At 71.6% G+C, this 57,671-nt stretch carries 46 protein-coding genes (2 of these 46 cut by a window edge); 14 read left to right on the top strand and 32 right to left on the bottom strand.

All coding sequences use genetic code 11. The annotated features are described in order from the left end of the window. Positions 1-2,594, top strand: the 3' portion of a protein-coding gene (locus BMW85_RS20350; protein WP_218155863.1) for a galactose-binding domain-containing protein. The gene continues 640 nt to the left of window position 1, outside the view; only the last 2,594 of its 3,234 coding nucleotides appear in the window; its start codon lies off the left edge, out of view; the stop codon is at positions 2,592-2,594. A 47-nt stretch (positions 2,595-2,641) separates the two neighbouring features. Here BMW85_RS20350 and BMW85_RS51235 read toward each other — a convergent pair whose 3' ends face one another. Continuing rightward, the gene (locus tag BMW85_RS51235; RefSeq protein WP_177240779.1) at positions 2,642-4,897 is read right to left on the bottom strand and encodes a pectinesterase family protein; all 2,256 of its coding nucleotides are present in this window, start codon (positions 4,895-4,897) and stop codon (positions 2,642-2,644) included. A gap of 194 nt (positions 4,898-5,091) precedes the next feature. On the opposite strand from BMW85_RS51235, the gene BMW85_RS20340 reads away from it, so the two are divergent. Then, on the top strand, positions 5,092-8,016 hold the full coding sequence (locus BMW85_RS20340; protein WP_177240778.1) for an endo-1,4-beta-xylanase: 2,925 nt from the start codon (positions 5,092-5,094) through the stop codon (positions 8,014-8,016). 3 nt (positions 8,017-8,019) lie between these two features. Here BMW85_RS20340 and BMW85_RS20335 read toward each other — a convergent pair whose 3' ends face one another. Both BMW85_RS20335 and BMW85_RS20330 read right to left on the bottom strand, forming a co-directional pair. After that, positions 8,020-12,609 (bottom strand): caspase, EACC1-associated type, encoded by a 4,590-nt coding sequence (locus BMW85_RS20335; protein WP_143082345.1) that lies wholly within the window; start codon positions 12,607-12,609, stop codon positions 8,020-8,022. Positions 12,610-12,725: 116 nt separating this feature from the next. Beyond that, a complete protein-coding gene (locus tag BMW85_RS20330) occupies positions 12,726-13,973 on the bottom strand; it encodes a C39 family peptidase (protein ID WP_091083507.1) in 1,248 nt (415 codons plus the stop codon). 111 nt (positions 13,974-14,084) lie between these two features. Between BMW85_RS20330 and BMW85_RS20325 the strand changes: the two genes are divergently transcribed. Beyond that, positions 14,085-14,747, top strand: coding sequence for an adenylate kinase family protein (locus BMW85_RS20325; protein ID WP_091083504.1), 663 nt, complete (start codon positions 14,085-14,087; stop codon positions 14,745-14,747). A gap of 3 nt (positions 14,748-14,750) precedes the next feature. On the opposite strand, the gene BMW85_RS20320 is transcribed toward BMW85_RS20325, so the two are convergent. After that, positions 14,751-15,617 (bottom strand): hypothetical protein, encoded by an 867-nt coding sequence (locus BMW85_RS20320; RefSeq protein ID WP_091083503.1) that lies wholly within the window; start codon positions 15,615-15,617, stop codon positions 14,751-14,753. A gap of 62 nt (positions 15,618-15,679) precedes the next feature. Further along, the gene (locus tag BMW85_RS20315; RefSeq protein WP_091083500.1) at positions 15,680-15,973 is read right to left on the bottom strand and encodes a hypothetical protein; all 294 of its coding nucleotides are present in this window, start codon (positions 15,971-15,973) and stop codon (positions 15,680-15,682) included. Positions 15,974-16,328: 355 nt separating this feature from the next. Here BMW85_RS20315 and BMW85_RS20310 point away from each other — a divergent pair, with 355 nt between their 5' ends. Continuing rightward, positions 16,329-16,673 (top strand): response regulator transcription factor, encoded by a 345-nt coding sequence (locus BMW85_RS20310; protein ID WP_143082344.1) that lies wholly within the window; start codon positions 16,329-16,331, stop codon positions 16,671-16,673. Beyond that, positions 16,660-16,857, top strand: a complete 198-nt coding sequence (locus BMW85_RS20305; RefSeq protein WP_091083496.1) for a helix-turn-helix domain-containing protein — start codon at positions 16,660-16,662, stop codon at positions 16,855-16,857. The genes BMW85_RS20310 and BMW85_RS20305 overlap by 14 nt, the downstream gene beginning before the upstream one ends. A gap of 18 nt (positions 16,858-16,875) precedes the next feature. Here BMW85_RS20305 and BMW85_RS20300 read toward each other — a convergent pair whose 3' ends face one another. Continuing rightward, positions 16,876-19,605, bottom strand: a complete 2,730-nt coding sequence (locus tag BMW85_RS20300; RefSeq protein WP_143082343.1) for a tetratricopeptide repeat protein — start codon at positions 19,603-19,605, stop codon at positions 16,876-16,878. A gap of 381 nt (positions 19,606-19,986) precedes the next feature. On the opposite strand from BMW85_RS20300, the gene BMW85_RS20295 reads away from it, so the two are divergent. Next, complete coding sequence (locus tag BMW85_RS20295; RefSeq protein ID WP_143082342.1) at positions 19,987-20,595, top strand: nucleoside/nucleotide kinase family protein; 609 nt, start codon at positions 19,987-19,989, stop codon at positions 20,593-20,595. A gap of 5 nt (positions 20,596-20,600) precedes the next feature. Here BMW85_RS20295 and BMW85_RS20290 read toward each other — a convergent pair whose 3' ends face one another. The 7 genes from BMW85_RS20290 to BMW85_RS20260 form a co-directional block, all read right to left on the bottom strand. Further along, a complete protein-coding gene (locus BMW85_RS20290; RefSeq protein ID WP_091083489.1) occupies positions 20,601-21,152 on the bottom strand; it encodes a nucleoside 2-deoxyribosyltransferase in 552 nt (183 codons plus the stop codon). A gap of 4 nt (positions 21,153-21,156) precedes the next feature. Beyond that, positions 21,157-22,872 (bottom strand): hypothetical protein, encoded by a 1,716-nt coding sequence (locus tag BMW85_RS20285; protein ID WP_143082341.1) that lies wholly within the window; start codon positions 22,870-22,872, stop codon positions 21,157-21,159. Positions 22,873-22,902: 30 nt separating this feature from the next. Then, positions 22,903-23,421 (bottom strand): hypothetical protein, encoded by a 519-nt coding sequence (locus BMW85_RS20280; protein ID WP_091083484.1) that lies wholly within the window; start codon positions 23,419-23,421, stop codon positions 22,903-22,905. Further along, entirely contained in the window at positions 23,418-23,840 is a 423-nt protein-coding gene (locus BMW85_RS20275; protein ID WP_143082340.1) for a hypothetical protein, read from the bottom strand. Before BMW85_RS20275 ends, BMW85_RS20280 begins: the two co-directional genes overlap by 4 nt. 7 nt (positions 23,841-23,847) lie before the next feature. Continuing rightward, complete coding sequence (locus BMW85_RS20270) at positions 23,848-24,831, bottom strand: tRNA lysidine(34) synthetase (protein WP_143082339.1); 984 nt, start codon at positions 24,829-24,831, stop codon at positions 23,848-23,850. 282 nt (positions 24,832-25,113) lie between these two features. Then, positions 25,114-26,253: an acyl-CoA dehydrogenase family protein gene (locus BMW85_RS20265; protein WP_091083476.1), complete on the bottom strand. Its 1,140-nt coding sequence runs from the start codon at positions 26,251-26,253 to the stop codon at positions 25,114-25,116. Continuing rightward, complete coding sequence (locus BMW85_RS20260) at positions 26,250-29,657, bottom strand: indolepyruvate ferredoxin oxidoreductase family protein (RefSeq protein WP_091083474.1); 3,408 nt, start codon at positions 29,655-29,657, stop codon at positions 26,250-26,252. Before BMW85_RS20260 ends, BMW85_RS20265 begins: the two co-directional genes overlap by 4 nt. Positions 29,658-29,833: 176 nt before the next feature. Between BMW85_RS20260 and BMW85_RS20255 the strand changes: the two genes are divergently transcribed. Further along, positions 29,834-30,295 carry an Lrp/AsnC family transcriptional regulator gene (locus BMW85_RS20255; RefSeq protein WP_091083473.1) on the top strand — a complete coding sequence of 154 codons (462 nt, stop codon included), beginning with the start codon at positions 29,834-29,836 and terminating at the stop codon, positions 30,293-30,295. A gap of 5 nt (positions 30,296-30,300) precedes the next feature. Here BMW85_RS20255 and BMW85_RS20250 read toward each other — a convergent pair whose 3' ends face one another. Beyond that, positions 30,301-31,836, bottom strand: coding sequence for a DUF11 domain-containing protein (locus tag BMW85_RS20250; RefSeq protein ID WP_177240777.1), 1,536 nt, complete (start codon positions 31,834-31,836; stop codon positions 30,301-30,303). Positions 31,837-32,019: 183 nt separating this feature from the next. On the opposite strand from BMW85_RS20250, the gene BMW85_RS20245 reads away from it, so the two are divergent. Then, the gene (locus tag BMW85_RS20245) at positions 32,020-32,742 is read left to right on the top strand and encodes a class I SAM-dependent methyltransferase (protein ID WP_177240776.1); all 723 of its coding nucleotides are present in this window, start codon (positions 32,020-32,022) and stop codon (positions 32,740-32,742) included. Positions 32,743-32,793: 51 nt separating this feature from the next. Here BMW85_RS20245 and BMW85_RS20240 read toward each other — a convergent pair whose 3' ends face one another. From BMW85_RS20240 to BMW85_RS20230, 3 genes are all read right to left on the bottom strand, one after another. Continuing rightward, entirely contained in the window at positions 32,794-33,660 is an 867-nt protein-coding gene (locus BMW85_RS20240; protein ID WP_091084084.1) for an alpha/beta hydrolase family protein, read from the bottom strand. 133 nt (positions 33,661-33,793) lie between these two features. Beyond that, positions 33,794-36,631 carry a LuxR C-terminal-related transcriptional regulator gene (locus BMW85_RS20235; RefSeq protein ID WP_091084083.1) on the bottom strand — a complete coding sequence of 946 codons (2,838 nt, stop codon included), beginning with the start codon at positions 36,629-36,631 and terminating at the stop codon, positions 33,794-33,796. A gap of 400 nt (positions 36,632-37,031) precedes the next feature. Continuing rightward, positions 37,032-37,475 (bottom strand): ATP-binding protein, encoded by a 444-nt coding sequence (locus BMW85_RS20230; RefSeq protein ID WP_091083466.1) that lies wholly within the window; start codon positions 37,473-37,475, stop codon positions 37,032-37,034. 221 nt (positions 37,476-37,696) lie between these two features. Here BMW85_RS20230 and BMW85_RS20225 point away from each other — a divergent pair, with 221 nt between their 5' ends. Both BMW85_RS20225 and BMW85_RS20220 read left to right on the top strand, forming a co-directional pair. Next, a complete protein-coding gene (locus BMW85_RS20225; protein ID WP_091083464.1) occupies positions 37,697-38,539 on the top strand; it encodes a helix-turn-helix domain-containing protein in 843 nt (280 codons plus the stop codon). Beyond that, positions 38,536-38,733, top strand: a complete 198-nt coding sequence (locus tag BMW85_RS20220; protein WP_091083462.1) for a DUF397 domain-containing protein — start codon at positions 38,536-38,538, stop codon at positions 38,731-38,733. Before BMW85_RS20225 ends, BMW85_RS20220 begins: the two co-directional genes overlap by 4 nt. 138 nt (positions 38,734-38,871) lie before the next feature. Here BMW85_RS20220 and BMW85_RS20215 read toward each other — a convergent pair whose 3' ends face one another. The 7 genes from BMW85_RS20215 to BMW85_RS20185 all read right to left on the bottom strand — a co-directional run bounded on the left by BMW85_RS20215 (position 38,872) and on the right by BMW85_RS20185 (position 44,730). After that, a complete protein-coding gene (locus BMW85_RS20215) occupies positions 38,872-39,660 on the bottom strand; it encodes a class I SAM-dependent methyltransferase (protein ID WP_177240775.1) in 789 nt (262 codons plus the stop codon). 80 nt (positions 39,661-39,740) lie between these two features. Further along, entirely contained in the window at positions 39,741-40,214 is a 474-nt protein-coding gene (locus tag BMW85_RS20210) for a lamin tail domain-containing protein (RefSeq protein ID WP_091083458.1), read from the bottom strand. Positions 40,215-40,281: 67 nt separating this feature from the next. Further along, a complete protein-coding gene (locus BMW85_RS20205; RefSeq protein WP_091083455.1) occupies positions 40,282-41,253 on the bottom strand; it encodes a branched-chain amino acid ABC transporter permease in 972 nt (323 codons plus the stop codon). Beyond that, complete coding sequence (locus tag BMW85_RS20200) at positions 41,250-42,110, bottom strand: branched-chain amino acid ABC transporter permease (RefSeq protein WP_091083453.1); 861 nt, start codon at positions 42,108-42,110, stop codon at positions 41,250-41,252. The genes BMW85_RS20205 and BMW85_RS20200 overlap by 4 nt, the downstream gene beginning before the upstream one ends. Further along, positions 42,107-42,781: an ABC transporter ATP-binding protein gene (locus tag BMW85_RS20195; protein WP_245774951.1), complete on the bottom strand. Its 675-nt coding sequence runs from the start codon at positions 42,779-42,781 to the stop codon at positions 42,107-42,109. The genes BMW85_RS20200 and BMW85_RS20195 overlap by 4 nt, the downstream gene beginning before the upstream one ends. After that, positions 42,778-43,533, bottom strand: a complete 756-nt coding sequence (locus tag BMW85_RS20190) for an ABC transporter ATP-binding protein (RefSeq protein ID WP_091083451.1) — start codon at positions 43,531-43,533, stop codon at positions 42,778-42,780. Before BMW85_RS20190 ends, BMW85_RS20195 begins: the two co-directional genes overlap by 4 nt. Positions 43,534-43,536: 3 nt before the next feature. Further along, positions 43,537-44,730 carry an ABC transporter substrate-binding protein gene (locus BMW85_RS20185; RefSeq protein WP_091083449.1) on the bottom strand — a complete coding sequence of 398 codons (1,194 nt, stop codon included), beginning with the start codon at positions 44,728-44,730 and terminating at the stop codon, positions 43,537-43,539. Positions 44,731-44,818: 88 nt separating this feature from the next. Here BMW85_RS20185 and BMW85_RS20180 point away from each other — a divergent pair, with 88 nt between their 5' ends. Next, positions 44,819-45,676, top strand: coding sequence for a PaaX family transcriptional regulator (locus BMW85_RS20180; RefSeq protein ID WP_091083447.1), 858 nt, complete (start codon positions 44,819-44,821; stop codon positions 45,674-45,676). A gap of 20 nt (positions 45,677-45,696) precedes the next feature. Beyond that, entirely contained in the window at positions 45,697-47,175 is a 1,479-nt protein-coding gene (locus tag BMW85_RS20175) for an acyl-CoA synthetase (protein WP_091083445.1), read from the top strand. Positions 47,176-47,222: 47 nt separating this feature from the next. Here BMW85_RS20175 and BMW85_RS20170 read toward each other — a convergent pair whose 3' ends face one another. The 5 genes from BMW85_RS20170 to BMW85_RS51215 all read right to left on the bottom strand — a co-directional run bounded on the left by BMW85_RS20170 (position 47,223) and on the right by BMW85_RS51215 (position 52,435). Further along, on the bottom strand, positions 47,223-48,554 hold the full coding sequence (locus tag BMW85_RS20170; protein WP_091083442.1) for a glycoside hydrolase family 30 protein: 1,332 nt from the start codon (positions 48,552-48,554) through the stop codon (positions 47,223-47,225). 110 nt (positions 48,555-48,664) lie between these two features. Continuing rightward, positions 48,665-49,441, bottom strand: coding sequence for a hypothetical protein (locus BMW85_RS51975; protein ID WP_091083441.1), 777 nt, complete (start codon positions 49,439-49,441; stop codon positions 48,665-48,667). An 849-nt stretch (positions 49,442-50,290) separates the two neighbouring features. Next, positions 50,291-51,547, bottom strand: a complete 1,257-nt coding sequence (locus tag BMW85_RS20160; protein WP_245774949.1) for a lamin tail domain-containing protein — start codon at positions 51,545-51,547, stop codon at positions 50,291-50,293. Positions 51,548-51,644: 97 nt separating this feature from the next. Then, positions 51,645-51,887, bottom strand: a complete 243-nt coding sequence (locus BMW85_RS51220; protein WP_245774948.1) for a helix-turn-helix domain-containing protein — start codon at positions 51,885-51,887, stop codon at positions 51,645-51,647. Next, complete coding sequence (locus BMW85_RS51215; RefSeq protein ID WP_245774947.1) at positions 51,887-52,435, bottom strand: hypothetical protein; 549 nt, start codon at positions 52,433-52,435, stop codon at positions 51,887-51,889. The genes BMW85_RS51220 and BMW85_RS51215 overlap by 1 nt, the downstream gene beginning before the upstream one ends. 141 nt (positions 52,436-52,576) lie before the next feature. On the opposite strand from BMW85_RS51215, the gene BMW85_RS20150 reads away from it, so the two are divergent. Continuing rightward, positions 52,577-52,795, top strand: coding sequence for a hypothetical protein (locus BMW85_RS20150; protein ID WP_091083433.1), 219 nt, complete (start codon positions 52,577-52,579; stop codon positions 52,793-52,795). A 25-nt stretch (positions 52,796-52,820) separates the two neighbouring features. Here the strand turns inward: BMW85_RS20150 and BMW85_RS20145 are convergent, their stop codons facing one another. From BMW85_RS20145 to BMW85_RS20135, 3 genes are all read right to left on the bottom strand, one after another. Then, the gene (locus BMW85_RS20145) at positions 52,821-53,456 is read right to left on the bottom strand and encodes a GOLPH3/VPS74 family protein (protein ID WP_091083431.1); all 636 of its coding nucleotides are present in this window, start codon (positions 53,454-53,456) and stop codon (positions 52,821-52,823) included. 11 nt (positions 53,457-53,467) lie between these two features. Beyond that, positions 53,468-54,847 carry an APC family permease gene (locus tag BMW85_RS20140; protein ID WP_091083428.1) on the bottom strand — a complete coding sequence of 460 codons (1,380 nt, stop codon included), beginning with the start codon at positions 54,845-54,847 and terminating at the stop codon, positions 53,468-53,470. A gap of 132 nt (positions 54,848-54,979) precedes the next feature. Continuing rightward, a complete protein-coding gene (locus tag BMW85_RS20135; protein ID WP_091083425.1) occupies positions 54,980-56,494 on the bottom strand; it encodes a multicopper oxidase family protein in 1,515 nt (504 codons plus the stop codon). Between the two features lie 255 nt (positions 56,495-56,749). Here BMW85_RS20135 and BMW85_RS20130 point away from each other — a divergent pair, with 255 nt between their 5' ends. Further along, a protein-coding gene (locus tag BMW85_RS20130) for a LacI family DNA-binding transcriptional regulator (protein ID WP_091083423.1) crosses the window boundary here: on the top strand, positions 56,750-57,671 show its 5' portion. Its footprint extends 80 nt past the window's final position; the window shows 922 of its 1,002 coding nt (coding positions 1-922); it begins with the start codon at positions 56,750-56,752; its stop codon lies beyond the right edge, outside the window.

The following is a 57,671-nucleotide window of genomic DNA, read 5'->3' as shown; positions in this document are numbered from 1 at the left end:
GTGACGGCTTCACGGTCTCCAGCGGCGGGCTCAACCGCTCGGTCACCGTCGCGGCCGGCGCCACCGTGACCGTCAAGGTCGTGATGGGCTTCGTCACCAACGAGATCCCGGCCTCGCGCACCGAGTACGACGCCTACGCCGGCTACACGCCCGCCACCGCGTTCGCCACGCACGTGCGCGCGTACAACCGCTGGTGGGCCGAGAACATCCCCTACATCGACGTGCCCGAGCCCGGCATCAAGAAGAACGTCTACTACCGCTGGTGGCTGATGCGCTACAACCACCTCGACGCGGACATCCCCGGCCAGACCTTCCAGTTCCCGACGTCGATGGAGGGCGTGCTCGGCTACAACAACGCCATCGCGCTGACCCAGCCGATGCACATCGACGACCTGAAGTACCTGCGTGACCCGGCCTACGCCTACGGCGACTGGCTCAGCGTCGGCCAGACCTCCAAGAACGGCCGCTTCCTCGACAACCCCGGCGACCCCGAGAACTGGTCCAACAGCTACACCCAGTACATCGCCGAGGCCGCCTGGAAGAGCTACCAGATCCACGGCGGCCAGCCCGGCATCGCCGCCAACCTCGCCCGCTACGCCGAGCAGGACGTCAAGGGCCAGCTCTCCTACTACGACACCGACAACAACAAGCTCATCGAGTACGACTGGGGCGCGCTCACCGGCAACGACGCCGACGCCGTCTCCTTCCACTGGAAGCCCGGCCGCATGGACCGCGCCGAGTCCGCCTACCAGTACAGCGGGGCCCTCGCCGCCGCGCAGGCGTACGAGGCCATCGGCAACACGGCCAAGGCCACCGAGATGCGCAACCTCGCCACCCAGATCCAGAACGCCATCGTCGGCGTGCTGTGGAACCCGAGCCGGCAGCTGTTCGAGCACCGGCTGAAGTCCACGAACGAGTGGGTGCCGTGGAAGGAGATCAACAACTACTACCCGTTCGCGGTCGGCGCGATCCCGAACACGGCGACGTACAAGCAGGCGCTGCGCCTGTTCAACGATCCGGCGCAGTACCCGATCTTCCCCTTCTACACCGCGAACCAGGCCGACAAGGCGGCCTCCGGGACCGGCAGCAACAACTTCTCCACGATCAACTCGACCGTGCAGTTCCGCCTGCTCTCCTCGGTGCTGCGCAACTACCCCAACGAGTGGATCGACCCGACCTGGTACAAGAAGCTGCTCTACTGGAACGCCTGGGCCCAGTACGTCGGCGGCAACACCCAGTGGCCCGACGCCAACGAGTTCTGGGCCGACTGGAACGGCTCGTCCATCACCTACCGCTCCTGGATCCACCACAACATCCTGGGCAGCAGCAACTGGACCGTGATCGAGGACGTCGCCGGCCTGCGCCCGCGCAACGACGCCAAGGTGGAGCTGTCGCCGATCAACATCGGTTGGTCCCACTTCACCGTCAACAACCTGCGCTACCGCAACGCCGACCTGACCATCGTCTGGGACGACCCGGCCGACGGGATCGTCCGCTACCCGGGCGTGCCCCAGGGCTACTCGATCTTCATCAACGGCAGCCGCGTCGCCACCGTGTCGTCGCTGGTGCCGTTCACCTGGGACCCGGCCACCGGGGCCGTCACCACCTCCGGCACCGTCTCCTACAACGTCGCCGTGTCGGGACTGCAGGCGCCCGCCCAGGTCAGCCAGACCAGCGCCCGCATGGTCGACCTGCTCGCCAAGGCCGGCGTCGACCTGACCGCCGACCTCGCCAACCTCGCCGCCGGCGCCACCGCCACGGCCTCCACCACCGCCTCCGGCAGCACCACGGCCGGCGCCGTGGACGGATACCCCATCAACGAGCCGTTCTGGGGCGGCACCACCGCGGGCCAGGACTGGTACGAGCTCAACTTCGGCACCGCCCGCACCCTCAACGAGGTGCGGCTCTACTTCAAGGACAGCCGCCCGGCCAGCGCCACCTACCGGGCGCCGGCCTCCTACGACATCCAGTACCACAACGGCAGCGCCTGGGTGAGCGTGCCCTCCCAGGCGAAGAACCCGGCCACGCCGCGCGCCAACTACAACGTGGTGCAGTTCCCCGCCGTCACCGCGCAGCGGGTGCGGGTGCTGGCCACGGCCGCCTCCGGCGCGCGGACCGGCCTCACCGAGATCAAGGTGCACAACAGGGGCGGCGTGCAGCCGCCGGCCAACCTGGCGACCTCCGCCACGGCGAGCGCGTCCTACACCTCCTCCTGGGAGAGCGTGGCCGCGGTCAACGACGGGATCGACCCGCCCTCGTCGAACGACACCGTGAACCCGCGCTGGGGCTGCTGGCCGGAGACCGGGCAGCAGTGGGTGGACCTGACCTGGTCCTCCTCGCGCACGCTCAACCGGGCCGAGGTGTACTTCTTCGACGACGACCAGGGCATCGACATGCCGGCGTCGTGGAAGCTGCAGTACTGGAACGGCAGCGCGTACGTGGACGTGCCCGGCGCGTCGGCGTACACGCTGACCAAGAACGCCTACAACAACGTGACCTTCACCGCGACCGGCACCACGCGGCTGCGGGTGCTGCTCACGGGCAACGGCTCCAGCAGCGTCGGGCTCCTGGAGGTGAAGGCGTACGGGCCCTGAGCCCGCCTGATCGACGAGGGCCCGCCGACCGGCGGGCCCTCCGGCTCCTACAGGTGCCGTCCCGCGCCCGCGCCGGCCGGCACCAGCGCCTTGAGCGCCCTGGCCGGATGCTTCCGGCCGACCAGGGCGGGCGTCCAGCCGGCGTCGGCGCCGAGCGCGCCCCCGGTGGCCGCGTTGTAGGCCGCCACCAGGTCCGCAGGCCGGCCGTCCACGAGGTTGTCCCGCGCGGTGATCGCCGTGCCGCCGAAGACGGTCAGCACCTTCGCCGCCGGGACGCCGTCGAAGGCGTTGGCCTCGGCGTACACCCGCGAGCCGACGCCCACGCCGATGCTGTAGACGTGGCCGGGCCCGCCGGTGACGTAGTTGTTGTAGACGTGCACCTGCCCGAAGCGCACCCGGGGCGTGCGCTGCCCGAGGCCCTCGAAGTAGTTGTGGTGCAGGGTGACCTTGAGCTTGTCCTCCTCGGCGTAGCGCGCAGGGTTGTCGGTGTTGCCGATCAGCATGACCTTGTCGTGGCCGCTCAGGTGGTTCCAGGACAGCGTCACGAAGTTCGAGCCGCGCACGACGTCGAGCAGCCCGTCGTGCACCTGGTACGGCCGGCCGAAGTACGACGGCTGGCCCGAGTCGGGGTTGTCGCCGTCGTTCAGCGTGTTGTGGTCCAGCCAGACGTGCGTGGAGCCGGAGACCTCGACGTTGTCGAACGAGGCGTTCCAGTTGCCCTCCGCGCCGTCGGTCGGGTCCCACTGCGGGAAGCAGTCGGAGGTGTCGGTGATGGTGAGGTTGCGGACGATGACGTTGTCGGCGCCGCTGATCCGCAGGCCGAAGCTCTTCAGCGCGGCGTCGCGGCCCAGGCCGACCAGGGTGACGTTGGAGCCGATCGTGACGGTGACGTGCTCGGCCATCTTCGCGTACGACGCCTTGCGCGCCTCCTCCAGCGGGCCGGACGGCACGCTCGTCCTGCCCCACACCGCGGGGTCGTAGGCGGCGAGGTAGGCGGCGAGGCTGTAGCCGTCCACGGCGTAGTCGGCGCAGGTCAGCGGGCGGCCGGAGTCGTCGGTGTCGGCGTCGATGGCGCCCTTGACGTAGACGATGCGCGGCGTGTTGTCGGCCGGGTCGCCGAGCGCGGCCTTGAGCTGGGCGCGGGTGGTGACCACGTGCACGTTCTCGGGGCGGGCGGCCGAGCCGCCGGTGGTGCCCGTGGTCGCCGCGGCCCAGCCGTCGTTCGCGGGCGGCACCTGGCGGCCCAGGTCGCGCGGATCGGGGCGCGGCGGCGTGCGGCGCACCGGGTTCCAGCCGTCCGCGCCCGCGAGGTACCGCTCCGGGGTGAAGGCGGCGGCCTGCGCGGGCGTGAGGGTCGGCCGGTCCGCGCCGGCCGACGCGCCGGGGCCCTCGTTGCGGTACTCCGACAGCCGGGCGTCCCGCCAGCTCAGCCCGGACATGTCGGTCCAGGGGGCGTCCTTGACGTGCTGGCCCAGCCACGACTCGCGTACCAGCACCTGGCCGCGCGCGGTCGCCGAGCCGCCGGCCGGCCAGGGGCGGCCGAGGTGCACGCTGCGCGCCGGGGCGTCGCTGACCAGGTGGCTACGGTAAATGAGGAAGCCGTAGGGGTTGGCGACCTCGGTGCTGGCGGCGGTGACGTAGCCGTTGTTGTCGGCGCTGCCCCGGTCGAGCGACCTGATCACGCAGTTGTCGAAGACGGCGGTGGCGCGGCCGAAGATGAAGTCGACGTCGCCCTCCACGTGGCAGTCGCGGAAGTACTGGCGGGCGGTCGTGGTGGCGGAGGCCGTGTTGGCGTAGAGGGTGTCCTGGTTGCCGAGGAAACGTACGTTCTCGTAGACCTGGCGGTCGCCGGTGGTGCGGACGGCGACGGCCTGGCTGGGGCCGTTCGCGGCCTCGTCGTAGGAGTTCTCGAAGGTGAGGTTGCGGGCGGTGAAGTCCGGGGCGCCGATCACGTACGACGCGCTGCCCGAGGTGCCGTACGGGCCCGAGCCGTCCGGCTTCGGCGTGGCCGCGGAGACGTCGAAGGTCAGCACCACCTCGCGGGCGTCGCGCGTGTCCCCGACGAGGGAGATGTACGGCTTGTCGGGCGGGATGACCACCTGCTGCCGGTAGGTGCCCTTGCGGACCCGGATCGTGACCGGGCGGGTGTTGCCCGAGGGGACGGCGTCGACCGCGGCCTGCACGGTGGTGTGGTCGCCGGTGCCGTCAGCGGCGACCACGATCGTGGCCCGTCCCTGAGCCTGGGCTTCGGCGGGCGTGGCGGTGAGGGTCAGCAAGAGGGGGAGGAGTAACAGAAGTCGCATGCGCAACCTCGCAGAGGGTGGTGCGGCAATCGGTTGCATGAAACGTTCGCGTAACGCCGCTGACCCGTCAATGGATGCAGTAAAACTGCATGTTTTCTGCAACAAGCGGTTGCAGGAGTGTTGACCGCCCTGCCGTCCGGCTCTACAGTCCGCCTGCTAATTATCGGGAGATTTCTGAAACTTTCAGGAGCACCGTGCGCACCCTCCTCCGGGCCCTGGTGGCCTTTCTCCTGCCCGTGCTGTCCCTCTCGACCGCGCTGCCCGCGCGGGCCGCCGCCGATCACGTCTACGACTTCGAGGACGGCACCACGCAGGGCTGGAGCCCGCGCGGCGACGGCGTCTCCGTGGCCGTCACGACCGAGGCCGCCCACGGCGGCGCCGCCTCGCTGCTCGTCACCGGCCGCACCGCGAACTGGCACGGGGCCTCGCTCGCCGCGCCGTTCGTCAAAGGCGTCACCTACCGGGTGAGCGCCCACGTCCGGCTCGCCGCCGGGCAGCCCGCCGCGACGATCGCGCTCACCGTGCAGCGCACCCCGGCGGGGGGCGAGACCACGTACGAGCGGGTCGCCGCCGGCACCGTCACGGACGGGACGTGGGTTCGCCTGGCCGGCACCTACCTGTTCACCGCCGACTCCACCGACCTGCAGCTCTACGCCGAGAGCGACGACCCCACCGGCCGCTACCACCTCGACGACGTCGTGCTCGCCCCGCAGGGCGACCCCACCCGCGAGCCGGTCGCCGCCGACTTCGAGGACGGCACCACGCAGGACTGGTCGCCGCGCGCCTCCGCCACCCTCGCCGCGACCACCGAGGCCGCCCACGGCGGCGCCCGCGGCCTCGCCGTCACCGGCCGCTCCGCCTCCTGGGACGGGCCGGCGCTCAACGTGCTCGGCCGCCTCGGCAAGGGCGACCAGTACCAGCTGTCGGTGTGGGTCAGGCTCGGCGCCGGCGTGGACTCCGGCCGGCTCGGGCTGTCGATCGAGCGGCGCACCGCCGGCACCCCCAGCTACGAGCAAATCGTGCCGCCCACGGACGTGCCGGCGGGGGAGTGGGTGCGGCTCGCGGGGACGTACACGCTCTCGCGCGACGTGGACTTCCTCAGCGTGTACGTCGAGTCCGAGGCCGGCACCTTCCCCTTCCACCTCGACGACTTCGCGATGACCTACGTCGCGCCCAAGCCGATCCAGACCGACATCCCGGCGCTGAAGGACCGCGTGCCCTTCACCATGGGCTCCGCGCTCACCCGCCCCGACACCTTCGGCGTCCACGGCGAGCTGCTGGCCAGGCACTTCAGCGGCATCACCCCCGGCAACGAGCTGAAGTGGGACGCCACCGAGCCCCGCGAGGGCGAGTACGCCTTCGGCGACGCCGACGACCTCGTGGCCTTCGGCGAGCGGCACGGCATGACGATCCGCGGCCACACCCTCGCCTGGCACAGCCAGACCCCGGCCTGGGTGTTCGAGGGCGCCGACAAGCGAACCCTGCTCACCCGCCTGGAGAACCACGTCCGCACGCTCGTCACCCGCTACAAGGGCAGGATCGCGGTCTGGGACGTCGTCAACGAGGTCGTGGACGAGAACCAGCCCGACGGCCTGCGCCGCTCGCCCTGGTACGAGATCACCGGCCTCGACTTCATCCGCACCGCCTTCCGCGTCGCCCACGAGGCCGACCCGGCCGCGAAACTGTTCATCAACGACTACAACACCGAGTTCCCACGCAAACGCGAGGCCCTGTACGCGCTGGTCAAGCGGCTCAAGGCCGAGGGCGTGCCGATCCACGGCGTCGGACACCAGCTCCATCTCAACATCGAGCAGCCGCCCGCCTCCTCCGTCGAGGACACCATCGAGCGCTTCGCCGGCCTCGGCGTCGAGCAGCAGGTCACCGAGCTCGACGTCAGCGTCTACACCGACTTCGTCTCCTCCTACCCCACCATCCCCGACGAGCTGATCGCCGAGCAGGGCCACCGCTACAAGGAGCTGTTCGACGTCTTCCGGAGGCAGGCCGCGCACCTCAGCTCCGTCACCGTCTGGGGCGAGTCCGACGACGTGAGCTGGCTCAACACCTGGCCGATCACCCGGCTCGACGCGCCGCTGCTGTTCGACAGGGAGTTGCAGGCCAAGCCCGCCTACTGGGGCGTGGCCGACCCGTCGAAACTGCCGCCCCGGGTGCGCCGCCTGGAGGCGCCGGCCGGCGAGGTGGTCCTCGACGGCAAGCGCGACCAGCAGTGGGACCTGCTGCCCGACGCCCCCATCGCGCGCGTGGGCGAGGTGTCGGCCGGCTTCCAGGCCCGCACCACGGCCGCCGGCATGTACGTGCTCGCCGAGGTCGCCGACCGCAGCGTCTCCGCCGCCGACCGGGTGACGTTCACCGTGAACGGCGTCGCCCGGACCGTCACCCGGCTGGGCGGGCCCAAGGCCGCCGTCCGGCCGACCCCCACCGGCTACCGCGTCGAGGCCCTGGTCCCCAAGGGCACGGACGTGGACGTCACCGTACGCGACGGCGGCACCGCCGTCTCATGGACCGGGAAGGTCACCCCCGCGCCCGCCGTGAAGCTCACCACCGCCGCCCACCGCGCGCCCGTCCTCGACGGCGTCGTGGACCCGGCCTGGCGGGCCGCGCCCGAGATCCGCACCGGCACCTGGATCCAGGGCACCTCAGGGGCGACCGCCACCGTCCGGTCGCTGTGGAGCGGCTCCACGCTGTACGTGCTCGCCCAGGTCACCGACCCCACCCTCAGCGAGGAGTCGCCGAACGCCTGGGAGCAGGACTCCGTCGAGATCTTCGTCGACCCCGGCAACGGCAAGACCAAGGGCTACACCGACGACGACGGGCAGTACCGGATCAGCTTCTCCGGCCGGCTCACCGTCGGCGGCACCTTCGACGCGGCCGGCGTCAAGGACAACCTCAAGGCCGTGACCCGCACCGTGCCCGGCGGCTACGTCGTCGAGGCCGCCGTCGCGCTGCCCACCGCGACGCTGAAGCCGGGCGCCCTGCTCGGCTTCGACATGCAGGTCAACGACGCCACCGGCGCGGCCCGCACCGCCGCCGTCACCTGGAACGACGCCACCGGCCGCGGCTACCTCGACACCAGCCACTGGGGGGTGCTGCGGCTGGCCTGAGCCCTAACCGGTGGCCGGGCAGGGGAGGGCGTAGGGGCGGCCGGGGACGTACTGCGCCCACTCCTCCCGGGTGATCGCCGCGCCCGCGCGCTCGCACACCGTGGCGGCGGCCTGCTCGGTGTCCAGGCCCCAGAGCTGGACCGCCGCGCCCGACGTGGCGGCCAGCGTGACGCCGTCCGGGGTCACCGCCACGTCGTCCACCGGCTCGGGACCCGCCAGCACCGCCCACAGGGACGGGCGGGCGCGGTCGGCCACGTTCCACACCCGGAGCGTACGGTCGCGGGAGGCGGTCACCAGCGTGCGGCCGTCCGCGCCGAACGCCGCCGCCGTCACCGGGCCGGTGTGCCCGCGCAGCAGCGCCAGCCGCTTCGGCCGCTCCGGGGCGGCGACGTCCCACAGGGCGGCGGCGCCGTCCGCGCCGGTCGTCGCGAGAGTCCGGCCGTCGGGGGCGAACCGCAGGCCGAGCACGCCGCCCGGCTGCGCGGCCAGGTCGGCGAGCAGGCGCGGCGCGGCCGGCTTCGACACCTCCCACAGGCGTACGGACGCGGTGCCTGAACCGGTCGCCAGCACCTTCCCGTCCGGGCGGAACGCGAGCGCGTCCAGCCGGCCGTCCGCCGCGCCCGGCGTCGCGACCCGCCGCGGGGCGGCCGGGGTGGACACGTCCCAGAGCTGCGTCCGGCCGTCGCCGCCGATCGCCGCCACCAGCTTGCCTCCCGGGGCGTACGCCACCGATCGCATTCCCGACGCCGGTCCCTGCATCGTCGCGACGAACTTCGGGTTCGCCGGCCGCGCCACCTCCCACAGGCGGGCCGTGCCGTCGAGCGCGGCCGAGACCACGTACCGGTCGTCCGGGCTGAACGCCACGTCCTCCACGGCGCCGGTGTGGCCGCGCAGCGTGGAGACGGGCGTCGCGGCGGCCGGGTCGCCGATGTCCCAAAGTTTCACGGTCTTGTCGTCGGAGACGGTGGCGAGGGTGCCGCCGCCCTTGGCGACGGCCACGGCGTTCACCCGCGCGGTGTGACGGCCCAGGCGGGCGCGGGCGGCGACGCGGGCCGGGTCGGCGACGTTCCACAGCCGGGCCACGCCGTCGCCGCCGGCCGCCGCCAGCGTCCGCCCGTCCGGGCTGAACGCGACCCCCGCCGCACCGCCTGGCGCGGTGAGGACCGCGGCGGGCTGCGGCTCTCCGGGTGTCGCCACGTCCCACAGACGGACGGCCCCGTCGGCGGAGGCCGCGGCGAGGACGTTCCCGTCCGGGCTGAACGCCACGTCCTCCACGGCGACGCCGGCCCCGGCGGCGGTGCCGGTCAGCTTGGCCGCCGCGATGTTCCACAGGTGCAGCGCGCCCGTGGCCGCCCCGGCGGCGAGGCTCCGGCCGTCGGGACTGAAGGCGACACTGCGCACCGCGCCGCCGTCCGGGGACGCGAACGCGGCCAGAGTCGTCGGAGTGGCGGGCGTCAGCACGTCGAGCAGCGTGACCCCGGTCGCGGAGGTGACGGCGACCATGCGGCCGTCCGGGCTGAAGGCCACGTCGGCGGGCTCGCTCGGCTGCCTCAGCACGGCGACCGCCTTGGGGAAGGCGGGGGCGGCGACGTCCCACAGTCGGACCGTCCGGTCCGCGCCCGCGGTGGCGAGCAGGCCGCCCTTGGGGGCCGCCGCGACGGACAGCACCGGCCCCTCGTGACCCTTGAGCGTCCCCAGCGGCTTCGGGCTCGCGGGGCCGGCGACGTCCCACAGGCGGGCGGTGCCGTCGGCGGAGGACGTCGCCAGCACCTTCCCCTCCGGGCTGAACGCCGCCCCCGTCAGGCCCGCCGTGTGGCCCGTGACGACGCCCGCGCTCTTGGGACGCAAGGGATCGGCGACGTTCCACAGGCGGGCCGTGCGGTCACCGGAGACCGTGGCCAGCACCTGACCGTCCGGGCGGTACACCACCCGCTCCACCGGGCCCGAGTGGCCGAGCAGCCGCGACGGGATCGGCCGCGACAACGCGCCGAGCAGCGCGCCCCTCGCCTCGGGGGTGGCGGAGAGGCGGTAGGCGGCGAGCGCGAGCTGCGCGGCCGGCGCCGCGTCCGGCAGGGCTGCGGCGGAGGCGGCGACCTGCCGGGACAGCGCCGCGTCCCGCTCCGCGGCGACCTGCCGCTCCTGCCGCGCCGCCTGCCCCGCCGCCCGCCACTGCAGCACCGCACCGGTGGCCGCGGCCAGCACGAGAACGGCGAGCGCGGCTGTCACGACCCGGCCGATCGACGCACGACGACGCTGCCGCCGCCCGGACGCCATGAGAAACGCCCGCTCAACCCCCGACAGCCCCTCACCCGCCGCATCCGGGCCACCCGCGCCGGAGCGCGTGAGCGGGAGACGCCGGGCCGGGCGCCGACCGGCGGCGACCAGCTTGCCGTGCACCGTCATCGACCCCACGGCGGGCAGCGCCCCGCCGTCACCTGCCCGCCCCTGTGCGGTGCCGGCCAATGAGGGCTGGGCGGGCCGGAGTGGGGTGCCGGTGAGGGCGATGGCGGCGGCGAGGCGCGTGTCGGCGTACAGCTGGCCGGGGTCGCGGCCCTCGCGTTCCCAGCGCCGCGCGTCCTCGGCGAGCCGCCCCCGGACGAGCGTGGCGGCGCGCTCGGCGTCCACCCACCCGCCGAGCCGGGGCCAGGCGCGGATGAGCGCGTCGTGCACCAGCCCCGCCTCCCCGTCGTGCACCGTGACCAGGCGCGAGCGGGCCAGCCCGGCGAGCACCTGCGCCCGTACGGAAGCCGCCTCCCCAGACCCGCCATCGGTCAGCGTGGCGAGGGGCACCCGGCGCCCGGCGGGGCCGGCGGCCCCGTCCGTACGCACCATGCGCAGCAGCAGCTCGCGCGCCATCGCCTCGAACTCCGGCCCGAGCGCCCGCAGCGCCTCCTCCGCGCTCGCCGCGACGGCTCCCGCGACCCCGCCGGTCGCCCGGTAGTCGGCCATGGCGAGCACGTTCCCGGAGCGCCGTTCCCAGGTCGCGAGCAGGGCGTGGGACAGCAGCGGCAGCGCGCCGCCCGACCGCTCCAGCTCGGGCTCGTACGCCCGCAGCTCCTCCAGCACCAGGTCCGCCAGCCCGGCCTCCAGCCGGAGCCCGCAGCGCGCCGCCGGCTCCTCGATCATGGAGCGCAGCTCGGCCTCGCCCGGCGGCGGCACGACCTCGGGCCGCCGCAGCGCCGCCACCAGCTCCGGGTGGGCCGCGCACGCCCCGAAGTGCTCGCTCCGCACCGAGACCACCACGGCCGCCGCCCGCGCCAGCTCACCCAGCGCCGCCACGAACCGCCGCCGCGCGGCCGGCTCGGCGCACTCGGTGAACACCTCCTCGAACGGGTCCACGACCACCAGCACCGGCCCGGACGGCAGAGCGCGCGCCGCCGCTCCCGGATCGGACTCGATGACCGCGCGCAGCCGTACCGGATCGCCGCCGCCGAGCGCGGCCAGCTCGCGGGCCAGCGCGCCGAGCGGGTCGGCGCCCGGCGCGAGCACGACGACGCCCGCCGGCCCCTCGCCTCGCGACGTACGGAACGCCGGGACCAGCCCCGCCCGCAACACCGACGACTTGCCGCACCCGGGCGGCCCGGTGACCACGACGAGCCCGCCCTCCCCATCACCACCCGCGCCGCATACGCGCTCGGTCAGCGCCCGGACCAGCGCCTCGCGCCCGCGGAACAGCTCGGCGTGCTCCACCCCGTAGGCCGCCAGCCCCCGATACGGACCCGTCACCTCACCGGCGGCGGCAGCGGCAGCAGCGGGCACGGGCACCGCCGGCGCGGGCCGGTGGGCCGGGTTGGGAGCGAGCAGAGCAGAGGCGCCCGCGTTCGCCGCGTTCCCCGCCACGGCCCGGCGCGGCCGGGGAAACCCCGCGGCGGGCAACGCACGAGCCAGCCGATGATGAACCTGATCCAGGGTGAAGGCGGCCGGCCCGTCGGGGTCGCCGTCGCTCAGCAGCCGCAGCAGCGCCCCGCCGAGCGCGGTGTGCCGTACGCCCGGCAGCGCCCAGCCGTTCACGTCCCTGCTCGCCGAGGCCAGCACGTACGCCCGGCCCATCCCCTCGAACACCCGGTCCATCGCCCTGGCGGGCACCGGCCGGCCGCCCCCGGTGAAGCAGCAGTCGAGCACCACGACGGCCAGCTCGGCCGCCGACCCGGCCAGCATCTGCCGTACCACGCCGAAGGGCAGCGCCTGATGACCGGGCACGCCCTGCGCGAGGTCGACGGTGGCACGCGTGGCCAGGTGCAGCTCGCCGTCCGGGGTGAAGACCCCGTGCCCGGAGTAGTGGAACAGCAGGACCGACGTGGCCTCCCGCGCCGCCCGCTCCAGCGCCTCGCCGAGGACGGTCGGGGTGGCGGGGTCGACCAGCACGGTGAGGTGGGCGGGCGCGAGCCCGGCCCGCTCGACCAGGCACCGGCCGAGGTCGCCCACCGTGGCGGGAACGGCGGGGGCCACGGGCAGCCGCGAGGCCGGCTGGTGCGCCCCGGTGCCCGCCACCACGGCCCTCGCCCCGTCGGCGGCGAACAGCAGCGGTGGACCGTTCCATCGGGAGCGGACCACGCGGGTTCTCTCCGAAATCGCCGAATCGTCCTCTGTCATCCGGAGCTCCACGGCGGGCAGTCGGGGTGGCCACTGAGGGCTGTAAGGGTACGGAAGTCTCCGGCCGGCGTCGAGGGGCCCGGAGGACGGACCCCTCTGCCTCCCGGACCGGCCGCTCACCAGTTGGCGGGCAGCCCCGGCGTCGTGGCGGGCAGGGCGTGGTCCGCCGGGTGGATGACGTACGCGATGCCGCCGCTGCTGGAGCTGCGCAGCCAGACGTTCTCGAAGTCGGCGCGCGGGTAGACGCGCCGCACCGCGGCGTTGCTGGAGGAGGCCGGGTCGTTGGCGATGACGTCGCCGTTCGCGGTGAAGCCGACGATCACCATGAGGTGGCCGTTGGTGCCGTAGCCGGCGCCGGGCAGCTCGCTCTTCTTGAACGACTGCGAGGTGATGACCGGCACCCCCGCCTTGACCAGCCGTTCCAGCTCGGTCAGCGAACGCAGCCGGGTGACGAAGCCGTCCATGCCGTAGCGGCCGGCGTAGGCGGTGTTGAACGGCCAGTTGCCGGCGCCCTGGTAGGCGTGGTCGTAGGTGTAACGGGCCGCGTAGTCGACCTCGGGGTCGGGGTCGGACGGGTCCACCCACGCGGTGTCCTGCGCGCTCGGCCATTTGCCCCAGTAGCCCAGCACCATCGTGGTGGACGTCGGGCTGCACCACGCCTCGCCGCCGCCGTCCCATTCGGGGTAGTGGCCGACGTGGACGTTCTGGGAGCGGCGCGGCACGGCCAGCTCGACGCCCCACGCGCCGCCGCCGGGGCTCACCGGCACGGTCTTGCGCTGGGGCACGTTGGAGGCCATCGCCCCGGACGTACGCACCCGCGGCGTGAGCGACGAGCCCGGCGTCCGGTAGAGCGTCAGCCGCAGCTGGTAGCCGCTCATCTGCTTGCCCGCCGCCGCGACCAGCGTGTCCACGGCCACCGTGGCGTCGTCGTCGCCCTGGCCCGACACCGACGTACGGCGGATGTCGCCCTCGGCGTAGGCCCAGCGGCCGAGGGAGTACCACTTCGTCAGCCCCTCGGCGTTCCTGGCGCGGGCCTCGACCTGGAGCCAGCTCCCCGGCGGCAGGTCGGCGGTCCAGGACGCGATCAGCTCGGTGGCGGGGAAGCCAATGGCCCGCTCGGGGCCGGTCCAGCGGGCGTACTCCCAGGTCCTGGTGCCGAGGGCGTCGGTGTAGGAGGTGGTGCCGGCGGGCGAGACGAACGACAGCCCGGCGCCTGCCGCCGTGCCCTCGGCCGTGCCGGCGGTGAAGTCGGCCCGCTGGAAGACGACGTCGGCCTGGCCGGCCGCGGCCGGTTTCGCGGTCGCGGGCGGGGCGAAGGTCGTCACCACGAGGAGGGACGACAGGACCACGGTCAGCGCGCGCATGTGCCCACCTTCTAGCGAGGCGTACGGTCCGCCCGAGACTAGGCACGCGCCGCCCCCCGGTCATCCGGAAATCTACGTATCGCCCCGCACCGCCGCGTAGGGTCATGAGCCATGCGCAAGTACGTGATCATGGGCGTGCAGGGCAGCGGCAAAGGCACCCAGAGCGCGTTGCTGGCGGGCGACCTCGACCTGACGCACATCAGCGTCGGCGACATCTTCCGCTGGCACGTCAAGAACCACACCAAGCTAGGCGCCCAGGTCCGCCGCCTGGTCGCGGCCGGCGAGCTGGTGGGGGACGACCTGGTGGAGTCCGTCGTACGCGACCGGCTCCAGCTCCACGACTGGAACTTCGGCTTCGTCATCGACGGCTTCCCGCGCAACCGCCGGCAGGCGGAGTTCTTCCTGGAGAGCTACGACATCGACGGCGTCATCCACCTCGACCTGCCCGACGACGAGGTACGCCGCCGCGTGCTCGCCCGCCGGCTCTGCTCCCGCTGCGGCATGGACTACAACCTCATCGCCCACCGGCCCGAGGTCGAGGGCCGCTGCGACGTGTGCGGCGGCGAACTGGTCACCCGCGCGGACGACACCCCGGACGCGCTGGCGCGCCGGCTGCGCGACTACCACGACAAGACCGACCCGGTGCTGGAGCTGTTCCGGCGCAAGGAGTACGTCATGACGGTGGACGCCCGCGCCGACAAGACGACCGTCCAGCAGGCCATCCGCACCCGCTTCAACCTCCCCCCGTACGAGCCGCCCCCTGCCACCGATTGACGCTCACCCGCCGCGCGGAAGCTCGAAATCGACCAGATACTCCGCACTGACCGCCCGCAGCCCGCTCGCGACGACCAGGGCCTCATCAGGACCGAGCGCCGCCGAGTCGACCTCGACCAACCGCCCGTCCACCCCGGCGAACAGCACCTGCCTGCCGTTCGCCCCCTTCTCCGTCATCCATCGATCCGCCGCCGCCCGCTCGCAGGCCCCGAAGTCCCGCTCCCAAGCCGCACACGCCTTCCGCGGATCCCCACCGGCGCTGATCCGCACGAACACATCGGCCTCGCTCCGCCGATCCTGGGCATAGTCGAGCGCCAAAACGTCATCGTCAATGGTCCACACCTGAACCAGCACCCGCCCCGGCACCACCTCGGGCACCACCAGCGGCAGGGACTTCTCGTAGGCGGCGACGGTGTCCGCCCGCAGCCGCCGCTCCCACGCCTCCGTACGCCGCTGCTCGACCGTCGCCGTCGTGACCACACACCCGCACACCACCACGGCCGCGACGACCCGCGGCATGAGCGCCGCCGTCCCGGCCAACGCCGCGCCACCCGCACAACTCACGATCGCCAGCACAACGAACCCGGCGAACGCCAGCCGAGGACCCGGACCCGCCACGACCAGCCCCACCGCATTCTTCGCCACCACCAGCAACACGACCGCGAGCAACGCGCTACGGACCGGCCGGGTGATCCCCAGCCATAAGGCCAACAACACCCCCACGGGCACAGCCACGGCGACGGCCACGACCAGCAGGGGCAGGACGGTGTACGCCTCGATGTCCGCGAGATACAGCCGCGACACCGGATACCCGACCAAGGCCCCGACCACCAGCCCGACCCCACCACCCCGGACCAGATCCCTCTTCATACGCCCACGATGCCACTCAACCGCTCCCCATGCCCGCGGGAAGCTGTTACGATCACCGGGCTTCAGGGAAGAGGGACCCTGCTCGCGGTGCCGGGACCCTTCTTGCCGATGACCACCTCGATCAGGCGCAGCAGCAACTCGCCTCCGAGCTGGCGGACCATCTCGCGCTCGGATCGCATGAGCTCCTTCCTGATGTCCAGCGGAGCCCAGTTGGGGTGCTTCCTGGCCTGCTCCAGGATGGCCAGCCGCTCGCGCTCCCAGACCAAACCGCGCGTCTCGGTGGGCCGCAACGCCCCGAAGGCGTGCGAGTCGTCGGTGAAGATCACATAGAACGGCGTGGAGTTACCCCTGTCCATCAGAGCCTCCTGGCGTAGGTGGCTTCGACGCTAGGAAGGTTTCGCGCCGCAGGTCCATGAACGGTCCTTGGCGGGCTCATGACGACGGGCCGCAGGAGCCTGCCCGATCCGCTCAGCGCTCCTGGGCACCTGGCGATCCTGATATCTAGGCTGAAGCCCGTTTGCATCGGCTGCCCGCAGGCTGCCGCTGTAGTCGTGGAGAAGGGACATCCTGCCACCGGTGGCCGTCCATGTCGCGGTTGTCGACCCTCTGCCTATGTATCGCCAGGGGGTCGGTGCCGTCCTGTCCACGGCGGGTCATCTGGTCGAGTCCCCAGCCGACGTGCTGGCATGGGTGCGCCAGGAGCATCGTGGCGTGGTTCTGTTGACCCTCGTACGCGAGCAGGACTGGGAGCTGCTCGGACAGTTGCGCGACGCAGGTGGCGGGCACGGGGTGATCGCGCTCATCGCAGAGCAGTCCGTCGTGCTTGGGACGCGAGCGGTGCGCGCCGGCGCCCGGTCCGTGCTGCCGCGCGAGGTGACTGCGGCCGTGCTGCGGCGCACGGTGGAGGCGACATTCGACGGGCAGGCGGTGCTGCCGGCGGACGTGGTCACCGCGCTCGCCACCGGGGCGCACCGGGTCGAGACGAGCCCCGGAGACGCTCAGCCCGCAACAGCTCTCGTGGCTGAGACAGCTCGCCGAGGGCGTGACGGTTGCTGACCTCGCCGACCGGGCCGGCTACTCCGAACGCGCGATGTTCCGGCTCCTCCAAGCGCTCTACCGGGAGATAGGTGTCGCTACACGCATCCAGGCGATCGTCCGCGCCCAGGAACGGGGCTGGCTCGCCGTCGTGACCGGTCCCCATGAGGACGCCGAGGACGGACTCCGCGGCACCCGGCGCTGAGACGGCCCTCCGCCATGCTCACGATCCGCTGGTACGCGCCTGCATCGCGCAGAGAACGTCGATGACCGGCCGGAGCAACCTCGGCGGACGGCCGTAGGCGTCCAGTAGTTCGAGCAGGGAGATCCACTGCTCGACCAGGCCAGGGGTCGGCTCTCTGGTCCTGAGCACGTCCCGGGTCGTGGTGCGCGCTGCCAGAAAGGCCGCTATGGCGTCCTTGAGCTCGCCTTCGCCGTACAGGAACAGGCCGCAGCCGGCGAAACCCTTGAAATCCCAGGCGGCGACGTCGTGTCGGTCCTGCTGTATACGCTCTTCGGCCTCGGCGAGCAGGAGCCGGAATCGCTCGACTGCCTGGCCGCCGCCGCTGTCCGGATCAAGGCCGACCGCGACCAGCGCGTGAAGGGCGGGAGGCAGAAGCGAACCGCCGCGGTGGCGGTACGGCATGGCGGCCTCGACCTGCCGTGCGGCGGCGTCGAGATCGTCATTCTCGAGGTATGCCAGACAGAGGGTGGTACGTGCCTGCAGCAGGATGACGGGGTCGGTGAATTCCCTGGCGAGCTCAACTGCCCGCTGTGCTGTCCGGATCGCCTCCTCGACGTCGTCGCGGTCCAGCAGTAAGCAGGCGTGCCCGTCTTGGTAGACGCTCTGCAGCCAGTCCTGGTCATGCCCGTTCAGCTCCAGCCGCACGCTTTCGTCGAGGCGATCGGCGGCCTCCCGGTCGCCGAGTTCGAGATGCCAGCGGGCCAGCTTCATGCCGATGCTGAGGCGACCGCGATCGCTGAGGTCCCGCGCTTCGGGGGTGCGGGGATATCCCTCCGACTCCGTCACGGCGCGGGCCCTTTTGGCGAACTCGATGGCCTTGGTGTACTCGCCCCAATGCCGATGACAGTCCGCCAGCCCCTCGAAGATGTTCATTCGCAGGGGAAGCAGGTCGCGGTAGACCTCCGGGTTGCTGTGGAGCAGCTTGTCGTGATCGTCGCGGGCGAGCTCGAAGTATCCGTACGCAGTCTCGACCTCGAAGTGCCTCCAGTACGCTCCGGCCCAGTTGGCGCGGATCACCGTCTGGTAGGGCAGGCTCCGCAGGAGGTTCGCGTATTCGAGGGCCTGGCTGTATGCCTGATTGGCTTTGGTGAAGTCGCCTCTGGAGGCGTAGAGCTCACCGAGGGCGTTGTGGTTGGCCATCTCGCGCCTCTCGCTGCCGAGCTTTCCGCGCAGCTTCTCGCGCGTTTCGAGCAGGAGGGACATCCGGTTCCGCTTGCGGAGTTCCGGGTCGAGCTCGTCTTCAATACGGTTGTAAGCGCGGTCCCACAGATCGCCGGCCCGCATCAACGCCCTGAGCTCGGCGAGAGCGACCCGCAGGTCCGCGAGGGAACGTGGCGGGGTGACGCGCCGGTCATGGAGCTCGTAACCGGCACGACGCAGCAGCTCGTACGACCTCTCGTCCACAGGGCCGTCCCCGTTCGGCAAGCCGGCCCACTTCCGCTCGGCCTCTGACAGGGACAGGCGGTATTCACCCTGGGCCGTCTCCACGGCCAGGTGCCTTTCTACCAGCTTCGTCAGTGCGTTCTGCACTTCGTCGGCGGGATGCGGCTCGTGGTGCTCCTCGACGACGAGTGCGCATACCGCGTCGAGGCGGACGGAGGTTCCGTACGCGTCCAGAGCCTGGAGCGCACGGCGCTCCAGGGGGTTGAGACCGGCGATGAGCCGCTGGATGAGGAAGCCGAGCACACCATCTCCGCTCTTGCGGTGGCGGATCTCGGCGGCGAGCTCGGCGGAGGTCTCCCGGGCGAACCGGAAGGCGGCGCACGACAGTTGTGTGTTGCGGGGGTTGCCCTGAAGCAAGCCGTGGAGCCCGGCCACCGCGTTGCTCACGAGCGTCTCCTCGCCGGCCAGCCGCTTGACGTACTCGAGGAAGTCACCGGGCCTGAGCCCTTTGACGGCGATCGGCTGCCAGCGCTCCGCCCAGGTGCCCTGCCCGAGGGACTTCGGCGGGTGCCGTGTTGTCAGGACCACGCTGACCCGGTGCTGGGTGTTCTTCGTGAGGATCTCGAACGCCTCGTCCAGCTCGGGGTCCCGCAACTGCCTGGTGACGGGATCGAAGAGGCTCTCCGCGTGCCTGATGGCGATCACCACGGGAGCGTCCCGGTGTTTCTCCAGGGCGGCCGTGAGCTGGTCGAGAGGGGAATGCTGGAGGCTGATCGCCTTCCGTAACGCCGCGTCGTCGTCAGACAGGTTCTCGATGTCGGCGACGAGCATGCCGACGTCGATGCCCGCGTACTGGTCCAGGTCCGGGGCGATCTCGTGGCGGACGACCCGCGGCCGCGACGTGCCGGGCGGATCGAGGGAAGCGTGCTCCAGATGCCACAGGACCTCTTCCACGAGCTCCGCCTTCCCGACCCCCGGCGGGCCGGTGACGATCACGATGCCGGACGCGCCTTCCATGAGTCGCTCTCGCAGAACAGAGATCTCTTCGGTGCGATCGACGATGCCGGGGGATCGGCGTGGAACGATCACGGGCGGAGACACGGTCTCGTGAGGCTGGTCGCGCTGCGGCTGCTCCTCTGCGCGGGGGGCCTGGATGACAGGCTTCTTGGCGAGGCGGATCTGGTAGAGCCCGATGAAGACGCTGGTCAACAAGCTCAGAATGCCGGCGATCTGATTGATCGTCCCCAAGTGCGGGTAATTCTTATGCTTGGGGTCGACCAGGATGTTCCACCAGTTCAGGGCATTGCCCAAGGTGATCACTGTCACGATGAGGGCGATGCTACCCAGCCACCATAATGTTCGCCTGATCCCCACCATGTCATCATCGCGCCACGCTTACTGACGGAAAAGCCAGGTTCATGCCACCGTGGATGCCGATGGGGGCGGATCGACTGACGGGCTTGCTGATCTTCGGCGGGGCAGGGGCGACCGCGCCGCCACGGAAGGCGGCTCGTCAAAAGGAAGTATGGTGAAGGCATTCGCTCCGAAAGTGTTTTCTGTCGAATGTGTAGCTTTCCGCGTGCCGGCGATGGATGATGGGCGCAAGCATCCCGCAAGCGGCGACCTGCTTTTGGGCATTGGCTCTCCCGCGTAACTCCTGCAATCTCGGACCGCTTGTGCGGTGGCCTGCAAGGACGAGGAAGATCCGTGGACGATTCAGTCAAAATCGCTCTTTACGGCCCGCCTGGCTCCGGAAAAAGCTCGGCCGCCGGAATCCTGGAAGATTATTGCGGCGCTATTGGCCTGCCCTGTGCCGTGATCAAACTCGCCGACCCGCTCTACGAGGCCCAATCGGCCGTCTATCGTATCGCCGGTGCGAACCTGGATGATTTCTACCAGAAGGACGGCGAGTTGCTGAACTCTCTGGGCAGGCACATGAGAAGAATAAATCCCATGCTGCTCCATGACCGATTCCTGGCGAGACTTCACGACGTCCGAAGTGCTCTGGGAGACGCGCCCTCATTGGTCGTATGTGACGACATGCGGTTCCCGGATCACGTGTTCATGCGGAGCATTGGCTTCACTCTCGTCAGGGTCTTCGCCCCCGACGAGGTCTGCCTGTCGCGGCGCCGCGAGCGAGGAGACCTGTCCCTGGCGTCGCCGACCCATGTGACGGAGAACAACCTGCACGTGATCGAGCCGGACGGCTCGATCGACAATTCCGGTACCTTCCCGGCACTGAGGCGAAGCGTCATCGAGACGCTCGAGAAAGCGCTGGGCGCCTCGGCGCCTGAGCCGAGATGCCGACGCGGCTGACAGCCTCACGACGAGGTCAGGCTGGCGGCCATGTCATCACCGGCGGCTGGTCGCCCTCCGCGCGAGCCGGAGGACCGGTGGGGCAGGACCCCCGCACGGTGCACGGCCTGGTCGAACCGCTCGCTCGCCACGGCGGCCGGCAACTCGCACAGGTTGTCCAGACGGATGGCGGTGACCAGCCTGGATGCCGTTACGGCCTTGCCGAAAAAGCTGCTCGCCTCTTCGGTCGCGTCGATGACGATGATCGGGATGTTCCGGCCGATGGCCGTCCCCACCTCGACGTGCGTCCCGAAGCTCTCGCCCAGGACGGCGACGACGCAGTCACTTCTCAGCACCGCTTCCAGACATTCCGTGGCGATCTGTTCGGGTGGCGCCTCCCGCAGCCCCCAGTCGCTCACGTCACGATGCGGAAGAAACACCTGCCATCCCCGATCAACCAGCGCCCGTTCCGTGTCCTCCAACACGTGACGCCACGGAGAGTGGACATCGATGGTGCCGGAAGCCGACGCGGCGACGGCCGTGAAGGGGCCGGCGAGATAGACCCTGATCGTCATCATTCCCCTATTCCGCCAGCACGTCCAACTGAAGTGTCATGATGTCTTTGAGATCTCGCACCTGTTCGGAGTAGGGCACGGCGATCCGGCCGGCCCTGTCGATGACCTCCACGTTCTCGGTCGACACGCATTTCACTATCTCGACTCCCTTCCTGATGCCGAACTTGTGCACCAGTGTGACCAGGCGATAGAGCGAGGGGTCCACGACCTTGACACATCGAAGAATCGCGGCGACACCCTCATGGGAGAGCAGCAGTCCGGCGTTGTTGAGTGCCTGCGTGGTCAGACAGGCTAGCGTGAACGCGCGGAGATGACTCTGCTTTCGTCGGCACAGCATCGCCTCGACGAGCAGCATCTGGCAGTAGAAAATGGCGTTCGATCGCTGTATTGCAGCGTTCTTGCCCGTGATGACCAATGCATCAACCTGTTCTGCCCTGGTCGAGACCTCCCATATGGCCGGCGCGATGGCCAGCCCGATGTGCACCACCTCCTGCTTGTCCCGCAGCGCCGCGCCGTACTCCTGGAGAAGCGACAGGTGCTGGGTCTCAAGCCGCTTGTAGTAGCCGGCGGTGACGCTGTCCGCGGGCCAGGGCGGCGGATCGCTGAGATACGCCAGCACGGCCTCCCTGCCCAAGGCGGAGGCCATCTCATAGGCTTTCTGCCGGTCCGTCAAGGAACTCGCCCCGGAGATTTTCCCGATCGCCTGCTCGAAAAGATGGGCGTGGTTCTTCGGGTCGCCACTTCGAGAGCTTTCCATCAGCAATCTGAGGCCCATCAGGGCGGACAATCCGGATTCGTCCTGAGGGTCGGCCCGGTCAGCACGAGCCTTGGCCTCTCGCAACCGGACGAGCGACGCGGCGCCCGCCTCGCGCTTGAGCCGCAGCCGAGCGTGTACGAACCCGGCTCGCGCCAGCGCGAGGTCGTCCAAGCCGTAGCGCTGCGGCTCCGCCAGCATGGCCTCGAGGATGCGGTCGATCGGTTCGCCGGAGTAGAACAGCCCCGACAGCCGTGTCCACAGCATCAGGTCACCGCCCGGCTCCGTGATCAACTCGCGGAGCAAGCCAGTGAGGATGGTCCTGTCGGAGCTCGTCGGCCGGGGATCCGTCGTCACCTGCAGGGCGAAGTTCTGTGCCGCCAGGATTTCCACGAGCCGATCCGTCGGGATCCCGTAGATCCGATTGGCGATGCCTCTCGTATTGCGGTGTGTGACAAGTCCTATGACCTGCACGCTTCGATCGGCCCGTACGCGCATGACCGGTGCGCCTGAGAGCCCTCGAAGCGCCCGGTAGACCGGACTGCCTGGAAGCGGGACGAGCGGATCGTGCCCGGCTTCCGGCTCGACGTACGTCAGCGATCTCAGGACGATATCGAGCAGGCCCCCCTCGACGCCGGCCAGGCAGGCGTCGAACGTGGCCTGGCCGCTGGCCACCCCGTATGGGGCCCCTCGTACGAGCACGTCGCCCTCTGTTCGGTCCGCGACGCAGGGGAGGGGCTCGCCGAGCCGATCGGCGTGGTAGAGAAGCGCGACATCCTCGGCGGCGCAGAAAAGTATGCCGCAATCGCTTTCGGTGCCGTTCGGCGAGCAGATCCGCACATGCTGCGACCGGTCGAACAACGGCCGCACACAGTGCGCGGCGGTGAGCAGGAAGCTGCCAGGGCGTTGCGCGTCGAGCACGGGCACCTGAAAAGCGACACCGAGCACCGCGCCGTCCCCATCGGTCATAAGGTGAGTAGCGCTGCCGAGCATGGGCCCTCACGCCAGGCTTTCGAGCGTTCCGTCGGGATTTCGCCTGATCAACGATGCGGCCTCAAGCCACTCGACCGCCTCGGTGACAGGTTCCTCCGCGAACGCCGAAGCCGTCTCCGCCACAGTCGGGCGCCGCTGTTTGATGTGCATGAGCACAGCCCACCGAAGGCGATCGACCGGCGACCGGCCGAAGACGACTCCGCAGCGCAGTGCATTGATGAAACACCGGGTGGCTCCGGCCAGCGTCCCGGCGACAGCGCCGTGGACGGGCATCCCGTCCCCGAGTCCTACGATCAGCGACGGGAGCAGGACGTCGACGAAGTCCTTGGTGGCAGTCTCGTACGGCGTCGCGGCGACGCGGAACGGTCCAACCTGGAGCGTCGTCAGTGCCTCCTCGTCGCCCTTGACGAGTCCCGCGTCCGCCAGGATTCTCAGGACCGGGGCGAAGTCCGCCGGCGCCGCGGACGGATCGTTGCGCAGGTCGTTCCACCTGTCGGCTAACCCGGAGCCGAGATCCCCCTTCATGACCCGTCCACGGGTGCAAGTCGTTTCGACAGACCGCTCACGGCCTTCTCGACGTCGGTGCAGTGCAACAGCAGGTCGAAGAGAACGCTTCTGGCCAGCTCGTAGGCGTCGGGCATCATCGCGGCGATGAGCTTGCGATGCGCCACCGCGTACCCCAGCTCAAGGGTGGTGCTGGATCCGACATAGCCGTCAGGATTGACGATGAAGACGACATCGGCCTTGAGTATGCGGTTGAGATGCGCGAAGGTCGCGCCTTTCCAGGCGAGTTCCTTGACCTCGGACGAGCTGTCGCCCGTGAGTTCGTCGATGCGGTGCAGCGGAGGCTTGAGGACGATGAATCCCGCTTCCTCCAACAGCTCGGCGGTCTGATAAATGGCGTCGCGGTGCCTTGCGCTTCCGCAAATGGTTACGGTGGTCACGGCAATCCTAAGACTTGTTGATACCTGGCTTGTATTGGTCGCCGAGCAACGCGATCCGGTGACGTCGCGCCTCCAGGCGCGCCCTGCCTCGCGCATCTATCCCATGCATCAGCAAGCGCTGCAAATGCGCATCGAACCATGGATGGTGAGCGGCTTGCAGCACACGATAGTGGACCATCTCTCGCGGCGTCAGGTAGTTCGCCGCCAAACCGTGTCCACACCCTGATCCCTCGACGTCGGCCAGTCGGTTCGCCACAATTTCGGCGATCAATATCTCATCGACGAAAAAGAGTGGTCTGACGGCAGTGATACCCGGATTATCTCTGTTCAATGGCTGCCGAGGCGGTTCGTCTGTGTCGACAATGTCCGTGTGGACCAGTTCGGTGATCCTGTCGGTCAGCGCGTGCTCCGCGTCAGGCGGGGCCTCCGCCTCTCTCCTGAGTTGTGCCACCAGCTCACTGAAGTGATCCCGGACGAACACCGGGTGGCCGCGGTCCCATCTGTCGACGTACATGAGCGCCTCTTTGACCAGCGAGGCCATGGCGTCCGTACGGTGATGCCCGAAGGCGACGGTCGATACGTCATGGGCGCGTACGGCGTTCTCCAGCGCGGCGACCTTCACGTTGTAACAGTGCGTGCATGGAGTCGCGCCAGGCTGGATGACCTCGAGTGCGCGCAGGCTCCGGCTGATTCGCCGCCGATGTTCTTGGTCCTCGGCGACGATTCCACGCCGTACGTCAATCACCTCGACAGGCAGATGAGATCGCTTGCCCAATGCGGTGACACGGCGTCCCCAATCTGCTTCATAACCCATGTCCACCGCGATGCAGACGATCGGCACGCCAAGTTCCCGAAGGGCAAGGGAAAGAAGCAGCGAGTCCTTGCCCCCCGAGAAGGCCACAGCCACCGGCCGGTGCTGCGGGATAAGGTGAAAGCGATCACATGCTTGCCGTACCAGATTAAGGACGTCAGTCCAGACATTTTCGGCCATAGATGCTCCCGCGCATCATCGGTGCCTTCAGGTGTAGCACGCTCTGATAAGCGCGTCCATATCGTGCGCGCACGCGCGGGATGTCAATGACGTGATCTCAGCGAGTTGTGTATAAGCAGTCGCTCTGAATGCGCTGAACCTGATCCCGTCCTTCGTGACTTCACAGTTCCGCGGGACGGCGATGATCTCGCACCTCGTGCCCAGCCTGGGGTGGGCGGCAACGAGCCCTTGCGGAACCCCCGCCTCCCGCCACAGGGAAGCGGGGGTTCCGCAGGTCAGGGGTTACTTGGCCAGGTGGCGGCTGATGACCAGGCGCTGGATCTGGTTGGTGCCCTCGAAGATTTGCATGATTTTCGCCTCGCGCATGTACCGCTCCACCCGGAACTCCCGCGTGTACCCGTACCCGCCGAACACCTGTACCGCGTCCGTCGTCACCTTCATCGCCGCGTCCGTCGCGACCAGTTTGGCGACGCTTGCCTGGCGGCTGTACGGGAGGTCGGCGTCGCGGCGGCGGGCGGCGTCCAGGTACGTGGCGCGCGCGCTGTCCACCGCGGCGGCCATGTCGGCGAGCAGGAAGCCCAGGCCCTGGTGGTCGATGATCTTCTTGCCGAAGGTGCGGCGCTCCTTGGCGTAGGCCACCGCCTCGTCCAAGGCGGCCTGGGCCAGGCCGGTCGCGCAGGCGGCGATGCCGAGCCGGCCGCTGTCGAGGGCGCTGAAGGCGATCTGCAGGCCCTGGCCCTCCTCGCCGATCAGCCGGTCGGGCTCCAGGAGCACGCTGTCGTAGTGGGCGGCGGTGGTCGGTACGGCGTGCAGGCCCATCTTCTCCTCGGGCCGTCCGAAGGTGAGGCCGTCGGCGCGGCCGGGTGCGAGGAAGCAGGAGATGCCGCGCGAGCCCGTCCCGGTGCGGGCGAACAGCGCGTAGAAGTCGGCGATCCCGCCGTGCGTGATCCACGCCTTGTTGCCGGTCACCCGGTAGCCGTCCGCGACCCGTTCGGCCTTGCAGGTGAGCGCGCCGGCGTCCGAGCCGGCCTGCGGCTCCGACAGGCTGTAGCCGCCGATGATCCGGCCGGCCAGCATGTCGGGCAGCCACCGCGCCCGCTGCTCGGCGCTGCCGTACGTGGCCACGGGGAAGCAGGCCAGCGTGTGCACGCTGGTCGCGACGGCGACCGACGCCCAGCGCATCGCCAGCTCCTCGATGACCTGCAGGTAGACCTCGTAGGGCTGGCCGCCGCCCCCCTGCTCCTCCGGGTACGGCAGCCCGAGCAGCCCCGCCTCGCCCAGCGTGGCGAACAGCCCCTCCGGGTAGGTCTCGGCGCGTTCGTGCTCGTCGACCCGGCGGGCGAGCTCCTTGTCGGCGATCTCGCGGGTCAGCTCGATGAGGTCCTCGGCGTCCTGGTTCGGCAGCAGGCGTTCGACTGTCACGCTTCCTCCTGACGAGGGGCGGGTGCTTCGAGGCGAGCCAGCGCCGCCGCCGCGCGCTCGCGGAACTCGGCGACGCGGGCCAGCTTGATGTCCTCGTACCCGCGGATCAGCTCGGGCAGCCCGGCGACCTCCGCGACCGCGGCGGCGGTGGCCGGGGTGAGCCGGTCGAGGGCGGCGCGCACCAGCTCGCGGTACTCGCCGACCAGCTCGCGCTCGACGCGCCTGACCTTCGCCAGCCCGAACACGTCGAACGCCGTCCCGCGCAGCACCCGCGCCGCCCGCAGCCCGCGGAACAGCACCGGAGCCGTACGGCGCAGCTCGATCTTGCGCTTCATGCCCATCGCGCGCAGCACCGGCGGGTGCAGCAGCACCGACACCTTCGCGTCGGGGCCGTGCTCGCGTTCACGCCTGGCCTGCTCGGCGGGGTCGAGGTGGAGTCGGGCGACCTCGTACTCGTCCTTGTACGCCATCAGCTTGTGCAGGCCGCGGGCGTAGGCGAGGGCGATCGCCGCGCCCGCCTCCTCGCCGGCGCGCTCGGCGGCCTGCTCGGCGACCCTGCGCACCTCGTCGGCGTACGAGCGGGCGTAGGCCGCGTTCTGGTAGCCGGTCAGGTCGGCGACGCGGACGGCCACGACCTCCTCCAGCTTCTCCACCGGCTCGTCGTGGGCGGCCGGCAGCGCGGCCCGGCGGACGGCCTCGGGGTCGGTGACGGCGGCCCGCCCCCAGCGGAAGGCGGCGAGGTTCTGCTCGACCGCGGCCCGGTTGAGCGTGACTGCCCGTTCGATCGCCTCGGCGGACATCGGCAGCAGGCCCCGCTGGTAAGCGGCCCCGAGCAGCAGCAGGTTCGCCGGCATGTGGTCGCCGAACAGCGCCTCGGCCAGCTCGTGCGCGTCCAGGCAGAAGACCTCGCGGGCCGCCTGCCGCACGCGGGCGACGGCGGCGGCGTGGCCGGGCACCGCCAGGCGGCCGGTCACCATGGCGGCGGTGGGCACGACGGCGGTGTTGAGCACGGCGGCGGTACGGCCGGGGTCGGCCACGGCCAGGTTCGCGTCGGAGGCCGCGCCCAGCACGTCGAAGCCGATGAGCACGTCCGCGAGGCCGCGCGAGGCGCGTACCGAGCCCTCGGCCGGGCGGGCGGAGATGCGTACGTCGCTCACCACCGGCCCGCCCTTCTGCGCCAGGCCGGTCTGCTCCAGCCCGGCCGCGTGCAGCCCGTCGAGGTGGGCGGCCATCTGCAGGATCTGCGAGACGGTGACGACGCCGGTGCCGCCGATGCCCGGCATCCTGATCAGCACGTCGCCGCCGGGCCGGTCCGGCTCGGGTGGCTCGACCGGGAGCGCGGGCAGCTCACGGGCGGCGGGCCGGGTCCCCGGCTCCACCAGCAGGAACGACGGGCAGTCGCCCTTCAGGCAGCTCAGGTCGGAGTTGCAGGACGGCTGGTGGATGCGGGTCTTGCGGCCGTACTCGGTCTCGACGGGCTGTACGGACAGGCAGGTGGACTGCTCGCCGCAGTCGCCGCAACCTTCGCAGACCCGCTCGTTCACCACGACCTTGCGGGTGGGCGTGGGCAGTTTGCCGCGCTTGCGCAGCCGCCGCTCCTCGGCGGCGCACCGGTCGTCGTGGATGAGCACCGTCACCCCGTCGAGCGCCGCCAGCTCGCGCTCGGCCGCGGGCAGCTCGTCGCGGTGCCGTACGGAGGCGATGCCCGCCAGCCGCACCCCCTTGTACGTCTCCGGCTCCAGCGTGGTGACCACGATTCGGCGTACGCCCTCGATCGCCAGCTCGTGCGTGAGCGCCGGCACGTCCAGCCGCCCCTCGGCGCGCTGGCCGCCGGTCATGGCGACGGCGTCGTTGTAGAGCAGTTTGTACGTCATCGTCACCCCGGCCGCCACGGCGGCCCTGATCGCGAGGGAGCCGGAGTGGTGGAAGGTGCCGTCGCCGAGGTTCTGCACGAAATGCCGGTCCTCGGTGAACGGCGCCAGCCCGATCCACTGCGCCCCTTCGCCGCCCATCTGGGTGAGGCCGACCTGGGTGCCGCGCCCGTGCCCGTCCAGGGCGATCATCGCGTGGCAGCCGATGCCGACGCCGACCAGTGTGTCGTCGGCGGCGCGGGTGGAGGTGTTGTGGGGGCAGCCCGAGCAGAAGTACGGCGTGCGCGCCGCCACCATCGGCAGGCGCGTCCCGGCGAGGCCGGTCTTCCGGATGGTGACGGCCTGCCGGGGGAGGCGGTCGGGGCCGACGCACTTGGCGATCGCCCTGGCCACGTCCTCGGCGCCGAGCGTGCCGCGCGCGGTCAGCAGGTCGCGGCCGGAGACCGCCGGGGGGCGTTCGACGTCGTAGAGCGCCTGCTTGACCTGCCCCTCCAGGAACGGGACCTTGTCCTCGACCACCAGCACCCGCTCCAGCCCGGCGGTCATGGCCGCCAGGTCGTCGTACGCCAGCGGGAACGGCATCGCCAGCCGGATCAGCCGCAGCCCCAGGTCGTCCCGGGCCCGCTCGTCCAGGCCGAGGTCGGCGAGGGCGCGCAGCACCACCGCGTACGTGGTGCCGGAGGCCACGATGCCGAGCCGGGTCTGGTTCGCGCCCGACATGACCCGGTTGAGCCCGTGCTCGCGGGCGTAGGCGCGGGCCAGGTCGAGGCGGCGGGTGAGCATGTCGTGCTCGGCGTCCAGCGCGGCCGCTCCGAGCAGGAGGGGAGCGGGCCTGGCAGCCACGCGTTCCGGCGCCGGGATGCCCGCGCGCAGCGGGCCGAGGTCCACGGTGGCCGAGGCGTCCGCGATGTCCGCGACGATCTTCAGCCCCGTCCACAGCCCGGTGGCGCGGGACATCGCCACCGCGTGCAGCCCGAACTCGACGATCTCCGCGACCGAACCGGGCGCGAGCAGCGGCAGCGACAGGCTCTGGCACATCGGCTCGCACGAGCTCGGCAGCGTGGAGGACTTGCAGCCGGGGTCGTCGCCGATCCAGGCCACGGCGCCGCCGAGCGGGGCGGTGCCGGCCACGTTGGCGTGCCTGAGCGCGTCGGCGGCGCGGTCGAGGCCGGGGTTCTTGCCGTACCAGAAGCCGGTGACGGCCTCGTGGCGGCGGCCGGGCACCTGGCCGAGCAACTGGGTGCCGGCCACCGACGTGGCGGCCAGCTCCTCGTTCAGCCCCGGGCGGAAGACCACGCCCGCCTCGTCCAGGAAACGCGCGGCCCGTCCCATCTCCAGGTCCACGCCCCCCAGCGGGGAGCCCTGGTAGCCGGAGACGAACGCCCGCGTGTCCAGCCCGCGCTCCCGGTCCAGCCACCGCTGCTCCAGGGTCAGGCGGACCAGGGCCTGGACGCCCGAGATAAGCACCCGGCCGTCCCGCGCCGTGTACTTGTCGTCGAGCGACACCGGGGTGGGGGTCACGCTCGCGCCCACGCGCTACCTCCTGGGTTGAACCGTTCTGTTGTGATGCCCAGCTGTGACGCCCAGCACAGCAAGCTGGACTGGTATGCGCAAGTATTAGATGAGAAGGTGCGCCCAAGACGCAAACAATATGAGGATTAAGGCCCGCGGAGCGGGTCATCTTTGCGCCGTAGGGGAGGGGATCGGGCGTGCCTGAGGTGGACGAGATCGACCACCACGTGCTGCGGCTGCTCAGGGAGGACGGGCGCAGGACGTTCTCCGAGATGGCCGAGCTGGTCGGCCTGTCCGTCGCCGCCGTCAAGCGGCGCGTCGACCGGCTGCGTGACCTGGGCGTCATCACCGGCTTCACCGTGCAGATCGACTACGCCAAGCTCGGCTGGGGCATCGAGGCGTTCACCGAGCTGCGCTACCCCGGAACGACGCCGGTCAGCGAGATCGTCAGGACCGCGACCGAGGTGCCGGAGGTGGTGCAGGTCTTCACGATCGCCGGCGACCCGGACGCGCTGATCCACGTCCGGGTACGCGACCTCGGCCACCTCCAGCAGGTCATCGACCGGCTGCGCAGGGCCGGGGACGTGACGGGCACCAAGACGCTGCTGGTGCTCGGATCGTGGACGCGCGACGCCCTCGCGCCGCCGCGTACCCGCTGACGGCCTCAGCGGGCCCTTCCCGCGCGCCCCCGCCTGTCGAGGAACCGCACCATCAGGCCGATCGCGAGCAGCACCGGGACGCCGAGCGCCAGCATCCACAACGACACGCCCGTCATCGGGACGTCGGCCGCGACCTCCTCGCCGGCCGGCCCCGGTGCCTCCTCCTCCATCGCCACGTCGTCGCCCTTCGCCGCTGCGGGTGCGAAGGGCTCGTCCACGGGCTGCTGCGGCTCGTCGTACGACGCCTCCGCGAGCGGCTCCTGGCGGTCCGGCCGCTCCGGCTGCCGGGCGGTCGGGGACGGAGCGAGCTCGGCGGGAGCGGGAGCGGGCTCCACCCTGGTGGACGCGCAGGAGCGGTTGTCGGCGCGGTCGCGGTCGCGGCCCGCCGTACGGACCGTGGCGCAGTTCTCGAACGCGACCGAGGCGCCGGGGGCGATGGCGAGCGCGAGCGTGCGCACCTCGCCGGGAGCGAGGTCGCCGAGGTCGCAGGCCACCGTACGGCCGCTGCCCGGGCACTCGGCGGCCGGGCGGTCGGTGACCGTGGCGCCCGGGCCGCGGTCCCGGCTCCGCACCGTGACGCCCGCGGCCCTGGCCGGGCCGTGGTTGGTGACGGTGAGCAGGTAGCCGATGACGTCGCCGGCGTGCACGGCGGGCGGGGCGGCCAGGACGAGCTCCACGTCGGCGAACGCCCGTACCGGGGCGGCCAGCAGTGCGACCTGCGCCGACCCCGCCTCGGGGCTGCCGGTGGCCCCGGAGCTCCCGGTGCCCGCGGAGCTTCCCGTGGCCTCGGCGCGTGCCACGACCTCCACGCCGTCCTGGAGCGACGGGTCCACGGTGACCGGGAGGTCGTAGGTCAGGTTCTGGCCGGGGAGGAGCGTCGTACCCGGTCCGCCGCAGGTGACGGCCCGGCCGGCGCGCTCGCAGCCGTCGGGGAGGGCGGCGGGGTCCGGGGTGAGGGCGGCGTCCAGCGTGTCAGTGACGGTGACGTCCCCGGCTGCGGCTGAGCCGGTGTTCGTGACGGTCACCCGCAACGTCGCCCGTTCCCCGGCTGCCAGCGTCGCGGGCACCGCCTCCTGCCGGACGCGCAACCGGGCCTCGCGCTCAGACCCTGGACCGCCGGGCCGCGTCCCGCCGGTCGCCGACCCGCCGCTGCCTGATCCGCCGTTACCTGATCCACCGCTGCCTGGCCCGCCGGTCCCCGGGCCGCCGTTCCCCGGCACGCCGTTCCCTGGCACGCCGGGCTGCGGTCCGCCCTGTCCCCGCTCGCCGGAGGGATCGTCCATCTCCTCCGGCCCTCCCGCGGCCATCGGCCCCAGCCGGTCGGCCGTCCAGGACCGCCACTCGCTCCGCCCCGGCCGATCCAGCCGCGGTCCCGCGGTCGTGACCCCGGCGGGACCGGGAGCACGCCGGGCCCGTCCCGCGACCGGAGCGGACGCGGCCGACTCACCATCGATCAGGCCCTGCCGGGCCGACCGGTCACCCCAGTCGCCGCCCCCGACCCCCAGCACTGCGAGCGCGACGACCGCCGCGATCCCCGGCATGCCCATTCCGTCCCGTCCCCCCGCACGAACGTGGCGTACGTGCCCGACCCGCTGGCGATCCTCCTCCCACCGGCCCCGCCCCCACCCCCGCCGAGACCCGATCAGTGCCCCGCCATGAACCACTCTTTGCCCAGCGTGAACAACCCTGGCCGGCCTCGCCGACGGGCGCATACCGTCGTACGCATGTCGCCCCGCCCGGCCCGCTACGACGCCGTCGCCGACTTCTACACGTCCGGCTGGCCGGACGCCATCGACGATCCGGCCTCCCTCCGCCTGCTCTCCCTCGCGGAGCCGATCGCCGGCCGCCGGATCCTCGACCTCGCCTGCGGCCACGGCCGCGTCACCCGCGAGCTGGCCCGCCGCGGTGCCACCGTCACCGGCGTGGACGTCTCCGCCGCCCTGCTCGCCGTCGCCCGCCAGGCGGAACGCGAATCCGCCCTGGGCATCACCTACGTCCACGCCGACGTCACGGCGCCGGAGCGACCCTGGCTGCTCCCCGCGTTCCCGTACGACGTGGTGACCTGCAACTTCGGCCTCTCCGACATCGACGACCTCGACGCCGCCGTCGACGCGGCGGCCCGCGCCCTGCGTACCGGGGGGACGTTCGTCTGCTCGATCCTGCATCCCTGCTTCCCCGGCGTCCACCACGTCTCGGGCTCCTGGCCGGAAGGGGGCCGCTACCACGACGAGGGCTGGTGGCGGGCGGACGGCGAGCTCTCCTCGCTGCGCCGCCGGGTCGGCGCCAACCACCGGACGCTGTCCACCTACCTCAACACGTTCCGCCGCCACGGACTGCGGCTGGACGTCCTCGCCGAGCCCGAGCCGCCCGAGGCGTGGACCGCCGAACGCCAGGACGCCGCCCGGCACCCCGTCTTCCTCGTCGCCAGGTGCGTCAAGGGCGAATGACGGCGACGGCCACCCCCGTCACCGGGAGCGGCCGTCGTCGTCTTCAGAAGGTCAGCCGTTCGGGCAGGTGTCGCGGTATTCGGAGATGGCGATGCCGCGCGGGGCCGGGCAGAGGAACGGGTCGTAGCGGGTGTCGTCGTCCACCCAGCGCTTCAGCCAGGCCACCATCGACTTGGCCATGGTGGTGTTCGTGGTCTGCGGGAAGAAGTGGCTGGCGCCGGCCAGCTCCAGGTACGCCTTCTCGGAGGAGGACGGGATGCTGGTGTAGAAGGGCTGGGAGTGGGTGGCGACCGGGGCGATGGTGTCCGCCTGGCCGCCGATGATCATGGTTGGGACGCGGACGCCGCTCCACGACTTGGTGAGGTTCCACGGCGCGATCGGTACGGCGGCCTGCAGCGACGGGCGGTCGTTCGCGGCTTCGAGCGTGCCGCCGCCGCCCATCGAGTGCCCGGCCACCGCCAGGCGTGAGCTGTCGATGCGGCTGCGGATCGTGGTCGAGCTGCGCTGCGTCAGGTAGTCGAGCGCGGCGAGGAGCTGGCGGCCACGGCTGGCGGGCTGGTCGTAGATCGTGTTGGTCTCGATGCCGATGACCACGAAGCCGTGCGAGGCGATCCGCGGGCCGAGCCAGGCCAGGCTGGACCAGGTGGCGGTGTAGCCGGGGGAGATCGCGATCGCGCCGAACGTCCCCTGGCTGGTGTCCGTCGGGTAGTAGATCACGCCGCCGCCGAAGCCGCTGACGCTGAGCGAGGAGACGCTCTGCTGGGCGGTGGCGAACGGGCCGCGGCTCGCCTCCAGCAGGGAGTCCGTGGGGTTGGGGCCGCGCTCGTACGGGCTCGCGGCCTGGGCCGGCGCGGCGGTCGCGAGGCCGCCGGCGACGAGGGCGAGCGCGAGGGTGAGCGCGGAGGTGAGCTTGGTCAACGTTCGCGCGCCGCGGTGGGGGGTGGAGAGCTGCACGTCGTCATACTCCCTGCTCTTTGGGGGGTTACTGCCGTACCTCGTCATTGTTGGGAGCGGCAGTCAGGCGCGCATCGGTGAAATCACCGGTTCACGTTCACGAAATGAACAGGCGGGTCAGCTCGACCCGTGAGCGTACGCCGAGCCGGCTGAAGATGTTGCGCAGGTGGTGCTCGACGGTGCGGCGGCTCAGGAAGAGCTGTTCGGCGATCTCCTTGTTGGTCGCGCCGCCGGCGACCATCCGGGCGATCTGGAGCTGCTGCGCGGTCAGGGGAGCCGCCGTGCCAGGGGCGGCGGCGGTGGGGCGGGTCGTGTCGCCGGAGGCGCGCAGCTCGGTCCGCGCCTGGTCGGTCCACAGGCGGGCCCCGTACCGTTCGAACGTCTCCAGGGCGGCGTGCAGGTGGTTGCGGGCGGCGCCGGGGCGGCGCTCGCGGCGCAGCGCGCTCCCGTACAGCAGGCGGGTTCGGGCCGTCTCGAACTCGCACAGCCCCTGCCCGTGCAGCTCCAGCGCCTCCAGGAACAGCTCGTCGCCCTCGCCCGCCGGGGCGAGCAGCGCGCGGCAGCGGGCCACGAGGGCGCGCAGGTCGGGGCTGCGGGTGCTGCCGACCCAGCGTTCGAGCACGCGCAGCGCGGCGGAGGCCCGCTCACGGTCGCCGGTACGCGCGCACGCCTCGATCAGGTGCGGCGTCGCCATGACGCGGATGACGACGTGGCTGTTGCGGCGTTCCGCGCGCAGCCGCTGGGCGGCGTCGGCGGGGCGGCCCGCGGCCAGGTCGAGGTAGGCGAGCGCCCAGTTGCCGATCGCGCCCGCGAGGCCGAGGTCGTGGGCGTCGGCGAGGTCGATGGCGGCGTCGGCGCGTACCCGGCAGGTCTCCTGGTCGCCCTCCACCGCCGCGGTGATCGCCAGCCAGGCGAGGTGCTGGGCCGCCGTGTTGAGCTGCCCGGTCTCCTGCGCCAGGCGCAGCCCACGGGCGGCGGTCTCGGCGAGCGAGGCGTAGCGGCCGGTCCAGTAGTCCGGGTAGATCATGTACTCGAGGAGCTGGGGGATCGCGGAGGCGACGCCGCGGACGCGGGCGGACTCGACGGCGCGGGCCGACAGGCGGTGGGCGATGGCGTCCTCGCCGAGCAGCATGCTGGCCACGCACGCCCAGACCAGCACGGACGGGTCCCGTACGGCCCCGGCCAGCTCGACCACGCGCCGGAGCGGGCCCGCGGCCTCCTCGTGCGAGCCGCTGAACGTGGCCGCCATGCCCGCCAGGTACTCGAACATCAGCTCCGTCGGGGCGCTCTCGTCCGGGCGGCGCAGCGCGGCGGCGTGGCGGGCGATCGCGATGAACGCCCGGTTGTCGCCCGCCCGGTAGCTGGCGTCGGCGGCCCTGACCAGGGCGCGGACGCCGAGCATGCGCTGCTCGCCGTCCAGCAGCCGGCCGGCGGCGGCCAGCAGCTCCTCGCGGGCGCTGCCCGTCTCGCCGCCGAGCAGTTCGAGGCTGCCGCGCAGGAACTGTACGCGGCCACGCAGCTCGTCGGGCGCGGTGACGCCGGGGGCGGTCAGGGCGCGCAGCCGGGCGAGAAGGGAACGGGCGGCCTGAGGGCGGCCGGCGGTCCAGGCATGATGCGCCGCGGCGGCCAGACGCTCGGCCTTGAGCGTGGGGTGGGCGGTGAGGTCGGCGGCGCGCTCCAGGGCCAGGTACGGCTCCGGATGGTCGTCCAGGGGACGCGCGGCCAGGGCGGCGGCGGCCAGGTCGTCGGCGACGCGCGTGGCGGGGGCGTCCAGCGCCCACGACCGGTGCCAGGCCCGGCGCAGCCGCTTGCCGGGGGAGTCGCCGGCGGCCTCCGAGCGCGCGGCGGCCTGGCCAGGGCGCCTGCGGCGGGGCGGGGGCTCAGTGAGCATGGTGGCGAGAAGGTGGTGGGCGTGCCGGCGCTCGGACAGGGAGGCGTCCTGATAGGCCACCGCGCGTACGGCGGGGTCGCGGAAGGCGTACCGGTCGCCGTCGGCCTGCAGGACGCCGGCCTGCTCGGCCGGTTCGAGCGCGGTCAGCGCGCAGGCGGGGCGGGCGGCCCGGAGAAGGGCGGCCACGTCCAGGGCGGGGTCGGCGGAGATCAGGAGCAGCAGCCGGCGGGTCTCGCGGGGGAGCGCGGCGAGCAGCGCGGCGTGCTCGCGCCACAGCCGGCCGCTACGGGGGAGCGTCGTGGGCGGGGCGGCGACCCCCGCGAGCTGGTCGGGGGTGAGCGAGCCGATGAGCTCGGTGAGCGCGAGCGGATTGCCGCGGGCGACGGCGTCGAGGGCCGCGACCAGGTCCTCCGGCAGCCGCCGCTCCGGGGTCAGGTCGGCGGCCAGCTCCCGTACGGCTTCCTGCCCGAGCCCTTCGACGGCCCGCGCCGGCACCCCGTCGAGCCCGGACGGGGACCGGGCCGCGAACAGGAGGGCGACGCGCGCTCGTCCCAGGCGGCGGGCCGCGAACGCGAGCGCGTCCCTGCTGGCCGGGTCGAGGTGGTCCACGTCGTCCACGCAGGCGAGCACCGGTCTGCCGCCGGCGGCGACCGCCGACAGCAGACCGAGCACGGCGGCGGGCAGCACCAGGCCAGGAGCCGTCGTGCCGCACTCCAACGCCTCCCGCAGCGCCCGGACCTGCCCCTCGGGAAGCGTCCCCACCTCCTCGGCGATCGGGCCGAGCAGACCGTGCAGCCCGGCGTACGGCAGCCGCGACTCCGCCGCGACGCCGGAGACCCGCAGCACCAGAAAACCGGGCGTCGCGCGGGCCACGGCCAGATCGAGCAGCGCCGTCTTGCCGATACCCGCCCCGCCCGTCAGCAGCAGCGCGCCGCCGCGCCCGTCGCGGGCGTCGTCCAGCAGCCGCAGCAGCACACTCTTCTCGTCGCCGCGCCCGCGCAGCAGGGGCTTGGGCGGGTGCGGACGGTCTTGGCCCGATGACACGCCCACCAGTGTTACCCGGACATGTCATCCCTGAAAGGGCCCCCGGTCAGGAGACCGGTGATTTCCGATACGCGGCGTCAGCGCAGGTGCCCCATCAGAAGGGCGTTCCATTGCGCTGTCCCTACCACGGCAGCCCATCTTCTGGAGTCCTCGACCCGCCCGTTTCGCCGGGTACGGCGGATGAACCGCAAGCCGCTCGCCTGACGGAGCTCGTAGACGGTGTCGCCGCAGGGGCACGTCCAGGCCAGGACCCGCCCGGCTGGGGCGAACCTCTCGGGAACGGTCCAAACCAGCGGCTCGCAATGGGGAGTGGGCGGGCTGACGTGTGGGCTGAAGCACGGGGGCGGCCGGTCGCTTCGACTGATCCAATGCGTGGGCTTCCTGCCCTGCTCGTCCGAAGTCATCGCACCTCCGCCAGGTCCGGTGCGGCGGCCGGCGCCCTCGCAGCGGTGAGAACCTCGGCCCAGATCACCCGGCCACCGAGAGCGTTGTCGCCCACGCCCCAGCGCAGCGCCGTCTCCGCGACGAGGTGCAAGCCGCGTCCTGAGCAGTCCAAGGTGTGGGAACGGCGGATACGGGGGACGGTCAGGCCGCCGTCGTCCATGACGTCGATCCTGGCCAACTGGTCGCCGATGCTCCGTACGTCGAGGGTGATCAGACCGCCCGCCAGGCCGGAGATGGAGTGCTGTACGGCGTTGGCGACCAGCTCGGTGACCACGAGCTGCACGTCGGTGACGTCCTGGTGTCCTGCGGCTGTAAGGATGATCTTGACGCAGTGGCGAGCCACTCGCACCGAGCCGAGCTCGCCCGGAAGCACCAGCTCGGCGAGGAACTGTCCAGTCATAGCCGGCCCCGGAGCGGGGTCTGAGGGACGTTACAGGGAGGGTGCCCAAGCCGATCATCTGTCATAACCCGCTCCTCGTGTGGCGCGATGCCCATCGCAGTCGCTTGCTCTCCATCAGTAATGGTGGACTCACGCATTGCTAAGCGTCAATGCACTGTGCAGATTCGCAATGCACAGAACATTGGAGCAGCGGCAAGCAGGCTTCTGCCACACTTGGCGACATGTCCACGAGTCACAGCCCGACGGTGAGACTGCGACGCCTGGCCCGCGAACTGCGAAGAATGCGGGAGGGCGCTGGGTTGACACCCGAGGCGGCGGCTGCGCAACTCGGATGGAGCCGAAGCAAGGTCAGCCGCATCGAGACCGGGCGGACCATGGCCAGCCGCTCCGACGTCGCCGCGGTCTGCGACCTCTACGGTGTCAACTCCGCAGCACGTGCCGGGCTCATCCAACTGGCGGCTGAGGTTCGCCAGCGCGGCTGGTGGACGGCGTACGCCGATGTGTTCACAGGCTCGTACATCGGCCTGGAGGACGAGGCGGCTCTGATCAAGCAGTGGGAGGTTCAACTCGTCCCGGGGTTGCTGCAGACCGAGGACTACGCCAGGACGGTCATCTCCTTGCATCGCCCCGAAGAGGAGGTGCAGCGTCGGGTCATGGCCCGCATGGCTCGACGTACGTTGCTCGGCCGACCAGACGCGCCACAGTTCTGCGCGGTGCTCGACGAAGCTGCCGTCCGCCGCCCGATCGGCGGTGCAAAGGTGATGCTCGAACAGCTTGAAGCGCTGGTGGTCGCCGCAAGGCGAGGAAATGTCGAGATCAGGGTCCTTCCGTTCGTGGCGGGCGAGCACGCGGGCTTGGAAGGGGCCTTCACCATCCTGAGCTTCGCGGAAGAGATCGATCCCGATGTCGTGTACGTCGAAGGAACTGCGGGCGACATCTATGTGGAAAGCTCCGAGCAAGTCGAACGCTGTAAGCTCATATTCCAGCGTATTTCGGACGCCGCGTTGTCCCCTGAGGAATCCTTGGTGCTGATCTCGACTGTCAAGGACCAACTAGACAAATGATCGATCTCTCACAGGCCGAGTTCCGTAAAAGCAGCTACAGCGGTAGTGGCAACAACTGCGTCGAGGTGGCGACGAACCTTCCTGGCGTGGTGGTTGTACGAGACAGCAAGGATCCTGATGGTCCCAAGCTGGTCTTCTCGCGCGCGGAGTTCGAGGCGTTCATCACCGCTGTCAAGAGCGATCACTTCGGTTGACGACACCGGAGGAGGCGGGGCCGTTCGGCATCGGGATCCCGGGTGACAGCGCGGTCCGGATTGACCGGATCTCCGCCTGACCATCATGAACGAGGCCATCGGCCGGTGGTATCGCGACCCTTGGGACGGGAATCGCATTCAGTTTCGTACCGGCCGCCTGGCAATCAGCACCTCAGTCGTCAGCTCCTGCTCCCACCGGCCTGCCGGATTGTCGGCGAGCAGCGCCTTCCTCAGCGCCTCGACGAAGACGGGCAACCGGTCGCCGAGTACGCCGGGCGAGCTGTAGGAGTAGGAAAGCTGCAGCCCGACCAACCCCTCTACGTCCCACATCAGCCGACGCGTGAACGTACGAGATTCCAGCTCGCTGAACGGCGAGGTGGCCAGGACTTCGTGGTGATGTTCCTCGGTGGCGTGGAAGCAGTTGGCCGCTGCATTGATGTCGAGACCGAATGCCTCGCATATACGCCGCTCCACCGGCTGCCACGGCTGCGCGCTCGGCTGCCAAGGCTCTCCCGACAGCCTGCCTGGGCCGATCAGCGCCATCGCGCCGCAAGGCGGCAGCAGCTCATCCAGCTCCGCCAGCACCGCCCTGCGATCCATCCAGTGAAATGACCTGCCCATCACCACGTGGTCGAACGGCGGCAGCGCGTGCAGCGTGGTCGAATCGCCGCGCATCCACGTGATGCGGGGGATGTCGGCTGCTATGCGCCGGCCCTCGGCCAGCATCTCTTCCGCCGGGTCCACGGCAAGTACGGTCTTCACCCAACTGGCGAGCGGGATCGCGATCGTTCCCGGGCCACAGCCCAGGTCCAGCACCCGGCTTCCCGTGCCGAGGGCTCCGGCCAGGTGCTCAATCGCCGCACTTCCATACGTCGGGCGGTATTTCGCGTAATACGGCGCAGCCCCGCCGAACAAGTCGTCCTCCATGAACGAGAACCCGTCACTGCGGCTGTGGATCTGGGCGGAGAGGGGGCCTCGCCGCAATGGTCCGGTCCCCTCTCCCTGCATCAGCAGTCCTTATAGGCGTGGCGGCTGCTGTTGTACGAGCACTTGTGGACGAGCTGGCCTCGGGCGTTGCGGAGATATCCGGTGTCCTTGACCTGGTTCCAGATATAGGCGAGGGTGCCGCCGCTCCTGCCCCAGTACAGATTGGTGGCGGTGTCGCGGCCCCTGCCGGTGCGCAGGGTGACCGTCTTGCCGGCCCTGAGAGTGAAAGTGCCGAACGTGTAGACGTGGTCCGCTCGGGCCGTCTCGTCGCGGACGGTCCAGCCGCTGAGGCTGACCGCGCTCCGGCCGGTGTTCTTGATCTGTACGTACTCGCCGTTGAGGCTGCTGTTCGCGCCGGAGTCCGGCGAGCCGGGCGAGTCGTACCAGATCCGGGAGATCTTCACTGTGGGAGCGGCGGCGGCCTGAGCGGGAGCCGCCAGGGTGAGGGCAGTGGCGGCGGCCACCAAAGCGGCGAGGGGGGCGACGAGGCGCACTTGTAGTCCTTTGGGATTGGATGTGCAGTTCGTGTGTATGACGCCTCATCAAGGGCCGGCGTTCACGTCAGCGGGTCTTTGCGGGGCGTTCCCTGGACAGCAGCCTTCTGATCGCCGGTACGAGGCCGTTCGGCAGGAAGAGCACCACGGCGATCAGGACGAGGGCGTACACCGCGTACGACAGCACGCCCGGCGCGTACGACGGCATCCCCGGCAGGTTCGCGAGCCGGTCCAGCCCCTGGACCAGGAGGGTGATGGCGGCCGCCCCCACCACCGCACCCCAGATCGTGCCGAGGCCGCCGACCACGGCCATGACGATGTACTGGATCGAGATCAGCACCGGGAACGACCCCGGGGCCACGTACCCGGTGTAGAAGCAGTAGATGCCGCCGGCGAGGCCGGCGAAGGCGGCGGACAGGGCGAGGACGGCGAGCTTGTAGCGGCCCACGGGGATGCCGGAGGAGGCGGCGGCGGTCTCGCTGGTGGCCAGGGCGCGCAGGGCGCGGCCGGGGCGGGAGGCGATGACGTTCCGCGTGACCAGCATGACCAGCGCCAGCCCGGCCCACGTCAGGTACGCGTACGCGGTGACCCCGCCCGCCTCGAACGACCAGGCGGAGAACGGCGGGATGGCCTGCAGGCCGATGTCCCCGCCGGTGAAGTCGAGCTGCCCGGCGAGTGAGAGCAGGATGAGCTGCATGGCGAGCGTGGCGAAGGCCAGGTGGTGGCCGCGCAGGCGCAGCAGCGGCAGGCCGACGACGAGGGCGAACGCGGCGGCCGCCACGGGCGCGGCGAGCAGGCCGAGCAGCGGCGGCAGGCCGTTCAGCGCGAGCAGCGCGGCCGTGTACGCGCCCACCCCGTAGAAGGCGCCCTGCCCGAGCGAGACCTGCCCGGCGTACCCCATGAGCAGCGACACCCCGACGGTGACCATGGCGGCGAGGCCGAGCAGGACGTACACGGCGAGGGCGCTGTCGTCGAGCACGGCGGGCAGCGCGAGCGTCACGGCGGCGGCCAGCGGAACGGCCACACGGCCAAGCATCATGTCGGCTCCTGGGAGATCGCCGGGCGGCGGCCGGCCTGCACGATCATGACGACGAGCATCAGCCCGAGGGCGATCTCCAGCTGGTGGGAGCCGTAGCCGTAGCCGGCGGCCATGGTCTCGGCCACGCCCAGCAGCAGCGCGCCCGCCAGCGTGATCACCGGCCGGGTCAGCGCGCCGAACACGGCCGCGGCGAAGCCGTTGACGATGAGCGTGACGTCGCTGTCGAACGAGATCGGCCGCATCGGCGTCACCAGCACCCCGGCGAGGCCGCCGAGCAGCCCGCCCAGCGCGAACGCGAGCAGCCCCATGCGGCGCACGTCGATGCCGACGACGCGGGCGGCGTACGGGTTGGAGGCGCAGGCGGTGAGCGCCTTGCCCAGATAGGTCCGGCCGAAGAACAGCGCGAGCGCGGCGAACGCCACCGCCGTCACCGCGATCACCAGCAGGTGCTGGGTCTGGATCCGCGCCCCCGCGACGGTGACGGACCCGGCGAGGCCGGGCGCGGAGCGCGGCTGGTCGCCCCAGAGCACGATCTCCACCGCGTACGCCAGCACGCCCACGCCCAGCGTGACGATGAGCGACGACAGCGGCGTGGTCCCCGGCCGCCCGACGGCGGCGAGGCCGGTCAGCAGCCCGGCGACGGCCGCCGCGAGCACGGCGGCGAGCTCGCTCGCGCCGTGCGGGAGTCCGAGCCCGAGCAGCGAGGACGCGCACAGCCCGGCCACCACCGCGAACGTCCCCTGCGCGAAGTTCACCACCCCGGTCACCCGGTGGATGACGACGAGGCCGCTCGCGATGAGCGCGATCGCGCACCCGACGGCGAGGCCGTTCAACAGGTAGGTGAGGAAGGCGCTCACGTGATCGCCCCGCCCAGGTAGGCGCCGGCGACCCGCGGATCCCCGGCGAGCGCGGCCGACTCGCCCTCGGTGACCAGCCGGCCGGACTCCAGCACGTACGCCCGCCGGCACAGCTCGAAGGCCAGCCGGGCGTTCTGCTCGATGAGCAGCACCGCGAGGCCGCGCGCGCGGTTGAGCTCGGCCAGGTGCCGGGCGAGGCCGGCGGTCACGTTCGGGGCCAGGCCGAGCGACAGCTCGTCCACGACGAGCACGTCGGGCCGGGACATGAGGGCCCGACCGAACGCCACCATCTGCTGCTCGCCGCCCGACAGCACGCCCGCCCGCCGGTCCGCCAGCTCGGCCAGCCGGGGGAGCACGTCGTAGACGGCGGACGGGTCGCGGACGCCGGAGCGCCAGCCGCCGAGCGCCAGGTTGTCGGCCACCGAGAGGTCGGGGAAGAGCTGACGTCCCTCGGGGATCAGCGCGAGCCGGCCGCGGACCGTGACCGTGCCGGAGGCGGGGCGCAGCAGCCCGGCGAGGGCGTTCGCGAGGGTGGACTTGCCCGCACCGTTCGGGCCGAGCAGGGCGACCATCTCGCCCTCGGCGACGCTCAGCGTGACGCGGTCCAGGGCGGTCGCGGCGCCGTACGCGACGACGAGGTCCGTCACCTCGACCACGGGAGCCGGGGTCATGCGCTCTGTCCCAGGTAGGCGGCGAGGACGAGCGGGTCGTTCCTGACCTCGGCGGGCGGGCCGTCGGCGATGACCCGGCCGAGGTCGAGCACCACGATCCGGTCGGCGAGCCGGGTCACGAACGCCACGTCGTGCTCGACCAGCAGGATCGTCAGGCCGCCCGCGCGCAGCTCCTCCACCAGCTCCGCCAGGCGCTCGCGCTCCTGGCCGCGCAGCCCGGAGGCGGGCTCGTCGAGCAGCAGCAGCCGGGGCCGGGCGCACAGCGCGCGGGCGAGCTGGAGCGCCCGCTGCTGCCCGATCGGCAGCTGGTCGGCGGGCCGGTCCGCCCATTCGGACAGGCCGACCCGGTCCAGCGCGGCGTCGGCCCGCGCGGCGATCTCGCGCTCGTCGCGCCGGTGGCGGGGCAGCCGCAGCGCCGCCGCGACGAACCCGGCCGAGGTACGGCCGTGCAGGCCGACCATGACGTTCTCGCGCACGGTCATGCCGCGGAAGACGCGGGCCGCCTGGAAGACGATCGACATGCCGAGCCGCGCCCGCCGGTGCGGGGCGAGCCGGTCCACCCGCCGGCCGAGGAACGAGATCTCGCCCCGCTCGGCGGCCAGGTGACCGGTGATGAGGTTGAACAGTGTGGACTTGCCGGCGCCGTTCGGGCCGATGACGCCGCAGACCTCGCCGTCCGCGACGTCGAGGGTGACGTCGCGGACGGCGTAGACGCCCCCGAAGGAACGGGAGACCCCCTGGACGGCCAGCACCCGCTACCCCAGCGCGCTGACGGTCTTGGCCAGTTGCTCCGCCGCCCACGGGGTCGGGACGAACGCGCCGTTCTTGACCGTGTTGACGGAGATGTACTCGGGGGAGAGCCCGGAGTGGTCGGTGGCGGAGTAGCGGAAGCGGCCGTTCGGCGTGACGAGGTCCATCGACTCCAGCGCCTGCCGCACCTTCTCCTTGTCGGTGCTGTTCGCCTTCCTGATCGCCTCGAACAGCAGCAGGCTCGCGCTGTAGCCGTCCTGGGCGAACTGCGGCGGCGGATAGCCGTGCTTCTGCCGGTACGGTCCCGCCATCTGCTCGATGACCTGCTTCTGCCGGCCGGCCGGAAGGTGCTCGCCGATGACGCCGATCGCGCTCTGCACGGTCATGCCCTCGGCCGCGGCGCCCATCGGCTCCAGCCACAGCTTGCTGGCCTGCGAGGCGGTCAGGAACAGCGGCGTCTTGAGGCCGGAGGCGACGTACTGTTTGGCCGCGGTCACGCCGGGCGCGCCGGAGCCCCAGAACACCAGCGCCTCGGCGCGGGAGTCGCGCACGTGCTGGAACAGGGCGCTGAAGTCGGAGTTCGTGGTCTCGTACGGCTCGTCCACGGCGATCGTGACGCCGTACTTGCCGGCGAGGGCGGTCATCGACTGGTGGCCGGAGACCGAGTACGCGCTCTTGGAGTCCCAGGCGACCGCGATCGTCTTGATGCCTTCGGCCTGGATGTACTGCAGGTAGCGCTCGGCGTACATGCTGGACAGCGCGGGGGTGACGAAGACGTACGACTTGATCGGCTCGACCTGCTCCTGCGCGGGCGCGAGCGACAAATACGGCATCTTGTCGCGCTGTGCGAGCGGTTCGACGGCGAGCGCCGCGTTGGAGAAGACCGGCCCGATCAGCGCGTCGATGTCGCCCTTGATCTGGTTGTAGGCGACGATGCCCTGGTCGGGGGCGGTCTTGTCGTCGCGGGTGACCAGCTCGACCTTGCGCCCGAGCAGCCCGCCGGCCGCGTTGACCTGCTCGACCGCGAGTTCGACGGCCTTCTTGTCCTCGCTGCCGAGCGGCGTGTAGTTGCCGGTGAGCGAGACGATGAGCCCCACCTTGATCGCATCCCCGCCGCCGCCTCCGGAGCCTGAGCCGCCGGAGCCGCAGGCGGTCACGGCCAGGACCACGCCTATCAGGGCGGGCAGCAACTTGCGCATTCAGGACCTCCTGACTGCGATGAGGCCCTGAATGTAGGCAGGTACATTACGGCTGTCAAGAGAGTGCCCAAGATGTGGGGAGGGGTCCATGCGGCCTCAGTCGGTGATGCTCACCTTCCTTGGGGATCACGTGTACCGGCGCGGGATCTGCGTCTCCTCACGCAGCTTCATCGAGGCGTTCGCCAAGGTCGGCATCTCGGAGGAGGCCACCCGCTCCACCCTGACCCGCATGGTCAGGCGCGGCCTGCTGCGCCGCCGCCGCTCCGGCCGGCGCATGTACTTCGGGCTCACGCCCACCAGCGACGAGGTGCTGAGGGACGGCGAGCGGCGCATCTGGCACAGCGGGGTCGTCAACGACGCCGCCGAGGACCGCTGGACGCTGATCGGCTTCTCGCTGCCCGAGTCGTGGCAGCGGCAGCGGCACGAGTTGCGCTCCCGGCTCGTCTGGTCCGGCTTCGGCCCGCTGCAGAACGGCCTGTGGATCGCACCCGGCGAGGTGGACGCGACGGAGGTGATCGACGACCTGCGCGCCGACCTGGGCGCGAACGTCAAGGTGTTCGCCGCCGAGCCGCGCCGCCCCACGGACATGCAGGCGCTGGTGCGGGAGGCGTACGACCTGGAGGGCCTGGGCCGCCGCTACCGGGAGTTCCTGCGCCGCTGGGACCGGCCCGACCCCGCGCCGGAGGCCCCCGACGACCTGGCCCGCTCGCTGACGCTGCTGACCGGCTGGCTGCAGATCATCAGGACCGACCCCCGGCTGCCGCTGCGCCACCTGCCCGCCGACTGGCCGGCGGAGCAGGCCCAGCGGGTCTGCCACGCGCTGCACGAGCGGTTCAGGCCGGAGGCGGCGGCCGTCGCGGAGCGGCTGCTCGACACCGTCCCCGACGACTCCCTGACGGGCCTCGATCGCGGGCGGGACGGTGACAGCGATCACATCGTGGCCTAACTTGGGGGCGAGGAGGCCCGATGCGGAATCAGGGGATTGGCTCGTGGCCGGCGCGCAGGGCGCGGATGACGCCCGACCGGGTCGCGCTGTCGTTCCAGGGACGCGACCGCACCTACGGCGAGCTGCGGGAGCGCGCCTACCGGCTGGCCTCCGCCCTCGCGGCCGAGCTCGGCGTGCGGCGCGGCGACCGGGTCGCCTACCTCGGGCCCAACGAGCCCGCGCTGGTCGAGACGTTCTTCGCGGCGGGCCTGCTCGGGGCGGTGTTCGTGCCGCTCAACACCCGCCTCGCCGCCCCCGAGCTGCGCTTCGTCCTGGAGGACGCCGCCCCGGCGGCGCTGCTGCTGGGCACGGGCCGCGACGGTGACGGGCTGCCCGGCCGGCACGTGGCGGCGGAGGCGTACGAGGACCTGCTCGCGGCCGGCTCGGCCGCCCCGATCGACGAGCCGGTGAGCCGCGACGACGTCTGCCTGATCATGTACACCTCGGGCACCACCGGCCGTCCCAAGGGCGCCATGCTCACCCACGGCAACCTCACCTGGAACGCGGTCAACCTGCTGGTCGACGTGCCGCTGGGGCCCGACGAGGTGACGCTGGTCAGCGCGCCGCTGTTCCACATCGCGGCGCTGGCGCAGACGCTGGTCCCGACCGTGCTCAAGGGCGGCCGGTGCGTCCTGGAGCCGTCGTTCGACGTGGAGCGCACGTTCGAGCTGGTCGAGCGCGAGCGGGTGACGGTGATGTTCGGGGTGCCGTCGATGTTCGGCATGCTCACGCGCTCGCCGCGCTGGGCCGGGGCCGACCTGTCGAGCCTGCGCCACCTGCTGTGCGGCGGCGCGCCGGTGCCGCTGCCGCTGATCCGGGCCTACCAGGAGCGCGGGCTGACGTTCCTCCAGGGGTACGGCATGACCGAGACCGCGCCCGGCGCGCTGTTCCTCGCGGCCGAACACTCGGTCGACAAGGCGGGCAGCGCCGGGGTGCCGTGTTTCTTCTCCGACGTCCGCCTCGTCGCGCCGGACGGCTCGCCCGCCGCCCCGGGCGAGCCCGGCGAGGTGTACGTCCAGGGCCCCAACGTCATGCCCGGCTACTGGCGCCGCCCGGAGGAGAGCGCGGAGGTCCTCGACGCGGACGGCTGGTTCCGCTCCGGCGACGTCGGGATCGCCGACGAGGACGGCTACGTGCGCATCTCCGACCGCATCAAGGACGTGATCATCTCCGGCGGCGAGAACATCTACCCCGCCGAGGTCGAGAGCGTGCTCTACGGCCATCCCGCGGTCGCCGAGTGCGCGGTGATCGGCGTGCCCGACGAGCGCTGGGGCGAGGTGGGCAAGGCGCTCGTCGTGCCGCGGCCTGGCGCGGCGGCCGAGCCCGGCGACCTGCTCCGGCACCTGGACGGCCGGTTAGCCCGCTACAAGATCCCGAAATATCTGCAGATCGTGCCCGAGCTGCCCAAGAACGCGGCGGGCAAGCTGCTCAAGGCCCCACTCAGGAAGATGTACGGATAAGAGCGGCGAGAGCCCGGGGGACCCGGTCCGGGCCCTCGCCGGCCCGGTCAGCGGACGACGACCGTGGTCAGCGTCCGCGGCTGCAGGGTCACCGTGCGGCCGGCCACCGGTGACGGGGTGAGGGAGTTGTCGTTGTTCGTCACGTACGCGGTGGCCCGGCCGGGCACGCCCTTCCAGGTGACCGCGGCCGTCCCGGTGTTGAGCACCTCGATCACCCGGGAGCCGTCCGGGTTGCGGAAGGCCGACACCTTCAGCGCCGGATCGGCCGCCGAGGCGCCGACCCGGACCGCGCCCGGCCTGATGAACCTGCTGTAGGCGGCGAGTGCCCACAGGCGCTTCGACACGCTGTACGTCTTCGCCACGTCGTCGATCTGCAGCAGCGCCCGGGTCGCGCCGCGCGAGGCGCCGAGCCAGTAGACGTAGCCGCTGACCTGCCCGAGCGTGAGCGCGTCATGGACGGCCGAGGCGATCGTGAAGCCGTCGAAGCCGCTGCCGTCGTCCCAGGCGGTGTTCCAGCGGTCGCCGTTGGGGTTCCACTCCGACATCCACGTCCTGCGGGCGGTCGGCAGCGGCGCGTCCACGGGGCTGGCGTAGGTGTGGCCGGTGTGCGTCTTCACCCAGCGGCGGGCCTCGGGGTCGGCCTCGATCGCCGCCGTGTACGCCTTGGCCTCGTTCCAGCCGAAGGAGTCGCAGCACGCCACGTCGACGTTCCGTGCGATCGGCCCGAGCACCTTGACGAACTCGGCGGCCTGCTCCGGGGTGAAGCGCATGGAGGCGTACGTGGCCGTCCAGTCGGGCTCGTTGGTGAAGCCCAGGTCGGTGATCCTGATGCCCTCCTTGGCGTAGAACTTCGTGTACGCCACCAGGTAGTTCGCGTAGGCCCGCCGCCACTCGGGCAGCAGCGTGCCGCCGTTCTTGTCGTCGCCGTTGTCCTTCATGTAGCCGGGGGCGCTCCAGGCGTCGGCGAAGAAACGCCGCACGCCGTAGCGCTGGGCCTCCTTGGCCACCCAGACCTGGCTGTTGTCGTCGCCGTCCCACACGTATTTCGGCGGGGCGTCCGGGCCGCCGGGGTTCTCCGGCTGGATGGAGACCATGTGGTCGTACGGGCTGCCGGCCGGGGAGGAGCCGATGCCGAGGCGCAGGATGCTCAGCCCGGCGCCCTTCTTCCGGTCGAACCACAGGTCGAGGATCTCGCGCTGCTGCTCGGCGGGCAGCGCCTTGAGCAGCTCGTTGCGGCGGAAGGCCTGGGAGATGCCGAAGCCGTCGATCTCCTGGTGGCGTACGTGCTCGTCCAGCGTGACGGCCGGGGGCGGGGCGGGGTGTGCGGGGTGGACTGCGGGGAGGCCGAGCAGGGTGATCGCGACAATCCCACGTAACATGGCGACTCCGAAAGTTTCGGAAATATGGCGATATGTTTCTCGAACCCGCCCGGAACGCTAAATGTCGCAAACACCTCCCGTCAACACCCATCTCAGGTTTTCCGCCACGGTCAGATCTGGTCCGGGCGCCACGCCGGCAGGCCGTACGTCTTCGCGACCGTACGCCAGGCGTCGGCGAAGCGCGCCTTCGCCTTACGCGCGTCCTCCGAGCGGGCCAGGCCACGCCGGTAGTCGCGGTCCTCGGCCACCGGGCCCGAGCAGCCGCCCGCGACGTGGCGGCGCGCCCAGGACAGGAACGCGGCGTCGGCGTCGAACGAGGCGTCCAGCGCGGCCACCAGCGACTTCCGCAGAGCGGTCCCGTCCGGGAGGGCGTCCACGGTCAGCGCGCGGGCGGCGGCGAGCTGGTCGCGGCGGCCGGCGGTGATGTCCACGATTCTGTCCAGGCCGCTCTGGCGGCACTGGGTCGTGGCGACGATGGCGTCGGTGAGACCGGAATGAGAGGCGTTGCTGCTGGCCAGCACATCATTCATGGCCCGCGCTTGGGCGGCGGCGGGTCCGGCGGGTTGCGCGGGTGCGGCGGACTTGGTGGGCTGCGCGGGACCAGCGGCGGACTGGGTGGGCCGGGCGGATCGTGCGGGTTCGGTGGTCTGTGTGGGCTTGGCGGGTTCGGCGGATGCCGTGGGGGCGGCGGGCGCGGTCGCGCCGGGAGCCGCGGCCTCCTCGCCGGACTGGGACGTGATGGCGCTGGAGTCGCCCGCACCGACCACCGGCCGCGGGGCGGCCCCTCCCTCGGTGACCACCCACCAGGTGAGCCCCGCCGCCACCAGCGCGGCGGCCAGGCTCACCAGTACGGACGCCCGCCGCCACCACCCCCGCTGCCCCTCCACCGGCTCCTCGGCTCGAGGCGCGGCCGGTCGGTCCTCGAACAGGCCGGACCGGGGCGGCCCCTGGAAGGGGTAGGGACCCGGCCGAGGCGAGCCGGCCCGCGCTGGGCCGACGCCGCCCGTCAAGGGACGAGTCCCAGGAGGGGGCGGCTCCGCCGGCGGCGGGCCGGAACGAGGGGCACCCGCTCCGGAGGCGAGCGGCCCGGGCTGGGGCGGCCCGGACTGGGGCGGTCCGAACCAGCGGGGACTGGGCTGCGGCGGTGGTCCGGGCTGGTGGGGATCGGGCTGAGGCGGGGGGCTGGGGTGGCGAGGGTTGGACTGAGGAGGTGGTCCGGGGCGGCGGGGGACAGGCGGGGGCGGAGCGGGGCGGGATGCGCTCGGGTAGGGATGACCCGGCTGCGAGGTGCCGCGGTAGGGATGCCCGGACCGGGGCGGGTCGTCGGGGAAGGGCTGGTGGGATCGGGGCGAGCCGGGGAAGGGGCGGCCGGGCATGCGCGAGGCAGAAGAGCGCTGCCCGCCCCTGGCCCCGCCCGGCCCAGGCGCCCCCTGCCCCTGCGTGTCGAGTCCGGGGGCGCCCGACCCATGATCGCCGCCTCCAGGGGCGCTGGGCCCGTGATCGCCGAGCCCGTGATCAGCGAGCTCATGGTCGCCGAGCTCACGGTCGCCGGGCCCATGGTCGCCGGGCTCGGGGGCGCTGGGCTCGTACACGTCCTGCCCGGAGGTGCCGTGCGCAGCAGAAGCGGAACAACGGGGGCAGCGCGGGAGGGTGGGTGGGGTGGGGGAGCCGCAGTGGGGGCAGAGCCGTTCGCCGTCCGAGTCTTGCACCATGTGCGCCCTCCCCGGGGTCGGAGATCAGCGGCCGAAGCAGATGGTCCGCCCCGCGCGGACCTGGTCGGCCTTGTAGGTGACCTGGTCGATGGTGGTGCCGTCGGCGTCCACGAGGACGAGGCCGCCGCCCTGGTTGCCGAGCCGGAACGCCCCGCCGAGCGTCACCCGCACCGTCGAGCCGCCCGCGAGGCTGCCGATCAGCCCCAGGCGCCCGCCGGAGCCGGACAGCGACCATCCGGTGAGGTCCACGGTGCCGGGCGTCAGGTTGAGCAGCGTGACGGACTCGTTCCCGCGGTCGGCGCCGCGCGGGTCGGGCAGGGCGGCCACGATCAGCACGTCGCCCGCGGCGGTGAGCGGCGGCAGGGTCGGCGCGCCGGGCGGCGCGGGGTCGGGGTCGATGACGAACCGCTCCGGCCAGACCGTGAGCTGGATCTGCTGCCCTGAGGCGCGTACGACGTCGTGCAGGTTGCCGCGTTCCAGCGTGTCGAGCAGGAAGAGCTGGTCGTCGCGGTGCACGGGGTCGGCCCGCAGCCAGGTGTCGAAGTGCGACAGGTCGGTGAACCCCTCGGCGAAGTACGGCACGAGCCGCCGGAAGAGCTTCGGCCACAGGACGAGCTGTTCGGCCGCCGCGAGCCCGTCGATCGGGGCGAGGCCGTCGGGGTCGCCGGTCGCGCGCGGCCAGATGCCGGTGGGCAGCGCCTTCTGCCGGGCCTGCGCCGACACCTCGGCCAGATGCGTACGCAGCTCGCCCGGCAGCGTCGCGTAGAAGGCCGGGTAGACCAGCCCGGCGGCGAGCAGCCCGGCGTTGACGGTGTCGTCCACGCCCGCCGCGTCGAGGAACACGGCCGCGCCGTCGGGCCCGGGATGCTCGCCCGCGCGGACGAACCCGATGAGCCGGCCGTTGGCGTCGACGCCGTTGGTGAGTACGTGGCCGCGCAGCTCGTCCTGGTCAGCGGAGCGGACCACGTTGGGCAGGTCGTCCCAGAAGACGACGTTCGTGAAGCCGAGCAGGCGCAGCAGCTCGTCGCGGGCGGCGAACGCGCCGGCGGGCTCCTGGTGGGTCTCGGCGAAGTGGGTCTCCAGCGCGTCCACGGCCTCCAGGCGGATGGACACACCGCGGCGGCTCAGGGCCGGGGGCCGTCCGGAGTGCCGGGCCAGCCGTTCGACCAGCGCCGGGTTGTCGGGCCTGAACTTGACGGTGTCACCGTCGGGTTCGGGGCCGCGCCGCGGCGAGTCGGGGTAGCGGATGACGAAAGCGCCGCGTAACAAGGTATAACTCATCGCAAATCCCCCATGTGCCGGCGACCGGAGCGTAGCTCCCATCCGGGGCCTCGTCCATGACTTCGCACAGATCAGCGATGGTCGGCGCGCTCCGCCGTCACGGGTCCTCGTCGGGAGTGTCCACGTAGCGCAGCAGGTCTCCTGGCTGGCATTCGAGCACCTCGCACAGCCGCGCCAGGGTGGAGAACCTGATGGCCTTGCCCTTGCCGGTCTTGAGTATCGACAGGTTGGCGATCGTCACCTCGACCCGGTAGGACAGCTCGGTCAACGTCATGCCGCGCTGAGCGAGCAGCTCGTCGAGCCGGATCTCGATGCGCCCTTTGAGCTCGCCCGGTGGCACTAGATCGTGCCTTCGAGCTCGTCGAGCATGGCCAGGCCGCGCCCGATCACCTCGGCCACCACGAACGCCCCCACGCCCATCAGCACGGCGACGAGCGGCGAGCCGACGTCGCCGGGCACCCTGCGCAGGTCCTGTACCGTGTCGGCGGAGAACAGCGTGCGGTCTCCGGCCACACCCCGCGTGGTGATGCGGACGAGCCAGAACAGGGAGAAGAGCATCACCAGCGCGCCAGGCAGCCATGTGAGCAGGTGCAGCGAGGCCAGCAGCGGTGCACGCGCCGGATCGTGGAGTGTCGCCTCGACCACGACGTCCACCGCGCGCACTCCCGGGGCCAGAGCCCCGTCGAGCGACACACGGGCGTGCGACGGCCAGAGCCCGGTGAAGCCGTAGTCGGCCTTCGCCGTCGGTAAGGCGAGGATGACGTCGGCGATCAGCCGCGCGAGGAAGGCGAGCACGCCGAGCACGAGAGCGGTGGTCAGGAGCAGGTGCAGGCGCCGGGTCCAGGGGCCGGCCGCCCCGGGCGCGGTTGCTGTCGGGCTGTCGGACATCGATCGTCTCCTTATCGTTTATCGATGAGAACGTAACTGACGTTAGCATCGAAAAACGATAAAACAAGTCGAAAAAAGCGTGCGAGCAACGCGAATCGGCCAGACTTTAGACATACGCCCGTGAACGCGGAAGGATCGGACATGGCCGAAGAGCAGGAGATCGTCCAGCCCGGTGGGCCCAGGCAACTGGACCAGGCCCACGAGGTGGTCGTTGCGCAGGTCCGGGACATCACCCGCGAATCGAAGATCGTCATCGAGGCCGGCGGCGGGGTGGACACCGCCTTCCGCCGGTTGTTCCCGACCACCTACGACGTCACCGTGCATCACCCTGAGGGGCTGGAGACCGGCGAGGACAAGTAGTCCGCGGCGGCGGGGGTGGCGGCGGTCAGCGGTAGACCGCCACCGCCGCCTCCCCGATCAGGCCCTCCACGACGCCGACCAGCTCGGCGACCTCGCGCGAGCTCTCGCGGGAGATCTCGCGCAGCCGGCCGACCAGTTGCCCGGACGGCTGGTCGAGGTAGAGCTCCTCCTCCAGCCGCAGCACGGCGACCAGCCCGCACAGCGCGGCGCAGCGCGCGTCCGGCTGCCGCCAGCCCTCGACCGCCGAGCGGGCGCCGGACGAGGCGCGCACCACCGAGGCGATGTCGGCGGGCTCGTAGCGGGTGGTCGGCAGCACGCCCATCACCCGCCGGGTGGTGCGGCGCAGCACCCCGGAGTCGGTCAGGGTCTCGCGGGTGCGCTCGTAGGCGTCGCCGGCCGCCTTCTTGATCGGCGTACGGACGTCGCCGGGTTCGCCGGCCACGAGCGCGAGCAGGTCGCCCGCGAAGGCGTCACCGTCGTCCGCGGCCGGTACGGAGGCCGCCACCCGGCCCCGCGCGACCGCGACCCGGCCGTCCAGCGCCAGCTCCAGCAGCGCCGCCCCGGCCAGCCCGAGCGCCATCGAGGCCGGATGGATGAGCAGTTTCCCCGCCTGGCCGTGCGCGATGAGGTACAGGTCGTGGTGGAGCGGCAGCCGGTCCATGGTGGCACCCGCTAGAACCGGTCGGCGGGCACGCCGCCGAGGACGGGCCGGCGGCCGAGCAGATAGAGCACGAGCAGCGCCAGCGCCCCCAGCGCGAGCCAGATCAGCCCGAGGACCTGCGCCAGGACGTTCGCGTTGATCACCACGAGGATCAGGATCGCCATGCCGATCAGCGGCGCGGCCAGGTGCGACCACCACGCCCCCGAACGGCCGCGCAGCGTGTAGTGCACGATCACCGACACGTGCAGGACGACGAAGGCCACCATCGCGCCCATGTTGATGAGGCTGCTCAGCACGCCGACGCCGTCGTCCCTGAGCGACATCCAGATGCCGAGCCCGACCGACAGCGCCGACACCAGCATGATCGCGTTGGCCGGCACGGAGTGCCGGACCGACACCCGGGCGAGGAACGCCGGGAGCTGCCGGTCGCGGGCCATCGCGTACAGCAGGCGCGAGACGGCCACCTGGGCCACCAGCGTGTTGGCCAGCCCCCAGAACAGCGCCGTGGCGATCGAGGTGACGCCGCGCAGCCACTCGCCGCCCGCGACCGCCGCGGCGTCGTAGAAGGCGGTGTCGGACCGGCTGGTGAGCAACCCGTCAGGATCGGGCACGAGCAGGGCGGCGACCCAGACCTGGGTGATGAACAGCACCCCGGCCAGCACCAGCGCCAGCCGCATGGCCCGGCCGACCTGCTCGGAGCCGCCGGTGGACTCCTCCACCAGCATGCTGATCCCGTCGAAGCCGAGGAAGGACAGCACCGCGACCGAGACCGCGGCGAAGACGATCGGCCAGGAGAAGGTGTCGCCGTTGAACAGCGGCGCCAGGCTGAACCCCCGCCCCTTGCCCTGCAGCAGGGCCCAGACCCCGACCAGCAGGAACAGCGCGAGCACGACCAGCGCACCGACGATCATGACGCGGGTGAGCCGGATCGTCATGCGGATGCCGCGCAGGTTGATCGTCGTGTTGACGGCCACGAAGCCGATCACCCACGCCCACACGGGAACGGCCGGGATCACGTCGTTCATGGCGATCGAGGCGACCAGGTAGAGCAGGCTTGGCACGAGGATGTAGTCGAGCAGCACCATCCAGCCGGTGAGGAACCCGACCGGCGGCGCGATGCCGCGCCCCGCGTAGTTGTAGACGGAGCCGGACAGCGGGAACGCCTTCACCATCTGCGCGTACGACGACGCGGTGAACAGCAGGGCGATCATCCCGACGAGATAGGCCAGCACCGGCATGCCACCGGATTCGGCGTAGACGAGCCCGAAGATCGCGAAAGGCGCGATCGGGACCATGAACACCAGGCCGTAGAAGACGAGGTCGGCCAGCCCGACCCCGCGGTGTAACTCCTGGCGGTAACCGAACTGTTCGATGCTCTGCTGAGTGCGCACGACCTCTCCATCTCGTCATGCGGCAAGCGCGGGGGGTGACTCGGTGATCCTTCCGCAGCCCGGGGCCGCGTCGCAAGAGTCCCCCCTCACCTCACCGCCCACAGGCGGCTCAGTGAGGCCGTCAGAGGCGCGCTAATGGTGCCCCATGCCGGTGCCGCTGCCGGTCCCGGTGCCGGTCCCGGTGACGCGGACCGGCGGGCCGTAGCCGAGGACGCCCATCATGCCCTGCTCCTGGTGGTACAGGTTGTGGCAGTGGAACATCCACTCGCCGGGGTTCCTGGCCTGCACGTCGATCTCGACGCGCTCGCGCGGCTTGACGTTCACGGTGTCCTTGCGCGGCCCGTGCCCGCCCGGCACGTGCACCTGGAACGTGTGCCCGTGCAGGTGCATCGGGTGCCACATGGGCGACAGGTTGGCCAGCACCACCCGGATCGTCTCGCCCCGTTCGACCTGCAGCCGGTACGGGTCCCCCGCCAGCCGGTCGTTCAGCGTCCACTCGTTGCCGGACGGGCGCATGCCGAGCTCCACCAGGACGGTCCGGGTGGGGCGGGGCAGGTTGTCGGCGCGCCGGGGCCGCAGGTCGCGGTAGGTGAGCAGTTGCCCGTCGAGCTGCGTCGGCTGCACGTCCGCGGCCGGCGCGGTCCCGCTCGCCGTGCGCACCAGAGCGAACGCCCGCGCCCCTTTCCCCTCGGCCAGCGCCACCAGCGGGAACACCCCGTCCTCCAGCCGGGCCAGGAAGTCGTAGCGCTCGCCCATCCCGATGAGGAACGTGTCCACCGTGACCGGTTTGACGGCGAACCCGTCGGCGTGCGTGACGGTCATGCGGTGGCCGCCGAGCGCGACGCGGAAGGCGGTGTCGGCGGCGGCGTTGATGATCCGGAACCTGGCCCGCCGCCCCGGCCGCGCGGTGAACGTGACCGGTGTTTCCGGGCCGCGCCCGTTGACCAGGTAGAGCGGGTGGCGGACCTCGCCCGTGACGCCGCCGAGCAAGGTGCTGCGCAGGGTGTCGTCGTGGTCGGCGCTGGCGTTGAGCTGCGTCAGCACCTCGTCGGGGGTGCCGAGGATGCCGTCGAGCCAGTCGTCGAGCAGCACAGTGAACTCGACGTCGTAGCTCAGCGGCTCGCGCGGGTCGTGCACCACGAGCGGCCCGTACAGGCCGCGGTCGGCCTGCATGCCGACGTGCGAGTGGTAGAAGTACGTTCCTGGGTCCGGCACCCGGAAGGCGTAGTCGAACCTGCCGCCCGGCGGGGTGGCCACCTGGGAGTAGCCGGGCGCGCCGTCCATGTGGTGGGCGATCTGGATGCCGTGCCAGTGCACGGTGGTCGCCTCCGTCAGCCCGTTGACCAGCGGCGCGCGGACCACGCCACCGGCCGTGGCGCTGATCAACGGGCCGGGCAGCTGTCCGTTGTACGCCCAGGTGTTGATCGTGTGCTCGCCCAGGGTCACCGTCATGGGCCGGGCGTGCAGCGTCACCGGGCGCGGCCGGCCCGCGGAGGCAAGGGACCCGGAGGAAAGGGGCGCGGGGGTGGGCGGGGTGGGGTCCGCCGCCGACGGCTTGCCGAGCAGGCGCGCTCCCGCCGCGAAGGCCCCGGTGACGATCAGTCCTCTGCGCGATACGCGTCTGCCGGACCACCACGTATGTGTCACAAGCATTCTCCCCCCGTTCACTTGGCACGGTAACGGACAGTAACGGGAGATTCGGTGTGCCACGCGGACGGCGCGACAGGGTGGTTGATCCGGGGCGCGGCCGAGGAGTAGCGTCGGGAGAACGGCCGATGTTAATCGATTAACACTTCGACAGCGGTACACCTCCCCACGTCCATCTCACCCGCCTCGCTCGCCGACCTCAGAGGAGCTAATTACCGTGTATCCCTATAGGGAATGCTAGGTTATACGACTAGCATGAGACCCACAGCACGCCAGGTCGCCGAGCTCGCCGGCGTCTCCGTCGCGACCGTCAGCTACGTCCTCAGCGGCCGGGACCGCCCGGTCGCCGCCGAGACGCGCCGGCGGGTGCTCGACGCCGCCGGACGGCTCGGCTACACCCCCGACCAGGCCGCGCGCAGCCTGCGCAGAGGCCGCACCCAGCGCGTCTGCCTGGTGCTCAGCTCGCTCGGCGGCGTGCCCACCGACGAGCGGCTGGCCACCGACCTGCACGAGATGGCCGACGCGCGCGGCTACTCCGTCGTCAACCTGGCCGTCTACTCCGAGGCCCGCGCGAAGGCGGCCGTAGACGTGCTGCGCGGCGGCGTCGCCGACGGCGCGCTGATCAACGTCACCGGCGGTCACCTCGCCCCGGAGCTGATCAACGGCCTCGCCGCCGCGGGACTGCCGATGGTGGTGCTGAGCAACGAGGACGGGCTGGAGGGCTGCGACGTCGTACGGACGCCGGAGACCGACGCGTGCGAGGAGGCCGTCACGCACCTGCTGGCGCGGGGGCGGCGGCGCATCGCGTTCCTCGCCCACCGCCACGACCTCTACCGGGAGCGCCCCTCGGGCCGCGTCCTCGGCTACACGAGGGCGCTCGACCGGCATGGCGTGCCGGACCGGATCATCACCTCCGGGGCCGACGACCGTGTGTCGGCCTACCAGACGGCCACGGAGCTGCTGCGTTCCGCCGACCGCCCCGACGCGATCTTCGCGGCCTCCGACCGGGCCGCGATCAGCGCGATCTGGGCGGCCAGGGACGCCGGGCTGCGCGTGCCCGACGACGTCGCGATCGTCGGCGTCGGCAACATCGACGAGGGTCTCATCACCAATCCGCAGCTCAGCACGGTCGGGCCGCTCCGGCACGACTACACCGACGTGGTGCGGCTGCTGTTCG

The sequence above is a fragment of the Nonomuraea wenchangensis genome, assembly GCF_900111685.1.
Classification (GTDB): domain Bacteria; phylum Actinomycetota; class Actinomycetes; order Streptosporangiales; family Streptosporangiaceae; genus Nonomuraea; species Nonomuraea wenchangensis.
The sequence above is the reverse complement of the archived record's forward strand: the minus strand, read 5'-3'. Positions and strand labels throughout refer to the sequence as shown.

What these genes read in the sequence shown, in the direction of transcription:
- BMW85_RS51235 (WP_177240779.1), bottom strand. Translation starts at nt 4,897, where the DNA reads ATGCGACTTCTGTTACTCCTCCCCCTCTTGCTGACCCTCACCGCCACG.
- BMW85_RS20335 (WP_143082345.1), bottom strand. Translation starts at nt 12,609, where the DNA reads ATGACAGAGGACGATTCGGCGATTTCGGAGAGAACCCGCGTGGTCCGC.
- BMW85_RS20330 (WP_091083507.1), bottom strand. Translation starts at nt 13,973, where the DNA reads ATGCGCGCGCTGACCGTGGTCCTGTCGTCCCTCCTCGTGGTGACGACC.
- BMW85_RS20325 (WP_091083504.1), top strand. Translation starts at nt 14,085, where the DNA reads ATGCGCAAGTACGTGATCATGGGCGTGCAGGGCAGCGGCAAAGGCACC.
- BMW85_RS20320 (WP_091083503.1), bottom strand. Translation starts at nt 15,617, where the DNA reads ATGAAGAGGGATCTGGTCCGGGGTGGTGGGGTCGGGCTGGTGGTCGGG.
- BMW85_RS20315 (WP_091083500.1), bottom strand. Translation starts at nt 15,973, where the DNA reads ATGGACAGGGGTAACTCCACGCCGTTCTATGTGATCTTCACCGACGAC.
- BMW85_RS20290 (WP_091083489.1), bottom strand. Translation starts at nt 21,152, where the DNA reads ATGATGACGATCAGGGTCTATCTCGCCGGCCCCTTCACGGCCGTCGCC.
- BMW85_RS20285 (WP_143082341.1), bottom strand. Translation starts at nt 22,872, where the DNA reads ATGACCGATGGGGACGGCGCGGTGCTCGGTGTCGCTTTTCAGGTGCCC.
- BMW85_RS20280 (WP_091083484.1), bottom strand. Translation starts at nt 23,421, where the DNA reads ATGAAGGGGGATCTCGGCTCCGGGTTAGCCGACAGGTGGAACGACCTG.
- BMW85_RS20270 (WP_143082339.1), bottom strand. Translation starts at nt 24,831, where the DNA reads ATGGCCGAAAATGTCTGGACTGACGTCCTTAATCTGGTACGGCAAGCA.
- BMW85_RS20250 (WP_177240777.1), bottom strand. Translation starts at nt 31,836, where the DNA reads ATGCCGGGGATCGCGGCGGTCGTCGCGCTCGCAGTGCTGGGGGTCGGG.
- BMW85_RS20245 (WP_177240776.1), top strand. Translation starts at nt 32,020, where the DNA reads ATGTCGCCCCGCCCGGCCCGCTACGACGCCGTCGCCGACTTCTACACG.
- BMW85_RS20230 (WP_091083466.1), bottom strand. Translation starts at nt 37,475, where the DNA reads ATGACTGGACAGTTCCTCGCCGAGCTGGTGCTTCCGGGCGAGCTCGGC.
- BMW85_RS20225 (WP_091083464.1), top strand. Translation starts at nt 37,697, where the DNA reads ATGTCCACGAGTCACAGCCCGACGGTGAGACTGCGACGCCTGGCCCGC.
- BMW85_RS20220 (WP_091083462.1), top strand. Translation starts at nt 38,536, where the DNA reads ATGATCGATCTCTCACAGGCCGAGTTCCGTAAAAGCAGCTACAGCGGT.
- BMW85_RS20215 (WP_177240775.1), bottom strand. Translation starts at nt 39,660, where the DNA reads ATGGAGGACGACTTGTTCGGCGGGGCTGCGCCGTATTACGCGAAATAC.
- BMW85_RS20205 (WP_091083455.1), bottom strand. Translation starts at nt 41,253, where the DNA reads ATGATGCTTGGCCGTGTGGCCGTTCCGCTGGCCGCCGCCGTGACGCTC.
- BMW85_RS20195 (WP_245774951.1), bottom strand. Translation starts at nt 42,781, where the DNA reads ATGACCCCGGCTCCCGTGGTCGAGGTGACGGACCTCGTCGTCGCGTAC.
- BMW85_RS20185 (WP_091083449.1), bottom strand. Translation starts at nt 44,730, where the DNA reads ATGCGCAAGTTGCTGCCCGCCCTGATAGGCGTGGTCCTGGCCGTGACC.
- BMW85_RS20180 (WP_091083447.1), top strand. Translation starts at nt 44,819, where the DNA reads ATGCGGCCTCAGTCGGTGATGCTCACCTTCCTTGGGGATCACGTGTAC.
- BMW85_RS20175 (WP_091083445.1), top strand. Translation starts at nt 45,697, where the DNA reads ATGCGGAATCAGGGGATTGGCTCGTGGCCGGCGCGCAGGGCGCGGATG.
- BMW85_RS20170 (WP_091083442.1), bottom strand. Translation starts at nt 48,554, where the DNA reads ATGTTACGTGGGATTGTCGCGATCACCCTGCTCGGCCTCCCCGCAGTC.
- BMW85_RS20160 (WP_245774949.1), bottom strand. Translation starts at nt 51,547, where the DNA reads ATGAGTTATACCTTGTTACGCGGCGCTTTCGTCATCCGCTACCCCGAC.
- BMW85_RS51215 (WP_245774947.1), bottom strand. Translation starts at nt 52,435, where the DNA reads ATGTCCGACAGCCCGACAGCAACCGCGCCCGGGGCGGCCGGCCCCTGG.
- BMW85_RS20150 (WP_091083433.1), top strand. Translation starts at nt 52,577, where the DNA reads ATGGCCGAAGAGCAGGAGATCGTCCAGCCCGGTGGGCCCAGGCAACTG.
- BMW85_RS20145 (WP_091083431.1), bottom strand. Translation starts at nt 53,456, where the DNA reads ATGGACCGGCTGCCGCTCCACCACGACCTGTACCTCATCGCGCACGGC.